Origin of the sequence: Actinoplanes utahensis (assembly GCF_016862455.1) — a bacterium.
GTDB lineage: Bacteria > Actinomycetota > Actinomycetes > Mycobacteriales > Micromonosporaceae > Actinoplanes > Actinoplanes utahensis.
The window spans coordinates 1-57,671 of record NZ_BOMZ01000114.1 but is presented as its reverse complement, the minus strand read 5'-3'; the positions used below and the strand labels follow the sequence as shown (position 1 = coordinate 57,671).

46 protein-coding genes and 3 pseudogenes (1 of these 49 running past the window's edge) are annotated in these 57,671 nt (G+C 67.8%); 27 read left to right on the top strand and 22 right to left on the bottom strand.

Translation table 11 applies throughout. The annotated features are described in order from the left end of the window. Positions 1–256, top strand: the final stretch of a protein-coding gene (locus Aut01nite_RS40715) for a hypothetical protein (RefSeq protein ID WP_043528799.1). Its footprint begins 764 nt before the window's first position; only the last 256 of its 1,020 coding nucleotides appear in the window; the start codon falls outside the window, past its left edge; its stop codon occupies positions 254–256. A 74-nt stretch (positions 257–330) separates the two neighbouring features. Here Aut01nite_RS40715 and Aut01nite_RS40710 read toward each other — a convergent pair whose 3' ends face one another. Beyond that, a complete protein-coding gene (locus Aut01nite_RS40710) occupies positions 331–1,290 on the bottom strand; it encodes a DUF1963 domain-containing protein (RefSeq protein WP_052164179.1) in 960 nt (319 codons plus the stop codon). Positions 1,291–1,666: 376 nt separating this feature from the next. Here Aut01nite_RS40710 and Aut01nite_RS40705 point away from each other — a divergent pair, with 376 nt between their 5' ends. The 3 genes from Aut01nite_RS40705 to Aut01nite_RS40695 are packed head-to-tail and all read left to right on the top strand — an operon-like array spanning position 1,667 to position 4,279. Then, positions 1,667–2,455, top strand: coding sequence for a CPBP family intramembrane glutamic endopeptidase (locus tag Aut01nite_RS40705; protein WP_052164184.1), 789 nt, complete (start codon positions 1,667–1,669; stop codon positions 2,453–2,455). A gap of 2 nt (positions 2,456–2,457) precedes the next feature. After that, complete coding sequence (locus tag Aut01nite_RS40700; protein ID WP_201775576.1) at positions 2,458–3,612, top strand: sensor histidine kinase; 1,155 nt, start codon at positions 2,458–2,460, stop codon at positions 3,610–3,612. Continuing rightward, positions 3,605–4,279, top strand: a complete 675-nt coding sequence (locus Aut01nite_RS40695) for a response regulator (RefSeq protein ID WP_043528795.1) — start codon at positions 3,605–3,607, stop codon at positions 4,277–4,279. Before Aut01nite_RS40700 ends, Aut01nite_RS40695 begins: the two co-directional genes overlap by 8 nt. A gap of 89 nt (positions 4,280–4,368) precedes the next feature. Here Aut01nite_RS40695 and Aut01nite_RS40690 read toward each other — a convergent pair whose 3' ends face one another. Next, positions 4,369–5,742 (bottom strand): aminotransferase-like domain-containing protein, encoded by a 1,374-nt coding sequence (locus Aut01nite_RS40690; RefSeq protein ID WP_052164178.1) that lies wholly within the window; start codon positions 5,740–5,742, stop codon positions 4,369–4,371. A 103-nt stretch (positions 5,743–5,845) separates the two neighbouring features. Between Aut01nite_RS40690 and Aut01nite_RS40685 the strand changes: the two genes are divergently transcribed. Next, positions 5,846–7,102: an MFS transporter gene (locus Aut01nite_RS40685; protein ID WP_052164177.1), complete on the top strand. Its 1,257-nt coding sequence runs from the start codon at positions 5,846–5,848 to the stop codon at positions 7,100–7,102. 4 nt (positions 7,103–7,106) lie between these two features. Continuing rightward, complete coding sequence (locus Aut01nite_RS40680; RefSeq protein WP_161790696.1) at positions 7,107–7,259, top strand: hypothetical protein; 153 nt, start codon at positions 7,107–7,109, stop codon at positions 7,257–7,259. A gap of 62 nt (positions 7,260–7,321) precedes the next feature. On the opposite strand, the gene Aut01nite_RS40675 is transcribed toward Aut01nite_RS40680, so the two are convergent. The 3 genes from Aut01nite_RS40675 to Aut01nite_RS40665 form a co-directional block, all read right to left on the bottom strand. Further along, positions 7,322–7,762 carry a carboxymuconolactone decarboxylase family protein gene (locus tag Aut01nite_RS40675; protein ID WP_043528793.1) on the bottom strand — a complete coding sequence of 147 codons (441 nt, stop codon included), beginning with the start codon at positions 7,760–7,762 and terminating at the stop codon, positions 7,322–7,324. Then, positions 7,759–8,223, bottom strand: coding sequence for a MerR family transcriptional regulator (locus Aut01nite_RS40670; protein ID WP_043528791.1), 465 nt, complete (start codon positions 8,221–8,223; stop codon positions 7,759–7,761). The genes Aut01nite_RS40675 and Aut01nite_RS40670 overlap by 4 nt, the downstream gene beginning before the upstream one ends. Before the next feature lie 69 nt (positions 8,224–8,292). Next, positions 8,293–9,192 (bottom strand): LysR family transcriptional regulator, encoded by a 900-nt coding sequence (locus Aut01nite_RS40665; RefSeq protein ID WP_043528789.1) that lies wholly within the window; start codon positions 9,190–9,192, stop codon positions 8,293–8,295. 117 nt (positions 9,193–9,309) lie between these two features. Between Aut01nite_RS40665 and Aut01nite_RS40660 the strand changes: the two genes are divergently transcribed. Further along, a complete protein-coding gene (locus Aut01nite_RS40660; RefSeq protein WP_043528787.1) occupies positions 9,310–10,191 on the top strand; it encodes an NAD-dependent epimerase/dehydratase family protein in 882 nt (293 codons plus the stop codon). Positions 10,192–10,714: 523 nt separating this feature from the next. After that, complete coding sequence (locus Aut01nite_RS40655; protein ID WP_052164176.1) at positions 10,715–11,083, top strand: transposase family protein; 369 nt, start codon at positions 10,715–10,717, stop codon at positions 11,081–11,083. Between the two features lie 20 nt (positions 11,084–11,103). Here Aut01nite_RS40655 and Aut01nite_RS40650 read toward each other — a convergent pair whose 3' ends face one another. The 3 genes from Aut01nite_RS40650 to Aut01nite_RS44560 all read right to left on the bottom strand — a co-directional run bounded on the left by Aut01nite_RS40650 (position 11,104) and on the right by Aut01nite_RS44560 (position 24,491). Next, positions 11,104–11,940, bottom strand: coding sequence for an IS5 family transposase (locus Aut01nite_RS40650; protein ID WP_043528786.1), 837 nt, complete (start codon positions 11,938–11,940; stop codon positions 11,104–11,106). 198 nt (positions 11,941–12,138) lie between these two features. Beyond that, positions 12,139–12,726, bottom strand: coding sequence for a hypothetical protein (locus Aut01nite_RS40645; RefSeq protein ID WP_152628918.1), 588 nt, complete (start codon positions 12,724–12,726; stop codon positions 12,139–12,141). 8 nt (positions 12,727–12,734) lie between these two features. Continuing rightward, positions 12,735–24,491 carry a LamG-like jellyroll fold domain-containing protein gene (locus Aut01nite_RS44560; RefSeq protein WP_152628917.1) on the bottom strand — a complete coding sequence of 3,919 codons (11,757 nt, stop codon included), beginning with the start codon at positions 24,489–24,491 and terminating at the stop codon, positions 12,735–12,737. Positions 24,492–24,676: 185 nt separating this feature from the next. Between Aut01nite_RS44560 and Aut01nite_RS40635 the strand changes: the two genes are divergently transcribed. Then, positions 24,677–25,177, top strand: a complete 501-nt coding sequence (locus Aut01nite_RS40635) for a hypothetical protein (protein ID WP_152628916.1) — start codon at positions 24,677–24,679, stop codon at positions 25,175–25,177. Between the two features lie 585 nt (positions 25,178–25,762). On the opposite strand, the gene Aut01nite_RS40630 is transcribed toward Aut01nite_RS40635, so the two are convergent. Beyond that, entirely contained in the window at positions 25,763–26,488 is a 726-nt protein-coding gene (locus tag Aut01nite_RS40630) for a DUF8175 domain-containg protein (protein ID WP_152628915.1), read from the bottom strand. 471 nt (positions 26,489–26,959) lie between these two features. Here Aut01nite_RS40630 and Aut01nite_RS40625 point away from each other — a divergent pair, with 471 nt between their 5' ends. Then, positions 26,960–27,958: an IS481 family transposase gene (locus tag Aut01nite_RS40625; RefSeq protein ID WP_043528782.1), complete on the top strand. Its 999-nt coding sequence runs from the start codon at positions 26,960–26,962 to the stop codon at positions 27,956–27,958. A gap of 685 nt (positions 27,959–28,643) precedes the next feature. On the opposite strand, the gene Aut01nite_RS40620 is transcribed toward Aut01nite_RS40625, so the two are convergent. Further along, the gene (locus Aut01nite_RS40620; protein ID WP_052164173.1) at positions 28,644–29,309 is read right to left on the bottom strand and encodes a hypothetical protein; all 666 of its coding nucleotides are present in this window, start codon (positions 29,307–29,309) and stop codon (positions 28,644–28,646) included. A 202-nt stretch (positions 29,310–29,511) separates the two neighbouring features. Between Aut01nite_RS40620 and Aut01nite_RS40615 the strand changes: the two genes are divergently transcribed. Together Aut01nite_RS40615 and Aut01nite_RS40610 are read left to right on the top strand one after the other, a co-directional pair. Further along, positions 29,512–30,927, top strand: coding sequence for a tyrosine-type recombinase/integrase (locus Aut01nite_RS40615; RefSeq protein ID WP_236642924.1), 1,416 nt, complete (start codon positions 29,512–29,514; stop codon positions 30,925–30,927). 807 nt (positions 30,928–31,734) lie between these two features. Next, positions 31,735–33,924, top strand: a complete 2,190-nt coding sequence (locus Aut01nite_RS40610) for a sensor histidine kinase (protein WP_161790695.1) — start codon at positions 31,735–31,737, stop codon at positions 33,922–33,924. Here the strand turns inward: Aut01nite_RS40610 and Aut01nite_RS40605 are convergent. Beyond that, positions 33,862–34,338 (bottom strand): hypothetical protein, encoded by a 477-nt coding sequence (locus tag Aut01nite_RS40605; protein ID WP_161790694.1) that lies wholly within the window; start codon positions 34,336–34,338, stop codon positions 33,862–33,864. The two genes, Aut01nite_RS40610 and Aut01nite_RS40605, sit on opposite strands and share 63 nt — an antisense overlap. 262 nt (positions 34,339–34,600) lie before the next feature. On the opposite strand from Aut01nite_RS40605, the gene Aut01nite_RS40600 reads away from it, so the two are divergent. Then, a complete protein-coding gene (locus Aut01nite_RS40600; protein ID WP_152628914.1) occupies positions 34,601–36,172 on the top strand; it encodes a sensor histidine kinase in 1,572 nt (523 codons plus the stop codon). 9 nt (positions 36,173–36,181) lie between these two features. Beyond that, a complete protein-coding gene (locus tag Aut01nite_RS40595) occupies positions 36,182–36,844 on the top strand; it encodes a response regulator transcription factor (RefSeq protein WP_043528777.1) in 663 nt (220 codons plus the stop codon). Positions 36,845–36,856: 12 nt separating this feature from the next. Here Aut01nite_RS40595 and Aut01nite_RS40590 read toward each other — a convergent pair whose 3' ends face one another. The 3 genes from Aut01nite_RS40590 to Aut01nite_RS40580 form a co-directional block, all read right to left on the bottom strand. Beyond that, the gene (locus tag Aut01nite_RS40590) at positions 36,857–37,459 is read right to left on the bottom strand and encodes a GOLPH3/VPS74 family protein (protein ID WP_083999525.1); all 603 of its coding nucleotides are present in this window, start codon (positions 37,457–37,459) and stop codon (positions 36,857–36,859) included. After that, the gene (locus Aut01nite_RS40585; protein WP_052164170.1) at positions 37,456–37,884 is read right to left on the bottom strand and encodes an RDD family protein; all 429 of its coding nucleotides are present in this window, start codon (positions 37,882–37,884) and stop codon (positions 37,456–37,458) included. The genes Aut01nite_RS40590 and Aut01nite_RS40585 overlap by 4 nt, the downstream gene beginning before the upstream one ends. 735 nt (positions 37,885–38,619) lie before the next feature. Continuing rightward, on the bottom strand, positions 38,620–39,576 hold the full coding sequence (locus tag Aut01nite_RS40580) for an NmrA/HSCARG family protein (RefSeq protein WP_043528773.1): 957 nt from the start codon (positions 39,574–39,576) through the stop codon (positions 38,620–38,622). An 89-nt stretch (positions 39,577–39,665) separates the two neighbouring features. On the opposite strand from Aut01nite_RS40580, the gene Aut01nite_RS40575 reads away from it, so the two are divergent. From Aut01nite_RS40575 to Aut01nite_RS40540, 8 genes are all read left to right on the top strand, one after another. Next, positions 39,666–40,166 carry a MarR family winged helix-turn-helix transcriptional regulator gene (locus Aut01nite_RS40575; protein WP_043528815.1) on the top strand — a complete coding sequence of 167 codons (501 nt, stop codon included), beginning with the start codon at positions 39,666–39,668 and terminating at the stop codon, positions 40,164–40,166. Positions 40,167–40,360: 194 nt separating this feature from the next. Further along, complete coding sequence (locus tag Aut01nite_RS44555; protein ID WP_307837562.1) at positions 40,361–40,516, top strand: transposase family protein; 156 nt, start codon at positions 40,361–40,363, stop codon at positions 40,514–40,516. Then, entirely contained in the window at positions 40,516–40,995 is a 480-nt protein-coding gene (locus Aut01nite_RS40565) for a hypothetical protein (RefSeq protein WP_052164168.1), read from the top strand. Before Aut01nite_RS44555 ends, Aut01nite_RS40565 begins: the two co-directional genes overlap by 1 nt. Before the next feature lie 1,630 nt (positions 40,996–42,625). Further along, positions 42,626–43,807 carry a sensor histidine kinase gene (locus Aut01nite_RS40560; RefSeq protein ID WP_043528771.1) on the top strand — a complete coding sequence of 394 codons (1,182 nt, stop codon included), beginning with the start codon at positions 42,626–42,628 and terminating at the stop codon, positions 43,805–43,807. Positions 43,808–43,903: 96 nt separating this feature from the next. Continuing rightward, positions 43,904–44,650, top strand: a complete 747-nt coding sequence (locus Aut01nite_RS40555) for a GIN domain-containing protein (RefSeq protein ID WP_161790692.1) — start codon at positions 43,904–43,906, stop codon at positions 44,648–44,650. Between the two features lie 12 nt (positions 44,651–44,662). Continuing rightward, on the top strand, positions 44,663–45,550 hold the full coding sequence (locus Aut01nite_RS40550; protein WP_043528769.1) for an ABC transporter ATP-binding protein: 888 nt from the start codon (positions 44,663–44,665) through the stop codon (positions 45,548–45,550). Beyond that, positions 45,550–47,145, top strand: coding sequence for an ABC transporter permease (locus tag Aut01nite_RS40545; RefSeq protein ID WP_043528812.1), 1,596 nt, complete (start codon positions 45,550–45,552; stop codon positions 47,143–47,145). The genes Aut01nite_RS40550 and Aut01nite_RS40545 overlap by 1 nt, the downstream gene beginning before the upstream one ends. A 42-nt stretch (positions 47,146–47,187) precedes the next feature. Beyond that, the gene (locus Aut01nite_RS40540) at positions 47,188–47,859 is read left to right on the top strand and encodes a response regulator (RefSeq protein ID WP_201775577.1); all 672 of its coding nucleotides are present in this window, start codon (positions 47,188–47,190) and stop codon (positions 47,857–47,859) included. Positions 47,860–48,062: 203 nt separating this feature from the next. Here the strand turns inward: Aut01nite_RS40540 and Aut01nite_RS40535 are convergent. Next, positions 48,063–48,203 (bottom strand): annotated as a pseudogene (locus tag Aut01nite_RS40535) (IS256 family transposase); the annotation flags it as partial. 191 nt (positions 48,204–48,394) lie between these two features. Beyond that, the gene (locus Aut01nite_RS44075) at positions 48,395–48,877 is read right to left on the bottom strand and encodes a hypothetical protein (RefSeq protein WP_236642923.1); all 483 of its coding nucleotides are present in this window, start codon (positions 48,875–48,877) and stop codon (positions 48,395–48,397) included. Between the two features lie 328 nt (positions 48,878–49,205). Here Aut01nite_RS44075 and Aut01nite_RS44070 point away from each other — a divergent pair. Then, a pseudogene (locus tag Aut01nite_RS44070) lies at positions 49,206–49,337 on the top strand (site-specific integrase); the annotation flags it as partial. A gap of 30 nt (positions 49,338–49,367) precedes the next feature. After that, positions 49,368–49,610 carry a hypothetical protein gene (locus tag Aut01nite_RS44065; protein ID WP_236642922.1) on the top strand — a complete coding sequence of 81 codons (243 nt, stop codon included), beginning with the start codon at positions 49,368–49,370 and terminating at the stop codon, positions 49,608–49,610. A gap of 238 nt (positions 49,611–49,848) precedes the next feature. On the opposite strand, the gene Aut01nite_RS40525 is transcribed toward Aut01nite_RS44065, so the two are convergent. The 5 genes from Aut01nite_RS40525 to Aut01nite_RS40505 all read right to left on the bottom strand — a co-directional run bounded on the left by Aut01nite_RS40525 (position 49,849) and on the right by Aut01nite_RS40505 (position 54,223). Next, positions 49,849–50,304: a hypothetical protein gene (locus Aut01nite_RS40525; protein ID WP_152628911.1), complete on the bottom strand. Its 456-nt coding sequence runs from the start codon at positions 50,302–50,304 to the stop codon at positions 49,849–49,851. Positions 50,305–50,481: 177 nt separating this feature from the next. After that, on the bottom strand, positions 50,482–51,303 hold the full coding sequence (locus tag Aut01nite_RS40520; RefSeq protein WP_152628910.1) for a type II toxin-antitoxin system PemK/MazF family toxin: 822 nt from the start codon (positions 51,301–51,303) through the stop codon (positions 50,482–50,484). A gap of 492 nt (positions 51,304–51,795) precedes the next feature. After that, positions 51,796–52,986, bottom strand: coding sequence for a hypothetical protein (locus Aut01nite_RS40515; protein WP_043528764.1), 1,191 nt, complete (start codon positions 52,984–52,986; stop codon positions 51,796–51,798). Next, positions 52,973–53,506 carry a SigE family RNA polymerase sigma factor gene (locus tag Aut01nite_RS40510; protein ID WP_043528762.1) on the bottom strand — a complete coding sequence of 178 codons (534 nt, stop codon included), beginning with the start codon at positions 53,504–53,506 and terminating at the stop codon, positions 52,973–52,975. Before Aut01nite_RS40510 ends, Aut01nite_RS40515 begins: the two co-directional genes overlap by 14 nt. Positions 53,507–53,740: 234 nt before the next feature. Continuing rightward, positions 53,741–54,223 (bottom strand): ester cyclase, encoded by a 483-nt coding sequence (locus Aut01nite_RS40505; RefSeq protein ID WP_043528761.1) that lies wholly within the window; start codon positions 54,221–54,223, stop codon positions 53,741–53,743. A 433-nt stretch (positions 54,224–54,656) separates the two neighbouring features. On the opposite strand from Aut01nite_RS40505, the gene Aut01nite_RS40500 reads away from it, so the two are divergent. Both Aut01nite_RS40500 and Aut01nite_RS44675 read left to right on the top strand, forming a co-directional pair. Next, on the top strand, positions 54,657–55,034 hold the full coding sequence (locus tag Aut01nite_RS40500) for a hypothetical protein (RefSeq protein ID WP_043528759.1): 378 nt from the start codon (positions 54,657–54,659) through the stop codon (positions 55,032–55,034). Between the two features lie 118 nt (positions 55,035–55,152). Next, a pseudogene (locus Aut01nite_RS44675) lies at positions 55,153–55,475 on the top strand (LuxR C-terminal-related transcriptional regulator); the annotation flags it as partial. On the opposite strand, the gene Aut01nite_RS40490 reads toward Aut01nite_RS44675, so the two are convergent. Continuing rightward, positions 55,468–56,055: a TetR/AcrR family transcriptional regulator gene (locus Aut01nite_RS40490; RefSeq protein ID WP_043528757.1), complete on the bottom strand. Its 588-nt coding sequence runs from the start codon at positions 56,053–56,055 to the stop codon at positions 55,468–55,470. The pseudogene Aut01nite_RS44675 and the gene Aut01nite_RS40490 sit on opposite strands and share 8 nt — an antisense overlap. A gap of 80 nt (positions 56,056–56,135) precedes the next feature. Between Aut01nite_RS40490 and Aut01nite_RS40485 the strand changes: the two genes are divergently transcribed. Further along, a complete protein-coding gene (locus Aut01nite_RS40485; protein ID WP_043528755.1) occupies positions 56,136–57,272 on the top strand; it encodes an FAD-dependent oxidoreductase in 1,137 nt (378 codons plus the stop codon). Positions 57,273–57,671: the final 399 nt, after the last annotated feature.

Here is a 57,671-nt window from a genome sequence, read left to right as displayed (position 1 = left end):
GGGCGGAGCGCAGCGGCTGGTCGCCCTTCCCCGTCTCGGCGTGGTTCTGGGCGGCAGCCGGCACCTGAGCGAGATCACGATGGCCCGCATCGATAGGGACACGGTCGCACCGGAGCCGCCCCCGACCGGCCTGACCGGCGGCGACCTGTGGCACTCCGCGGACGAGGAGTTGCTGGCGGTGCCGAGCCGGTACAACCACTTCCTGCCCCCGGCCCCGGAGCAGGTGGAGATCTTCCGGACCGCCGCACTGTTCTGAGCGGCTGGCGCCGGCCAACAACGGGATGTAACCCCGGCTTCCTGCCCGCCGGACCGGTAGCCGAGGTCGCCGGTCTATTCGAGGAACGCGGTGAATGACACGGCCTGGTCGAATCGGCGGGCGGCCAGATCCTCGACGCGAATCAGGAATCTGCCCCGGTAGACGTCGTCACCGGGATCGAACTGGACGAGCGGCAACCAGTCATGCCACACCCGGTGTAGTTCCTCCTCCAGCAGATAGTCCCTCTGCTCGGGCGTGATGACGAGATCACCGGCCTGCTCGCGTGCCTCGAGGTTCTCCTCCGCCATGATCAGGTCGGGAGTGGTGTAGAGGTGCTCGGTGTACATCTCGCCGATGCCCTTGGTGTAGCCGCCGAACTGGAATGCGGCGTAGGTACCGTCCGGCCAGAGGCGGCGTACCAGGGCGGACAGCTCCCCGCGATGCGGCAGGTCACGCACCAACTGCTTCTGGAAGTCGGACAGATCTTCTTCCTTCTCCAGCCAGCTGGGCAGGTGCGCATGGACGACGGCGAACAGGTCGTGCTCAGGGGCGATGAACTCACGCGTCGCGTCGAACATCGGTTCCGTGTGGTCCGGCTCGGCCGCCACCACGGTATCGATGCCGGCCGGCACGTGGACGATCTGTGCGTGTCCTTGCTCCTCCACACGGTCGTACGTGCCGTAGGCGTCCTCGTGGTGCAGGAAGACGAGCAGCGACCCGTCAGGCGGCAGCGCGAGACCGTCGACCTCCGGAAGAGCCGCGCAGTCGAAGGCGGCAACGAACGGCAATGGCCCGCCGGGGCCGGCCGGCCACTCCATGTCCACCGGCAGCGACGGCAGGCCACCGGCGCGGCCGACCAAAACGTCAGCGGTGTGCCCGGCCGGCAGGCCGTGCGGATGCCCGACGAGGGTGCCGTCGCTGAGGCGCTGGTTCGTCCAGATCGAGAACCGGACGAGCCTGGCGAATCTTTCGATCTCGTCCTCGGGGATGCCCCGTCCGATCGCCGCGCGGCGCAGTTGTCCATATTGGTTCATGGCCGGATACGGTGCCAGATCGTCGTACGTGCAATGCCGCGGGTTGGTAGGCCCGGCGCTTCGGGACCGGTCGAGGATGCTGCTGGAGCAGGCCGATCGCGTCGGCCTGATCAGCGGGTGGGCCGTCGGGTTCATCTGATTCCTCCAGGCCATCCCCCAAGCGAGCTACCCCCAGGTGTCCACTGCGAGGTGACTACCCCACCCAGTCGGGTCCGTAGCGTCGTGACCAGGTCGCAGCACCTGTGATGCGAACCGCCGTCGATGGGGAGAAACCATGTTCAGCAGTCGAGCCCGCGCTCCCGAAGCGGATCCGTCCGCCAAGCCCAGGCCACTGCGGGTCCGCTTCCCCGTCCTGTTCCTCACCTTCGCGGTGGTGATGGTTCTGGTGGGCCGAGCCTCCAGTGCAGCCGCCGGTCACCCCGTTTCGGGGCTGCTCGTCGGTGTGGCCGGCGCCGTCGCGGCGCTCGGCCTGTACGCCTTCCTCGTTCGGTGGCTGGAACGCCGCCCGGCCACCGAGGTCGCGACGGCGGGGGCGGCACGCCGGCTCGGGCAGGGAATCCTGGTCGGGGTGGGCATCTTCGCCCTGGCCATCGCGATCATCACCTTGTTCGGCGGCTACCGCCTGACGGGTTGGGGTTCGGTGGGCGGGGCGCTGAGCACGCTCGGTGTGATGTCGGGCGTGGCGGTCGTCGAAGAACTGCTGTTCCGGGGCGTGGTGTTCCGCCTCGCGGAGGAAGTCACCGGCACCTGGGGTGCGCTGGTCGTGTCGGGGCTGCTCTTCGGCGGGCTGCACCTGCTGAATCCGGATGCCACGCTTTGGGGTGCGCTGGCCATCGCCGTCGAGGCGGGCGGGATGCTGGCCGCCGCCTACGCCGCGACCCGTTCGCTGTGGCTGCCGATCGGTCTGCACCTGGGCTGGAACCTGGCTGAGGGCGGGATCTTCGGAGCCACCGTCTCCGGGGCCGAGCACGGCGGCGGCAGCGTCCTCCTCGGCACCTTCGACGGCCCGGCCCTCCTCACCGGCGGCGACTTCGGACCGGAGGCGAGCCTGCCGGCGATCCTCGTCTGCCTCACGCTGACCGCCCTGCTCATCCGCTCGGCCCTCCGGTCAGGGGGCGTCCGCCCGCGTCGCCGTACCGCCCGGATCGCGTCCACTACCCTCTGAGCGTGATCGCCACCCGCCTGCGCGCCTGGTCTCGGACCCCTGTGGTCCGTGACCTCGCGCTAGCGGTCCTGCTCGTGGTGCTCTCCGCCGCTCCGGGGACCTCCGGCGTCTGGGTCGCGCTGGGGGAACTCCCGCTGCGCCCGCTCGACGCACTGGGGGTCGTCCTCGTGCTCGCGCAGAGCCTGCCGCTCGTGCTGCGCCGGTCACGACCTGCGATCTGCCTCGCGGTCGTGGGGCTCGCCTTCGCGGTCCACCAAGCCCTCGGTTACTCGCCCGCCGCCGCCGGTCTGGGCCTCTACGTCGCCCTGGGCAGCGCCGGATCCCACCTCGCACAGCGCCGGCGCATGACCGCCGCCACCGCCGTCGCCGGCTACGCCGTCCTCGCGGTGGTGCTGCACGCGGCCGGCTCGCCCGCGAGCATCGTGGAGCTTCTTACGTTTCTGCCCGTGCTGGCCGCGTTCTGGATGGCCGGGGCTTGGGTGCGGGCGCGCCGGAACATGCTCGCGGCACTGCGATCGGCCGAGGCCGTCGCGGCCGTCGCCGAGGAACGGGCCAGGATCGCCCGCGAGTTGCACGACGTCGTGACCCACCACGTCACAGCCATGGTGGTGCAGGCGGAAGCCATGCAGTACCTCGTCGAACGGGAACCGGAGAAGGTCGTCATCGGCCTGGGTGTCCTCGGGGAGACGGGGCGGTCAGCGATGACCGACCTGCGCGACCTGCTGGGAGCCCTGCACGGTGCCGGAGAATCCGGCCGCGACCCGGCGGTGGGCAGCGTCGCGGACCTCGTCGACCGGGGCCGTACGGCAGGACTCGCCATCGAGCTGCACGAGTCGGGCCCGGCGGGAACCGGTCCGGCAGGTGTGGAGCTCGCGGTCTACCGGGTGGTGCAGGAATCGCTGACCAATGCCGTCAAGCACGCCCCCGGCGCAGGTACCGTCGTCCACGTGAACCGGGGACCCGAAGAGATCACTGTCGCGGTGACGACGACCGCGGCCGGCAGGCCCCGGCGAGGATGGACGCGGTCAGGGCGCGGTCTGGCCGGATTGAAGGAACGGGTGGGGTTCGTCGGTGGCCGCCTCGTCGCGGGTCCCGAACCCGACGGGGGTTTCGCGGTGCGGGCCTGGGTCCCGGTGGGCGGGGACCGCCGTGGGTGATGCGCTGCGCGTGCTGGTCTGCGACGACCAGCAACTCGTACGGGCGGGTTTCGTCACGATCCTGGACGCCCAGCCGGGCCTGGAAGTCATCGGCGAGGCCGGCGACGGGCGGACCGCGGTGGAGCTGGCGCTGGAGCTGCGACCGGACGTCGTCGTGATGGACATCCGGATGCCCGTACTGGACGGGATCGAGGCGACCCGGCTCCTCGCCGGACCCGATGTCGTGGACCCGTTGACGGTGCTGGTGGTGACGACGTTCGACCTCGACCAGCACGTCTACGACGCGTTGCGCGCCGGCGCCGCGGGTTTCCTGCTGAAGGACGCCCGCCCAGCGGAGCTCGTCGCGGCGGTGCACACCGTCGCAGCGGGGGAATCTCTGCTGGCACCCGCCGTGACCCGCCGCCTCGTAGGACGGTTCGCCGAACGCATCCGCGACGTCTCTCCTCGCGGCGCGGCTGCGCGGGAACTTGCCATGCTGACCCCGCGGGAACTGGAAGTCCTCCGGCTGATCGCCGTCGGGTCGTCGAACGCGGAGATCGCCGACGAACTCGTCATCAGCCACGAGACGGTCAAGACCTATGTGTCCAGGATCCTCACAAAGCTCGCGTTGCGTGACCGTGTCCAGGCCGTCGTCTTCGCCTACCGCACGGGCCTGGTCACTCCCTGACCCGAGGCACCCGTAGTTGAAGTGAATATCTCTTGGGCCGAGAAGCGTCCCGGGAACCTTCATTGCTCCGCCGACTCTCTCCGGCCTGGCTACTGACCCATGGCTTGCATGAGCACGCCGACCGCCCGGGTCAGATCTTCGGAGGTTCCGGTGAAGGGGATGCGCAGGTAGCGGGTGAGCGTGCGGTCAGCGGAGAACGCCGGTCCCGCAGACAAGTTCAACCCCAGGTCGGCGGTACGGGCGGCGAGCGCTGTCGCGTCGGCGTCGTGCAGTCGCAGCCACAGGCAGAGACCGCCCGGTGGGACGGTGAAACTCCAGTCGGCGGCGCCGTCGAGGAGGGTGGCGAGGTGGTCGCGCTGGGCCCGGAGCCGGTCACGGCGGTCGTGGAGCATCTCATGGGGGTCGCTGAGCAGCTCGCAGGCGATGAGTTGTTCCAGCGGCGGCGGGGACAACCGTGCCTGCAGCGGGTTGAGCTGGAGTTCACGGACGCGTGACGCGTCGGCGCGAAGCCAGCCGACGCGTAGCCCGCCCCACACGAGTTTGCTGGTGGAGCCGATGGTGACGACTCCGGGGCCAGCCAGGTGTGTGATCGGCGCGGTGGGGACGCGTAGGTCCAGGTCGCGCAGGGTCTCGTCGACGATGACCGTCATGTCGTGGCGGCCGGCCAGGCCGGCGACCGTGGTGCGTAGTTCGGGCGGCATGAGAGCGCCGGTCGGGTTGTGGAAGTCGGGTACCAAATAGGCCAGTTTCGGCCGTGCTGCCTGCACCGTGTGGGACAGGTGGGCGGCGTCCCAGCCGTCGGTGGTGACGGGTACCGCGGCGAGCCGGGCGCGGTGTCGCTGCAGGATGCCGAGCGCGCCGTGGTAGGTGGGACTCTCCACCAGGATCGGTCGGGTGCGGTCGGCCAGGTGGTCGACCAGCAGGGTGAGGGCGGCCCGGGCGCCGGAGGTGACCAGGATCTGCTCGGGGCGGGTGGGCAGCCCTTCGCGGGTGTACCGGTCGGCCAGCAGCTCACGCAGTCGCGGCAGGCCGGCGTCCGGTTCGGCGGCGTCCATCAGCAGGGTCGCCGAGCGCTGTACTGCCCGCCGGCTGGCCTCCAGGTAGGCGGTGTGCGGAGCGGCGGGCACCGCGCGAGTGAGATCGAGGACCGCACCGTGGCTCGTCGACCACGGCGCGGTGCGGCGGGTGACGTCCGGCGGAAGCTGGATGGCGCTGCCACTGCCGTGCCGCGTGTGTAACCACCCGGAGTCGCGCAGCGTGGCCAGCGCGGTCACGACGGTGCCGCGACTCACCCGCAGGGTCACGGCCAAGGAGCGCTCCGAGGGCAGCCGGGTGCCGACCGTGATCCGGCCGTCGAGGACGGCGGTACGGATGGCGGCGGCGAGCGCATCGGTGAGCGGGCCCGGGAACTGTCGCCACGCGCCTAGGCCGGAGGCGAACCCCGCACCGGAGGCTTCATGCATTGGTCCAGTTTGCCAGAAGTGGATCAAGACTGAGGGTGCCGCGCCACGTAGCGTCGCCGTCGCCAACGAGCCGAGACCCAAGAAAGTCGAGCGTGTCCTTCTCATGAGCAAGTGGTGGCGTCAGACCGTGGGCGGGTTGCCGGTCACGTTCTGGTACCTGTGGACGGCTTCGCTGATCAACCGGACCGGGGCGGTGGGGCAGCTCTACCTCGGCGTCTACCTGTTGTCCGTACGGCATTTCGACGCCGCGTACGCCGGGTTGGTCATCGGTCTGGGCGGAGCCGGCACCGCACTGGGCGCGCTACCAGGCGGCATCCTCGCCGACCGGTGGGGACGGCGCCCGACGATGCTCGCCGCGGGCCTACCCGCCGCGATCACGATGCTGGGCCTCGGGCACGCCACCGGCCGGGCGTCGATCCTGATGCTGTCCACGTTGCTCGGTGTGTTCCTCGGAGCTGTCCGGCCGGCGTTCACCGCATCGATCATCGATGTCGTCGCCGTCGCGGATCGGGGCCGGGCCCTGAACCTGAACTACTGGGCTTTCAACCTCGGATCCGGTGCGGCGGCGCTGCTCGCGGGCCTTCTCGTCCGGGTGGAACCGGCGCTGCTGTTCGCCCTGAACGCCGGTGTGCTGCTGTTCTCGACCCTGCTGCTGGCATGGAAGGTGCCCGAGACCCGGCCCGCCGCGGCCACGACGACGACCACGCCGGCCGGCCTCGGCACCGTCGCCCGGGACCGGGTCTTCCTGACCTTCGTCGGGCTCGCCATGCTCGGGTGGACCATGATCGAGACCAACAAGATCCTGCCGGTCGCGCTCACCGCCGACGGCCTGGACGTGACGTCCTACGGGCAGGTCATCGTGGTCAACATGGCATTGATCGTGATAGGTCAGCTCTTCCTGCTCCGGCTGACCGAGCACCGCCGTCGCGAGCATGTGCTGGCCGTTTCCGCCATGACTGCCGGACTGGGATTCGGGCTGGTCCCGCTCGCCGACACCCTGTGGGCGTACGCGTTGACCGTCGCCGTCTGGACCATCGGCGAGATGCTGATGACGGTGGCGAACTCCGCCCTGACCGTGGATCTCGCCCCGCCCGAGGCCCGCGGCCGGTACCAGGGCGTCTTCAGCTTCGGCCTGACCGCCGCGATGTTCGTCGGCCCTTCCCTCGGCGGCCTCCTCGCCGACCGGTTCGGACCGGACACCCTGTGGGTCGCGGTGCTCGGCCTCGGTCTGCTCCTGACGGCAGCGCACCTGGCGGCCGGACCACCACAGAACCGCCGCCTGGCACGGCTGCGGCTCGCATCCGAACACGCGGCACCGCATCGCTCATCCTGCCGGGACGAGCCCGGCACCGCCGCCTGAGGCTGTGGCGGCAACCGAGACCGTGACGTCGTTCATCCACATCACCAACGCCGTCCGCGAGGTGTTCCATGCGCTGACCTGGGCGGCCGGCACGGGGAACATCGTCGACGACGAACTGGGCCACTCCAGCCGGCGCAGGGGCTTCGCGACGTCATGACGGCTTCACCGAGAAAGGCCATCCCCCTGCACGTCAACAAGGTTGATCACCACATCCGTACATCAACGACTCGATGCAGCCGCCGAGGAAGGCCGTACGCCGCGGCTTTCGAAGATCTCTTTCGCCGCGAAGGTGGCGTTCAGGGCGCGCGGGAAACCGGCGTAGACGGCCGCGTGCAGCATCGCTTCGACAATCTCGTCGGGGGTGAGGCCGACATTGAGTGCGGCGCCGACGTGGACCTTGAGCTGCGGTTCGCATCCGCCGAGGGCGGTCAGGACGCCGATGGTGACCAGTTGACGGGAGCGGGCATCAAGTCCGGGCCGGTCGTAGATGTCGCCGAACGCGAACGCCGCGACGTGGTGGCCCAGGGCGGGTGATACGTCGGTGAGCGAGTCGATCACCGACGTTCCGGCGTGGCCGTCGATCTTGGCCAGGACGTCCAGGCCATGGTCGCGCCGGTTGAGGTTGGCGGTGCTGGTGACGTCGTGCTGTGCGGTGCTCATGGCTGGGTCGATCCTCCGTACGTCGCGATCTTGTATTCGGTGGCGGCCAGTGCCAGTTGGATCTGGGCGAGCTGGGCACGCAGCGTGTCCCGGTGTTCCACGAGCAGGTCGAGACGGTCGGGAATGGTGGCGTCACCGCGGTCGACGAGGTCGATGTACTGGCGCAGGTCGCTGATCGGCATCCCGGACGTACGCATCCTGGTCAGAAACACCAGACGCCGGATCGCCGGAGCGTCGTAGACGCGGTGCCCGGCCGGATTGCGGGACACGGTGACCAGGCCGGCCCGCTCGTAGTACCGCAGCGTGTGCGGGCTCACCCCGACATGCTGGGCTGCCGTCGCGATGTCCCACTGCCGGGACCGGTCGTCGAGGACCAGGTCCTGCAGAGCCTCGACCGAGACCCCGCCCGGCGGGTCGACGGCGAGCCGCAGCGCCTCCGCCAACTGCTCGTTCACGTTCATGGCGCCGACGGTAGAGCTTTGAGCGCGCTCCAACACAAGCGAAAGCGGGACGCAGGTACCGGCGGGGTTCTAGTAGCGGTCCCGGCGCACGATGTGCGCGTCGACCAGGTCGAGGAACGCTCGCACGGCCGGGCTCGGCGCGGGGCCTCCGAGGCTGGCCGTGGCCAGGGTCCACGATGCGGCGGGTGGGTCGAGGCCGACGGGTACGACCTGGTGGCCGTCCTCGGCGGCCAGTGGCGGTACCAGGGCCAGGCCGATGCCGGACGCGACGTATCCGGGGATGGTGGTGATGTCGCTGACCTCGACGGCGATGGTGCGGGTGATGCCCGCCTTGCGGAAGTCGTGGTCGGTGCGGATGCGGTTGCAGAAGCCGGGTGGAAGGTCGATGAACGGCTCGTCGGCCAGCGCCGCCGGATTCACCGCGCTCCGCGCGGCCAGCGGATGGCCGACCGGGACGAGCAGGCGCGGCTGGAATTCGGCGATCGGATTCAGGTGCAAGTCGGGCACGCCGGCGGCCTGGACGGCGACGAACGCGACGTCGAGGTCGCGGGCACGCAGGGCAGCCAGCAGCCCGTCGGTGCCCGCGGTGGCCATGCTCAAACTCAGCCGTACGCCGGGGTGACGGGCACGGAAATCGTTGACCAACCCCGGCAGGTCGATGACGGTAAGACTCGAAAGCGTGCCGACGCGCAGGCTGCCGGTCAGCCCTTTGCGGAGACCGTCGACCGCAGCACGGGCCTGGTCGAGGGCGTCGAGTGCCCGGCGCGCCTCGGGCAGCAGCGCCTTGCCGGCAGCGGTGAGCGTGACCCTGCTGGTACTCCGCTCGAACAGGGGTGTGCCGAGGTTCCGTTCGAGGGCCCGGATGCTCGCCGAGACCGTCGACTGCACGGCATGGGTGCGCTGGGCAGCACGAGTGAAGTTGAGTTCCTCGGCCACCGCCACGAAGTACTGCAGTTGACGCTGCTCCACAGGCTGATCTTAATCGCCGAGGGCGATAAGCCATATCGAGATTGTTCGTTGGACTCGATCGCTCGGGCGCGGCAGTCTGAATCCAGATATTCGATCTTGAGCGAGGAGCCCACAACGATGAACGTCTTCTTGACTGGCGCCACCGGCCACATCGGCTCGGCGGTCCTGCCCGCCCTGATCGCCGCGCGCCATTCCGTCACGGCACTGGTGCGTTCGGAGAAGATGGCTGCTGCCGTACGCGCCGCCGGCGCCGAGGTTGTCGTCGGCGACATTCGCGACCTCGACCTCGTACGCCGCCTGGCCGCCGGCTCCGAGGCCGTGATCGCCACCGCCTCACCAGGTGACGCGTCCAGCAACGTGGTCGAGACCGCGTTCGCCGAGGCCGTCCTCGACAGCGTGCGGACGAACGCCACCTTTCTGCGCACCAGCGGCGTCTGGGTACACGGCTCCGCCTCTGACATCACCGAACAGACACCACACAACGCGCCGCCGCTGGTCGCCTGGTACGACAACCTCGACTCGCTGGTCCTGGCCGCACCCGGCATCCGCTCGATCGTCATCGAGCCGGGCACCGTCTACGGCAACGGCCGCGGCATCCCCATCCAGGTGTTCGCGGGCGATCGGGTCGGCGAGCCGGCCGCGCTGCGACTGGTCGGCCCCGGCACCCAGCACTGGACCACCGTGCACGTCGACGACCTGGCGGAGTTGTACGTGGCGGCACTCGAACAGGCGGACAGCGGCTCGGTATACCTCGGCGTGAGCGGCGACAACCCGACGGTGCGCGAGCTGGGCGAGGCGGCGTCGCGCCGGCTGGGCCTCGAAGGCCGCGTGGTGGCCGAGGACCCTGCCGCGCTGGTCGCGCGGCTCGGCGGGTTCGGGGAGGCTTTGCTGCTCGACCAGCAGGCCAGCGGGGAGAAAGCACGCCGTGAGCTGGGCTGGAAACCGTCCCGCCGGTCGCTGCTCGAAGAGTTCGCCACCGGCGCCTACGACCCGTCCTGAACGCCCGGAGTCTGGCCGAGTTCTCACACTCGCTCAACGTCGGGCGGGGCGCGCCGATTGCGGCGGTGAAGACGGGCACCCATTCCAGGCCCGCCACCGGTTCGTCGGTCCACGATGGAAAGGCCACCCCGGTATTTCCCGAGATGTCCTGTGACCTGCGGGGCGCCCGAAGGGACTCGAACCCCTAACCTTCTGATCCGTAGTCAGATGCCTAGTAGTTGCCAGTACACTCCGTGACCGCTGCCTCGCAAGACCGCATCGAAGGCGTTGTGCCAGGTCAGAGTGGGTACGGGTTTTCGCAGGCACCGGCCGAGTGCACGATTTCCAGGCCCATCGAGCCGGCGTCGCTCAATCAATCGTGCTGATTTAGTCGCCCCCGTGCTGAAACGGTCGCCGACATCCGATCACCACCGGATCACCACGCGATCAAATCACTCTGCGTCGACGTCGGCCGCTACCCCGCTGCTCCAGCCTGAACTGGACCCGGGCAACCAGGCGTTTAACGTTCTTTCCGGCGGCGCCGGTGAACGCGGTCATCCGGCCGACCGCGTCGTACTCGTACGTCTTGTCCGCGGTCGCGACCTGTGCGCCGCTACCGGAGCTCTTGCGCAGCCGGGCCTTGGCCGACTCCGGCTACGAAAGCACTGGTCAGGGTATCAAGACACCGGTCAAGCAACCGACCGACGGTAAGCCCCTCGCCATCGACAACCGTGCCTACAACCGGCTCCTGCGCGGTCTGCGCTGGCAGGGCGAACGCGGCTTCGCGATCCTCGTCGGACGCTGGAGAGTCTTGCGCCGCACCACGATCAGCCCACGCCGGATCGGCGACGTCGTCGCCGCAGCGCTGCACCTGACCCATTTCGAATACAAATACCTAGCCGGATCTTGCTGAGTGAGTGTTTGAGAGGGTTGTTAGCCGGGCGTGGTGAACACCCGGCGGGCTTGGCGGGTGGCGGGTCTGCCACGGTCGATGCGGCGGATCATGGTGTTGATCGCGGCCCAGCGGATCAGCGCCTCGGAGACTGCCGGGTCGCGTTCGTAGTCGCGGGCCAGCCGGCGGTGCGCCGTTAGCCAAGCCAGGCTACGTTCGACCACCCACCGCTTCGGATGCACGACGAAGCCCCGCTGGTCGGCGGGCTTGCGGACGATCTCGACGGTGGTGGCCAGTGTTGCGGCGGCCCAGTCCACCAGCCGGCCGGCGAAGCCCTGATCGGCGAACACGTGCCGGATCGGCGAGAACAGATAGGTGCTGAGCAGGGTCGTCTTGGCGCCGTCGCGGTCCTGGCAGGCCGCCGACATCACGCAGACCACGACCAGCAGGCCGAGGGTGTCGGTGACGATGAACCGCTTCCGGCCGTTGATCTTCTTACCGGCGTCGTAGCCGCGGCTGTCGCTGCCGACGGTGTCCGCGGCCTTGACCGACTGCGAGTCCAGGACACCCGCTGACGGCTCAGCGTCGCGGCCCTCGGCCAGGCGGACCTGTTCGCGTAGTTCTTCCAGGATGCGTTCGGTGACCTGGCGTTTCTCCCACTGCTGGAACTGCCAGTACACGGTCGGCCAGGGCGGGAAGTCGACCGGTAGCTGCCGCCACGAGCAGCCACTGCGGACCACGTACAAGATCGCATCCACGATCGCCCGGCGCGGATGCTTCGGGATCCGCCCGGGCGGCTTGACCAGCGGGAGCATCGGCTCCACGATCTCCCACTGCTCATCGGTCAGATCAGACGGATACCGACGTTCACGCTCCACCAGACCAGCTTCGAACCAGGCAGCCCGCGTCCAGGGACACGCCGTGCGACAGCACTCTCAAACACTACTGAGATCAGTTCATTGATGTCCTACCGAGTCGGCTCGCGAACGGTAATCATGCTCGCCCCATCCGATGTGGCGAGGAACACGCCGCTATCATGCCGGTTGATGAGTCAAGCTGACAAGCCACCTGGCGAATCACTTACCGCGAACATCTCCGCTGTCAACGCCGCCGAGCGTCTCACCGCCCTTAAGTAACTCATTAAGAAGAGCTGTACTCAACTTTTCTCCACGCTCGAGGTCGCGACAGATAAGAATGAGGTATCTGTAGGCTTTCTGGAATCGGCCATCGGAAATGACATCATCCATCCCGTCATCGTCCGGGAAAACGACGTCCTCAAAAAGATCCAGCGACACCTTCTCGACAATTGGAAATAAGGCATGCTCAATCCAAGCACCTACCTGCTTTTCCGGTTCGATTGCGACAGCAAGAGGGCCACTCAAGCATATGACGAAAGAATTCAGCAGCTGAGATGCTTCGGGCTCTGTCGATGCAGAAGCCTGTTCCCAGACAGCGTGAACCTCAGCGCCTACCTCACCGTTCACCATAAACGCTATCGCGAGATCGCTCGCCTTCCTGGACCAGTCGGCCCATCCGGCATACTCGGCAGCGCTTAGTCCCGCCCTGAGACCTGCTCCAGCTAGCCAGAACACTGCCGCTCTCCGCTGGGGCGGGAGGCGATCCACGCGCTCCGTTACCGCAGAGATGAGATCGTCATAGCTCATGTCGTTCCTTAAGGAGCCGTTGCCCACGGGATACCAAACTTAGTCAACATGGGTGCACAGCGCCCAGCACACGGGACGAGAGCCGACGTTCCGATACCTGTGGGATCGGGCATCACGGCAAGCAAGTTCTCTTCCGCATGAAGCTGATCGCGCTTCACTGTTCCATCGCGCTTCACTGTCTTGGATGGCGCTCGTTGTAGACCAAGTTTTCCAATGATCTCCCGTTGCTTACGCGTGAAAGAGGAACTCGAGTTGCTGGCCACAACCAGTGTACCGTCAGCGTCCGTACCGACAGCGATAACCTGCTGTCGTAGCTGCGCTGGGTGCACATCAGGCGCATTTTTGACCTGACTGGCGAGCGATGCCAGTTCAGCCGGCGTTTTGGTGCCCCCTGCAGCTTGCGGCAAGGAGGCGACTGCACCGACTCCGCCGCCATCGATGGGACAGGACGCACCGGTAACTCCGAGGCTAATAAGCCCGGGATCATTATTGTGAACAAGAACTGGTGCATTGCCTGCAACTACGAAGTAGGTGTGGATGTCGTCGACGGTGAGGTCACGCATCACCTTGGCGCCGGTGAAGTTCCGGACGGCGGTGACGTATTGGATCTGTCCGTCGGGGCCTACGAGCGTGGATTCGCCGGCGACCAGGTCGGCCGCGTCGGTCCATGTGCCGGTGGTGGCGTCCCAGAACGGGTGGTGTGCCGTGGTTTCCAGCGTCGAGGTGGTGGGGCCGCGGGTACTGCGGTCGCCCTTGCCCTCGTTCACCGTCTTGTTCGCCGCCGCTGAGGCGGGCTGGTCGGAGACGGTGACGTCGGTCAGTTCCAGGTCGCGGTTGGCGTGCAGCAGGCTGACCTGCCGTGCGCCTTCCTCACCGGTGACCGGGTCCTTGGCCTGGACCTCGTCGCCGATGTTGACCGCGGAGATCGGTCGGGTGGTGCCGTCGGCCATCAGGACCAGAGTGCTCGGGTCGAAGCTGTGCGTCTTGCAGCCCTGGACTGCTGGCGCATCGGCCTGTTCGGCGACCTCGGCGTCGTTGGCCTGGTCGTTCTTCTGCTCGGACGCTTCCTTCTTCGACTTCGCCGGCTGATCGTTGGTCGCGGAAGCCTTCTGGGGCTTGGCGTCCTTGGTCGGCCGCTTCTCCTTCTCCTTTTCCTTCTTCGGCTCGGTCTTCGGCTTTTCCGGCTTGGTCTGCTTGGACGGCTTCGGCTTGGGTTCCGGCTTCGGCTTGGGCTTGGGCTTCTTCTTGGCCGCGGGCTTCTTTTTCTTCTTCGGCGGCTTCGGCTTCTTCGGGACCTTCTTCATGACGTCGCTGAGCAGCTTGCGGCCAGCGTTGATCGCGTCCGACGCGCGGCGCATCGCGGTTTGAGCGCCGTCGACGATACGTTTCCACATGCGGTAGCCGTCGAAGGCCCTGTCGACGGCCTTGAGAATGGAGCGGCCCATTTTGATCATCTTCCATGGGCCGGCCACGTTGGAGGCCAGATCGGCGCAGTCCCAGAGGCTGCCGCCGAGGCAACCTTCCAGGGCGGTCCAGCCGAGCATCTCAAGGAGCATGCCGACGCCGACCTCCCACAGGATGTCCTTGAGCGAGGTTTGGGACTCCCGCTCGGCCCGCTGGAACTCGGCTTCGTCCGAGGCGATTTGGCTGCTGGCGGCCTGCATGTCGCGGTCGCGCTGTTCCATCGCTTCGGTGAACAGGTCCATCGCTGCCTGGTACTTCTTGACCTCGCAGGCGTAGTCGTACTCGCCGCATTTGCCGTCGACGGCGTTGCCGGTGGTGTCGGTGTTCGACATCGGGTCGCCTTCGGCATACGCGAACCGGTTGGCCGAGCCCGAGGTCGGGGTGGGGCTGTTGTCAGCGGTGTCGCGGGTGTCGAAGGTACCGGTGTTCGGGTCGTACCAGCGTGACCACATGTTGACCTTGCCGGTCGTCTGGTCGGTCCATTCCTGCTGGTAGCCGAGCTTGCCGACCATGCCGCCGGCCGCCAGGACCTTGCCCCACGGGTCGTAGGACACCGATCCGGTCAGCGTGGTGCCGTTGTCGGTGAACTCGGCGACCACGTCGGTGTGGGTGTCGGTCCAGGCGTAGCGCTTGGTGGTGCCGGAGGCGACGGCGACCAGGCTGTCGGCAACGTCGCGGACGTAGGTGGTGCTGCCGTCGGCGGCCACGTCGTTGCCGAGACCGGTGTAGGTGATCCCGGTCTGGATCATCCGGCCGAGACCGTCGTAGCTGTAGGTGCTGGTACCGCCGGTCTTGCTGCCCTGGGTGATGACCTGGTTGAACGCGTCGGTGACGGTGTTGACCGTCTGCCCGTTCGTGGTGGTCGAGAGCAGGGTGCCGCGTGGTGTGTACCGGTACGTCGTGCCGGAGGAGGTCTCCTCGGTTAGTTGATTGCGCTCGTCGTACTTGAACGTCTGCGTGCCCGCTTGGACCCGGTTACCGGACAGGTCGTAGGCGTACACCATCGGGGTGGTGCCGTTGTTCCACAAGGTCAGCCGGTCGGCCAGGTCGTACTCGTAGGTGTTGGTCGACGCGCCCTTGAAGCCGGTGGTCGTCTTCTTGGTCAGGCTGTCGTTGTCGTTCCACTCGTAGGCGATCTTGGCGATCGTGGCACCGGTGGAGTTCTGCAGTTCGTCGGAGGCGAGTTGCTGCCGGTTGTTGTAGCCGAGCTTGCGGACAGTGCCTGGGTAGTCGATCTGCTTGACCCGCGACATGGTGTCGTAGGTGTAAGTCATGTTGACGCCAGCGGCCGCGTTTTCCACCTTCTTCGGGCGGCCGGCCTCGTCGTAGAGGTATGACGTCGTCCCCGCGCCGTCGGTTCGGGTTTTCAGCGCGCCGTCGGCGTTGTAGGTGTATTCGGAGTTTCCGGAGACGCCGTTGATCGAGCGGAGCAGGCCGCGGTCGTCGTACCCGATGGTGTTCCTACCGGCGGCGCCGGTGAATGAGATCATCCGGCCGACCGCGTCGTACTCGTACGTCTTGTCCACCGTCGCGACCTGCGCGCCGCTGCCGGAACTCTTAAGCAGCCGGCCCATCGCGTCGTATTGGGAGTCGACCGTCACTCCACCCGGTGACGTGATCCGGGTCAAACGGCCGCCCTTGTCGTACGACATGGTGAACTTGCGGTCGTCCACTCCTGGTGTCGCCGTGGTGGCGGGCTCGATCTGCGTTTCGGGCAGACCCCACGAGTTGTAGGTGGTGATGAACTTGTTCTTGCGGCCGTCGGTGAACCGGGTCTGGCGGCCGGCCAGGTCATAGCCGAAATTCGTCGTGATCGCGGCCGACGCGCTGATCGGTTCCTTCTGTTCGATCAGCTGGCCGATGGCGTCGTAGGTGAACTCCTTCACCGTCCCCCGGGCGTCGGTGATCTGCACCGGGTTGCCGGAGGAGTCGAACTTCTGCGACTGAGAGCGCAGCGCCGAGGTGCCGCCCGGCGCGTACTGCGCCGATGCGGTCTGCCGGCCACCGAAGTCGTAGGTGACCGTGGAGTAGGAGGTGTCGGGCGCGATGGTCTTGATCGGCCGGCCGAGGCCGTCGTAGACGGTCTTGGTGATGTTGCCTACGGCGTCGGTGACCTGGGTGGGCTCGCCGACGCTGTTGTACATGGCCTTGGTGGAGATCTGGCCCGGCGAGACGATGGTCGTGGGCCACGGGCTGTTGTCGTACTGGTACTCGGTGGTGTAACTGGTGCTGTCCTGACGCACCGCCGACGTGCTCTTCTCCGTTCGGCCGAGGTAGTCGAATGTCGACGTGCTCGTCGCGCCCGTCGGGTCGGTGTGTGACAGCAGGTTGCCCAGCAGGTCGTAGGTGTACTTGGTGACGCCCTTGTCCGGGGTGGTGATCTGGGTGGTGCGGCCGAGCTGGTCGTACTTGTACTCGGTTGTTCCTTCAAGGGCGTCGGTGGTGGAGATGACCTGGCCGACGTTGTCGTACGTGACGGTCTTCTTGGCCCGGATCGCGTCGGCGGCGCTGGTCCCGGGTGCGGTGTAGGCCGGCGATTCCTGCTCGGTCATCCGGCCGAGGGCGTCATAGCGGCTGATGGTGACGTTGCCGTACGGGTCCCGCTGTGCGGTGGCCTCACCGAAGGTGTTGAACCCGATCCGGCTGACCGCGACCGTCGTGACCGGCTCATCCTCACCCACCACCTCGCTGATCTGCGGGGTCGTGGTGATGACGGCGCGGCCGACCTCGTCGTTCTCGATGTAGCTGGTCTGCGCGTTCGGTCCGGTCACCGAGGTCACCGAGCCACTCTGGTCAAGGCCATAGGTGGTCCGGCTGACCTGGGCGTCGGCGGCCGGAACGGCGCCGCCGGCCAAGTCGGCGACGGAGGAGGCGCTGAGCGCGTTGCCGTAGGTGCGGACGTCGTCGATCGATCCGGCGAACATGCCGGTCGTCGCGGTCTGCGCGCCGATGCGCAGGTCGGTGGCCAGGTTGTTGAACTGCTCCGTGGTCGAGATCGACGCCTTCACGACACCATCGACGTACAGCTGTGCGGTGCTGGCGCCACCCGGGCCGGAGGCGGGGGTGACCACGACCGCCAGGTGCTGCCAGGCCAGGGTCGCCGACCCCGTGGTCGGGGTGCCGACCAGCGAGCTGACGGTGCCGTCGCCCTTGCGGATGCCCACGCCCAGCTGCCAGGCGTTGGCGGCCTTGTCGTAGTAGACCTTCAAGGCCGAGTTGTCCAGGTCGCCGCCGATCGTGGCGACGTACCGGTCGGCGTCCTTGTTGGCGAGCTTGGCCCAGGCCGACAGGGTGTAGGGGCGGGTGGTGTCGACGGGCGGCTGGCCAAGGATCGAGCCGGCGGTGTTGCCGGTGAAGGAGGCGGCTCCGTCCAAGCGGCCCGCGTCCCAGCCGACCGCGCCGGTGATGGTGCCGGTGTTGTTGCCTGCCGAGTCGGCGGTGGTGGTGCCGCCGGTCTGGTTCAGCTTCCAGCGCATGGCGAGCGTGGAGGCGCTGTTGAGGTAGGTGGTCTGCTGGCGGATGCGGCCGAGCCGGTCGTAGGCGGTGTCGGTCTGCCCCAACGCGGTGCTGCCGTCGGTCGTCTTGGTGCTGACGACATCGTCTTCGACCGAGTACTCGACGGTGTTGATGCGTTTGGTCGTCGTCGTGGTGATCTTGCCGGCGGCGTCTGTGTAGGGGGAGGTCACGTCGGTGGTCGAGGACCGCACCCGGCCAGCGGCGTCGAAGTCGCGGGTCGTCTTGGTCAGGCCGTTGTTGGTGATCTGCTCGACCTGCTGGCCGGCGGCGTTGTACGCGTTCTGTTCCATCACGTACTTCTTGCCGGTCGTCGGATTCTCCCGGGTGACCGTGCGCAGCAGGTTGTTGTCGGTGTAGGTGTAGGAGGTGACCCATCCCATGGCGTCGGTCTCGGCCTGGAGCCGGCCGGCCGGGTCGTAGCTCAGACCCCGCAGCGGCAGGTCCCGCGGTTCGGCGCCCTCGGACTCCTTCCAGTTCTTCACCACGGTCTCGATCTCGTTGCCGACCGCGTCGAAGACGGTCTGCACCTCGCTCTTGTCGGCGTTGATCTGGGAAGTGATCCGGCCGTACGCGTCGTAGCGGAACGCGGTGACGTTGTCGAGCGCGTCGGTCTGCGTGATCCGCCGGCCGAAGCCGTCGTAGCCGTAGGAAACCTTCCGCGCCGCGTCGCCGCCGGTGGCGTCGGATACCTCCTCGGACAGCATCAAGCCGTCGTCGTTGTACTCCAGCGTGGTGACCGGGGTGTGCGGCGGGCCGCTGACCGCGTTGCCCACAGCGGGGTCGATGACCTTCACGACCCGGTCGAGACGGTCGTGGATGTAAGTCGTGGTCGCGCCAGCGACCCCGTTGACGACCTCGATCTCCTTGGTCTTGCGGCCGAGGCCGTCGTACTCGTAGCGGGTCACCAGACCGGCCGGGTCGGTCTGCTCGGCGATGTCACCGTTGGCGTAGTACAGGATCGTCTGCACACCGCCGCCGGGCTTCACCACCTTCCACGGCAGGTCCTTCGGCGCCGCATAATCCGGGCTATAGGCGCCTGCGGCCCGGCCCTTGGTGACCCCGTCGGTGTAGAACGTCGACGTCTTGCGGCCCAGCGCATCGGTCTCGCGGGTCCGGTTGCCGTTCGCGTCGTACTCGTACTTGGTCAGGTAGGTGTTGTCGGTGACCGACGTCGACCCCTGCCCACGAACCTCCATCAACCGGTCGTTGCGGGGATCGGCCTGCGGGAGCTGCGTGGTCGCATCCGGATAGAAGCTGGAGTACGCCGTCGAGCACTTGTTCTCCGAGCGGTCCTGACATGTCGTGACCGCCACGACGTTGCCACGGACGTCGTGCTCGTTGATGGTCATGTTGCCGTTGGGGTCGGTGACCGTGCGCAGCTGGCCCTTGCCGCTGTACCCGTAGCGGGTGATCTTGCCCAGCGCGTCGGTGTCGGCGACCTTGCGCCCGTACAGCAGGTCGTTGCTCGTCTTGGTGATCGCCCCGGCCGGCCCGTCGACGGTGTAGTCGACCTGACCCGACGGCGCCGCCTTGACCTTGTCGCGCGCCTTGAACTGGTACGACGCCTGCTGCTCATCCAGCATCGAGTCGTAGGTGGCGAACTCGGCGATGGTGCCCTTGAAGTAGTTGCTGTAGGAGGGGACGCCCCAGAAGTTCCCGTTCGCGTGGTCGACGAAGCCGAAACCGGCGGCGTAGTAGGGGGAGGCCGGAACCAGCTTCTTCGTCCCGTTCGACTGCTGCACCTTGACGCCGTCGACGTACAGGGTCTGGTTGGTGCCGTTGGTGGTCAGCACGGCGTGGTGCCACTTGTTGTCGTTGACCGCCTTGTCGCTGGTCAGCGACAGCCGCCAGTTCTGCGCGCCGGAGGAGTTGCAGGTGCGGACCTGCAGGTCGGCGCCTTCGGTCGTAGAGCCGCCCGGGATCTCCAGGCAGAGGCCGGAGTTCATGTTGACCAGCGCGCCGCCGTCAGCACGCCATTGCTGCGCGGTGTTGTTGGCGCAGTCCCACAGCACGACCGGGCTGCCGCTGACGGTGCCGTCGGCGTAGGTGGTGAGGCACTTGCCGTACGCCTGCATCATGAAGGCGCTGTTGTCGGTGTTCGACGGCACCAGCGACCAGTTCTGGGCGATCCCGCCGTAGCAGGTCAGTGACTGGATGGCGGTGCCGTTGGCGGTGTTGCCGGAGGTGACGTCGGCGCACTTGTCGGCGACGCCGACGGAGTTCAGTGGGCCGGTCGGCGTGGCCGACGGTGACAGGGCGCGCAGCTTGCCGTCCGCGGTGATCCACATGGTGGGTGTGTCGTACTGCTGGGGGTTGTTCGCGTTGTACCGGGTGCCCATCAGCACGGTCGAGGCGGTGGTGGTGTTGAACCACAGCGACACCGAGCTGGGGCCCTCCTTCATCACCCCGGTCGGCAGGGACAGGTAGGAGCGGGTGCCGTCGAAGTACGCCGCCTTGCCGTATGGCCACCCGAACGGGCTGTCCGCGGTGCTGAGGCTGACCTCGTTGTAGGCGGCGTTGCCGCCGTTGACCTGGTTGGTCGCGAAGGTGGGGCTGCCGCTGTCGGCCAGGCGCCAGTAGTTGGTCGGGGCGCCACCGAGAACGGCGCTCTCGTACACCTTGGTGGTGCCGGCGACCTCGGGGGCGCGCGGCTTCCAGACACCGCCGTTGCCGTCGGTCACCTGGGCGACCTTGCCGGTGACCTCGTTGTAGACGACGGCCGCGGTGACGCCGTCATCGGGATCCGGGGTGGTGCTGCCGGACGGGCGGACGACCTTCGTGATCGGCTTGATCGCGGTGTTGGCCGCCAGCAGCGCATCGACCACCGGCTTGTCGACCGAGGAGTCGAAGTAGGCGACCTCGGCGATCGAGCCCTTGAACCGGTTGTGCCAACCCTCGTTGCTGACCGAGTTGACGACCGGCTGGTTGGGCCAGCCTCCCCCGAGGAAACCGCGGCCGATGTAGGAGATGTACGGGCTCATGTCCTGCACGGTCACGCCCGACTCCGAGGCGACCTGATAGCCGTCGACGTAGATCAGCTGCTTGTTGCCGGAGGCGGACAGCACCACGTGGTGCCACTTGCCGTCCGCAACCGTGACAGTGGACGCCATCGGCGTGTGGCTTCGGAACGGGAACAGCTGGTTGGTGAACCGCTTGGCGTTGCAGGTCCAGATGTGCGTCCCGCTGCCCTTGGTGTTCGCCTGCAGGGTCAGGCAGGCGCTCGAGGCGAGGTTGACGAGCTGGCCGTCGACCTGGACGTCCCACTCCTGGGAACCGTCGGTGGTCTTGCAGTCGTCGAGGACGACGTCGGTGCCGTTGGTGAAGTTGTTGTCCTGGGTGTCCAGGCACTTGGCGGCACCGCCGGTGGTGACCATCAGCTGCCGGTCGGAGGTCCAGGCGAATGCCTGGTTGCTGTAGCCGGTGCAGTCGGCCAGCACGATCACGGTGCCGTTGGCGGTGTTGGGTGTGCCGTCGGCCTTCATCGGAACCGTCAGACACTGGCCGTGCGTGGCGGACTGGAGCGGGCCGAGCGTGGTGGCGACTCGCGGCGCCTTCGGGAAACCACCCATCAGCCTGCCGTCGGAGCCGACGTACAACGTCGGGTTGTACGGCTGAACCGTCTTGGTGGCGGCCTGGTCGGCCTCCAGCGCATGGCTGTAGAGGACGCCTCCCGGCGTGGACGTCTTGAACCACATGCTGATCGACTGGTTCGTGGCGTCGCTGGAAAGGCGTGCCGGCACCTGCAGATGCGACGTCGAGCCGTCGAACACCGCCGCGGTCGCGGGCGATCCGGCGAGCGGGCCGGGCTGGCCCAGGGTCACACCGGTGCTGCTGTAGGTACCGACGTCAGTGCCGGCGTTCTCGATCACCGAACTGTTCGCCTTGGCGCCGCCGGTCTCGGTCAACCGCCAGTACGACGTGGGGCGCACGTTGGCGACCGCGGTCTGGTAGGCGGAGGTGGACTGCCCGTACTCATACTGGTGGCACTTGCTGTCGTCGGTCGGCGGGCACACCTTCGTCAGATGGCCGCCGTTGTACTGGTACTTCCACGTGTTCGCGGTGGCCGGGTCGCCCAGGACCGCCGGGTCCGTGACGACCTGCTCGACACGCTTCGGCGTGGTGCTGGACCAGCGGAAGGCGAGGACCCGGCCGGACGCCGACGTGACCGTCGTCGCCACCCCGCCGGTGTAGGTGAAGGTCTGCGCCCGGCCGGCAACGTCCTTGATCACGGAGATCGCGTACCTGCCGTCGGCGACCTTCTGCGCGAACTCGTAGGTGGTGCCACCCTTCTCGGCCAGCGTGTACCCGCCGGTCGGAATGGGGCGCAGGGTGGCGTTGCGGCCCGCGGGCGAGTAGTACGTGCCGTTCGCGTTACGGCCGAACGCGACGTCACGGCCGTTCGGATAGGTCACGACGACGGTGTTGACCACAGTGGTGCCGCCGACGGTCGCGGTCTTGTCCACGACCTTGGTGTCCAGCACACTCGACCAGCCGACACCGAACGCCTGATCGGTACGGGGATCGATGCTGTTGTAGGAGCGGGTGATCTCCAGCGGCGGCCCGACCGTGGGCACCATCGCGTCCCGGGCCGAGGCCGTGTAGTTGCCGATCACCGGGTCGAAGCCCTGGCCGTCGTTCTGTGACAGGCCGGAGGTGATCGGCGGCTGCGGCACCGGTGTGGTGAGCAGGTTCTTGATCGCGTACTTGACGTTGTTGGTCAGGCCGTCGGAAACCAGCGTGGTCCAGTAGTAGTTCTCGCCCCAGACCAGCTTGCCCGGCGGCACCGTCCACGACTTCTTAGTGGTCCAGGCAGAGCCCGCGATCTCGGTCTTGGCGTCCTTGGCGTAGACCACGAACCGGTACAGCATGGACTTCGGCCAGTCGTCCGGGTCGGTCGCGTCGGCTACCAACTCCGGCGTCAGCGTCGTCGACGCTGCGCCGTAGACCGGGTACTGCTCGTTGACCTGCGGATCGACGTTGTAGTCGTAGGTCAACGACAGGTACGGCGCGTAGCTGCCGTCGCCGTAGGCGCGGGAGGTGAACCGCTTCCAGCCGGCCGAGTTGGTCTCCGCGGCCGTCAGCGCCAGACCGTAGTTCGGCATGGTGCCGTTGGCCCAGCCGTTGAACGTGCGGACCGGCAGCGACACCGATCGCCACGCGCCCTTGGCCCGGTCGTTGCCGGTGTTCGTACACGCCGGATTGTTGTCCGCGATGGTCCACGTGGCGATCGGCGTCGTGTAGGCGGGGCCGGCCGCCAGGCCACCGCCCGCCGACTGGATGGCAGGACCGTTCCAGCTTTGAGTGATCCGGTGCACATAGACCGGCAGGCGGTTGGTGCAGTCGAACGACCAGGTGTGGTAGGCGTTCAGCTGCGCCGCCCGGATCTGCACACCCAACAGGTCACCGGTGTTGAAGTTGTCGAACTTGATGAACGACCGCGCCTTGGTGGTGCCGCCGTTGAAGGTGCCCACCGGCAGGTTGTCGCTGCCGGCGTGCGTGGTCGTCGACGAGTCGTTGTCGACGAACGCATCGCTGGTGGCGCCGTTCTCCTTGTCCAGCCAGTCGATCGTCGGGTCGATGCGGACCGGGTACTGACGCGCCGGATCGTTGAGCCAGGCAGCGTCCGCGGTGACCTTCAGCGCCGGGCCGCCGTCGGCGGTGACCAGTTCGTAGTTCACCGCCGAGGACTCGGCCGGCACCCCCGACTTCGGGTCGACCTTCGAGTCCTGCATCCATCCGGCCGGCACCCGCAGCGCCACCGCACCGTTCGCGCCGACCAGCTCCAACGAGCCGTCCGCCGCCTTGCGCGCGGTCAGTCCTTCCATCTTCAGCGGGAACAACCACTCGTTGCCGGCCGCCGGCGAGTGCAAGACGATCGTCTCCTTCAGGCCACGCTTGGTGGCCTGAAGCTCCAGGTCCGTGCCCGGCAGGATGTTCGCGTAGGTCGCCTTCGAGTCCTCGACGACCGCGGGCACATCCGCAGCGCCAGCCAGGTCGTAGGCGAATGTCTGACCCGACGGAGTCTTCACCGTCGCCAGCGCGTCGTCCGCGGACTCGACCTTGAGCCCGGCCCCTGCCGTCGCCGCCGCGGACGCGGAAACCTCAGGAGACGGGGAACCCGGAACCGACGGGGCCGCGGCAGCGGAGGGGGAGGTGGAGGCCGCCGGGGACGCCGGAGCGGATGGGGAACCGGCGCTCGGGGCCGGCGACGTCGTCTCGTCGGCGGCGGTCGCGGCGAACGTCACGTCGACGGAGTTGGCGCCCGCCTCGATCCGGTCACCGCGCTGGGTGAGCGTGGTGTCGATCGGCTGGTACGTACCGTCAGCCGCCCGGTAGTTGACCCGCTCCTCGTGCAGATGCCGGGTGATCGAGCCGTCCTCGTTCTGGAACTCGTCGGACTTCTCGGTCGACCGCGCCGGCAGACGCTTGCTGGTCTCCTCGCTGAAGCTGCTCTCGTCACCGGGCTTCTTCGGCGTCGTGGCAGCCCTCGCCTCCGGCTGCGTCGGCAACGCCGGATCGACGATGCCCTTGCCCCTGCCCGGCGCCTTGCCCGCACCACCGTTGGCGGTCGTCTCGCCACTGGACACGTAGTGGTCCACGTCGTCCGCGCCACCGGCCCATTCCTGCACCGGAAGCCCGCCGACGGCGGCCAAAGCCGCGACCTGACGCAACGGCGCAAGCAGCCCCGACAACGGCCAACCGCCGTTCGCCGGGACAACATCCGGTGGTACGCCCAGCGACAGCCCCACGACCAGCGCGGTGACGACAGCGATACGCCGCCTCATGAGTAAGCCCCATCCACAGGTTCTTCCAAGGTGCCGCGGCAGCATGCAGCAAGGTCATCACTCTGTGCAAGATGTTGAAATGATGGCCAGGCATTGCGTAGCCTCCCCCGGTGCCGAAAAAGACGAGGTCAAAGCGGTTGAGGTGGAATAGGTCACAGCGCTCCGCTATTCCACAGTGGCTCTACGTGAAGGCGACGAAATTGGGCAAGTCGCGATTAATCGCTTTCGGCGCCTTACTCAGCGTCATCGTGGGGCTCATCGCCTGGGCTCTCTGGCCGGAACCGCCGCGCCAGCGTGAGTACCTCGACGCCACCGCCTGCCTACTCACCGACGAGACCGGCGTCACGGCTGAGCCGGCCAAGACCGTGTGGCACACCATGCAAGAGGCATCGGCGGCCAGCCTGGTACGGGTTCAGTACCTTCCCGTCCGTGGCCCGCAGACCACCGACAACGCCGCCGCGTACCTCGCCTCGCTGACCAGCAGCCGCTGCGGCGCCGTCATCGTCGCCGGCAAAGCGCAGATCGACGCGGCCGCAGCCAACGCCGACAAGCACCCCGAAGTCAGTTTCATAGCCGTCGGCGCCGCTACGAACACCCCAGGAATGCGGGCCATCGATCCCAGTTCGGTCGACGACCTCCGGGAAAGCTTGGATAAGCAGCTCGCAAAACTCGCTGAACAGGCGTGACCTAAGCAGTCGGCAGCCGGACACAGCACCGCCGGCCTCGCCGGCGGCTTGGAGCCGTCGGCATATCTGCGCACACGAACGCCAGAGCGTCCGCCGTGACAACCCGGCCCGGTGCTGTGCCGACCATGGTGAAACACCTTCAGGTCACAGGCGACGCGACCGCAGTGTTCAGCCTCGCCGGCACCGCCCGGAGCTTCGGATACGCATTCGCCAGAACCCGTTGACCTGCACGTACACCGGGTCGGCAACCACCGACATCCGGGCCGGTGGCGGCGGGAACGGGCGGCGTCGGTCAGCAGCGGCGTGGCCGCGTTCGGCGAGCAGTTCCTCGACGTCACGGTAGGAGAGTCCGTAACGCGGGTAACAGCGCTACGGTGCGGCGATCGGCTCGCCCGGAATTCGGAAGCCTGCGAATGTCGAAGGGGAGGCAGGCGACGCGTTGATCGGATCGACGACTTCATCGACCACGTTCGCCTCGCTCATCTCAACGCTCAACGCAACGGAGCCAGGCGATGCGCTGGCCGCAGCGGGGACAGAGCGGCTGTACAACTCCAGGGCACACTCGGCGTTCTCGGCCGCGTGCGCTCACCTGGAGGACAACGACCGCGACGAAGCCTCGTTCTCGACGTCCTGAGGGGCATTCGAGTATTCCTGCCACCCTGGGCCGGCGGCGCGCAGCGCCTCACGGCGCTGGTCGGCCGGCAACGGTGCATCGCCGGGCACGGCATCCAGCGTGTCTCCCGGTACGTGATCTTCAGGGAGGGTCTCGTAGCGGCGCAGCTTCCAGTCGTCGGCGGCCCAGGTCACGACCGTGGCGGCCGTGGTGCAGGTGCGCTGCGGATCATCGCCGGAGCGGACTACCATGCATTCCCAAAGATTGATGGTGGCGCTGTGCGGGTCACATGCAAGTACCTGAAAGCCGCCCCACTCCGGATGCGGTTCCAGCGCGATTCCGCTGTTGACGGCGGTGCGCATACCCTCGCGGTGGCTTTCCATGCTCTCGGCGCCGGCGTCGGTGATCTGGCCGATCAGCTTGTCACCGTACGGCCGCACCCACTCCATCCGGGTCGCTGAGGAGACGTAGTTGGTGGCCGCGGCGATCGCGCCCTCGCAGTCGTGCTGGTAACGAATCGGCGTCTTGCCGTCAACGGCTCGCTCCGACCCGCCCTGGCCCGCGACGACGACATACCGCGGGCTCTCTTCCGGCAGGGTCGTGGGCGCTGACGGAGGCGGAGTGCTGCCGGACGAGGTGATCACAGTGCCGATTCCGACCCCGAGCACCGGGATGATCGCCAGCGCAGCCGCGATCATCCACCCCCACCTCGGGCCGCGCGTTGCGCCCTGCTTACTCATCGATGGACCTGCTCCGAACTCGTTTTGAGGAAGGCCAAGACTGCCAGACTGTAATTCTTCGAGGTAGATGCAGAGTGCGTGAGTGAAACCACTTTTAAAGTCTGCGCAAAGGCCTAAGTAGGCCCTCTCACAAGCAGCCGCGCGGTGCCCGGATAGAAAGAGCGCATTCCTTATCGACTGGGAGCTACTGCATGCCATTCATCGCTTCTCTGCGGGAATGGGTGTGTAATGCGGCGCCGTCACGTTTAGGCGCCGGAGTGTAAAGGCCGACCGTTTTCCGAGTCCTGCCTAGCTGTGATGTCCAGGGACGTTGGTCGAGGAAATGCGACCACTCGATCTGACGATCATGGCCTGATTCTGTGAACGATGAAGGCCTCCAGCGATGCAGTGGAGTTGTCGAGAAACCACTGACCAGCACCGGAGGCCTTCATGTCCCACGCTAACGCCGCGCTGACCCCGCGGGCGCGATTGCGGCTGGCGCGTCTGATCGTGGATCACGGCTGGTCACCCGCACGAGCAGCCGAACGCTACGACGTGTCCTGGCGCACCGCCGCGAAATGGGCCGCCCGCTACCGCACCGAAGGCGAAGCCGGCATGACCGACCGCTCGTCACGCCCTCGCCGGCAACCGAACCTGACCCCGGCACCAACCATCCGCAAGATCGAGCACCTGCGCAGAAAACGACGCCTCGGCCCCGTGCCCATCGCCGACCAGCTCGGCCTGGCCGCCTCCACCGTCCACGCCGTCCTGCGCCGTAAAGGGCTCAACCGGCTCACCCACCTCGACCGCGGCACCGGCGAACCGATCCGCCGCTACGAACACGCCGCACCCGGCGACCTGCTGCACGTCGACGTCAAGAAACTCGGCAACGTCCCCGACGGCGGCGGCTGGCGTTACCTCGGACGCCAAGCCGGGGACCGCAACCGCCAAACCACCGCCCGCCGCACCGGCCAACGCGCCCACGACTACGAACCACGCATCGGCACCGCCTACGTCCACACCGTCATCGACGACCACTCCCGCGTCGCCTACGCCGAAATCCACGACGACGAAACCGCCCTCACCGCCACCGGCGTCCTGCACCGCGCCGTCGCCTGGTTCGCCGAACGCGGCGTCACCATCCACCGGGTGCTGTCCGACAACGGCTCCGCCTACAAATCGAGGCTCTGGCACGCCACCTGCAACGACCTCGGCATCACCGTGAAGAAGACCCGCCCCTACCGGCCACAGACCAACGGCAAGATCGAACGCTTCCACCGCACCCTCGCCGACGGCTGGGCCTTCACCAAGTTCTACAACTCGGAGAAAGCCCGCCGCAAAGCCCTACCGGCCTTCCTGCACGACTACAACCACCACCGACCCCACACCGCCATCGGCAAACTCCCACCCATCACCCGGTTGAACAACCTGGCTGGACATCACACCTAGCGCTCCCGTAGGGCGGTTCCGGCTCACCGGGCCGTTCCACTGCCATGACCGGTCGATCTGGGCTTCCCGTCGCCGACCGGGCATGACCAGCGGAGTTATTGGCTCTGCGGGATGAACTGCCATCCGGCGCCGCTGCGGTTGAGGATTACGTAGACCGGCTCCGTTGCGTTGAGCGTTGAGATGAGCGAGGCGAACTGGGGCGGCGAAGTCGTCGATCCGCTCTGTCACCAGTTACCACGACCCCACCGTGGAACAACGACAACAACTGACCGGATCGTGTGCGATGACGGAAACAGCGATGACCTTCAAACGACGCGGATGCCGCAACCAACGGGGGCGAACGCCTGGAAAAGAACTGCCCGCCACTGCCCGAGCGCGGCCACGGCTCCTGATACTTCCAATGCTCCACGCCGAACCTTCGGCGAAACGGCCCACAGCCAAGAAGCGGAGCCGCAGGTCACGCAGCCGCCGCGACCCGTACCGCCACGGAAAGTGCCGACCCCGAGACGCCACCCGCCCTCCACAAAGGCCTGACAACGAGAAAGGCCCGAACCGCGTTCCCGTGGCTCAGGCCTCAAACGATCAAGTGCGCCGCTCACCCGCCGCCGTCTACCAGGAATCCAGTGCTCGGCCATGACTTCCCCGGCCGACCCCGGGGCCCACCCACGCCGGTACGCCCGACCGTCTACCGCAGAACCTGTTCCAGACTGAGACGCAGGTTCTTCGCCCCCAGCTCCGAAACACCCGCATGACCGAGGACGTACCCCACAGCGGTGTCGAGGTCGATCAGCCCGCTGCGCATCACATCGTGCAGCGCACGGCGAGCGTGATCACGCTCGTGACTCCCGGTCCAGTTGTTGTGTCCGCCGGAGAACAAGGCCCTGTCGAGGGCCTTGCGTGCCTCCGCAGCAAGCGGCGGCGGCTCCGGGAACACCCCCGACAGATCCACCGCACCCGTCGCCGCAGCCCACCCGGCCAACGGAGTCATGGCGCTCTCCAAGACCACCAGCGCCGTTCCCCGGGCGAGATCAGCAGCCTGGCGTAGCGACCGGGCATCCGGATGAAACGCCAGCACCGCACCGTGCAACTGACGACGGTCGAGCGGATAGGTGAATCGGTATCGCCCGGCCAGCCGGGAAACCGGCCCTGGCCCGCCGTGCGACTTCGCGGCGTTGTAGAACACGACAGGTGTTGTCCCGTCAGCGGCGGCCTGCTTCTCGATCCACCGCACCGCGGTCTGCTCGAGTTCGTCCCACCGCGGCAGGTTCTCATCGGCATCAGGAATCCATGCAGCCGCCCGCAACAGGCTCGGATGCTGCCGCCACAACTCGTCATCCTGCTCACCAGCCACCGAATACCTCTTCCCTCAGGTCCTGCCGGAAAGTCAAGCAGCAGGGTCTGACAAGAATTCGGTACCGCGTCGCGCCGCCACTCGTCACATCCCTTTCCGCATCGCCGCGCCGGATCGGTCTGGGTGTCCCTCCGCCGGGGGAACCCCACGCCCTACCGCCACCATCACGCTCAATACATCGACTCACCGGCGGAGGACGACGATGACCAGCACCGGAAAGACCTTCAAACGATGCGGATGCCGCACCTGCCAGGGCAAACGGCTGGAACAGAACTGCCCCCGCCTGGCCGAACGCGGGCACGGCACCTGGTACTTCCACTGCTCCGCCCCGAACCTGCTCGGCCGCTCCGACCGCATCAGGCGCGGCGGCTTCCCGTCCCAGGCCGCCGCCCGCCAAGCCCGCGACGATGCTCTGGCCGACAGCGCCGCCCGCCGCACCGGTGACGGCTGGACCCTCGAACGATGGCTACGACACTGGCTCGACACCCGAACCCGGATCCGACCGACTACCCGGCTGCACTACACCCGCGCCGTCGAACTCGTCCTCATTCCTCGCCTCGGCCATTACCGGCTCTCCCACCTCGACGGGCCGCTCCTGCGCGCGGTGTTCGCCGAGATCGCGCAAACCACCAACGCCAAAGGCCTACCCCAGTCCGCATCCGCACTCAATCACCTGCGCACTACCCTGCGCGCCGCACTCAACCTCGCCGTCCGCGAGGAACTGATCGACAGCAACCCGGCCCGGCACATCGAGATCCACGGTTATCGGCGTCCACACGCCCAAGTCTGGACCGACGGCCGCGTCGAAGAATGGCAACGCACCGGCGAGCACCCGTCCGTCGCCGTCTGGACGGCCAAACAGCTCTCCACCTTCCTGGAAGCCAACGTCGAGGACTCCCTGTTCGCGTTCTGGTGGCTCGCCGCCCTGCGCGGGCTACGCCGGGGCGAACTCTGCGGACTCCGGTGGGCTGCGGTCGACCTCGACCGAGGGCTGCTGTTCGTCGAGCGCCAGCGCACCACCGCCGGCTACACCGTCGTCGAAGGCGAACGGAAGACCGCCGCCGGCCGCCGCGCCGTCGCCCTCGACCAACACACCGTCGGCATCCTGCGCGCCCACCGCAGCCGCCAACTTAACCACCGCGACCGCCGCCACGCCGCCGGGAAGATCTGGGTCGACTCCGGGTACGTGTTCACCCGCAAGGACGGCCACCCGATCAACCCGAACTACGCTACGACCCGATTCCGGAAACTCGCCGAGCGCGCCGGGCTGCCGCCGGTCCAGCTCCACGACCTGCGGCACGGCGCCGCTTCGCTCGCCCACGAAGCCGGCGCTGACCTGAAGACCCTGCAAGACCTGCTCGGGCACTCCAGCATCGTGGTCACCGCCGACACCTACACCAGCGTCCTGCCCGACTCCCAGCGCCGGTGTGCTGACGCCACCGCCGCCTTGGTGCTGGCAGCGGCCCGGCACACCCGCAAACGCATCAAGGAAAAGGCGGCGAAAAACCGGCCCCCCGAGCGCGACGAAAAAGAAACACCTCCGGCGAAACGGCCCCCAGCCAAGAAGCGCAACCGCAGGTCACACAGCCGTCGCCACGCGGGCCGTCACGGAAAGTGATGACACCCATGTGGCACCCACATGACACCCATCGTCCACACAGGCCGAACAGCAAGAAGGGCCTGACCCGCGTTTCCGCAGTTCAGACCCGACTAAATTTGGTGCGCCCGAAGGGACTCGAACCCCTAACCTTCTGATCCGTAGTTATTTGCTCGACGGAAAAGGTGATTCGAACCCAGAGGGCACTGGCCATGTTGGCATATATCAAGTTCGTGTTAGCGCGCACCGCTAGGTATCAGCTGTTCCACGCGCTCCGCCAAGTCAAGCATGGCCGCGATCGCGGGCCTAACACGACGGTCGTGTTGTTTAGGGTTATGTGGCGCTGGAACGGTTGCCGACGTTCGATCACCACGCGATCGAGGGCCACACACCACGCTGGAGCGTCGTGTTCTACGTCATACCTTATAGGTGCCGCCCACGCTCAACCATTCTTCATTATACGTCCCAATCCTCCCTTCCACCTGCCCGAAGCCATCGACGGCAAGGCCTCGGGAACCGTCGTATCGGCACGCTGTGAGTAACGCCTGCAGCGGCTCTGCCCAGACGCGCGTGCTGGCCGTACCGTTCACGAAGGCGACTTGCTATTTCGGCCTCTGCGGACTGCAATGTCACGTGACCGACTGCCCCGCGATGGGCTCCTCCTGCATGGCGTAGCACGTTTTATTCAGCTAACGCGGCCAAGCCGGTACCACCGCTTTGAACCTCACACCACCGCCCGCTTCCGGTGGTCTTGGGTGTAGGCCATTGCCGTGCCTCAAGGCCGCAGCCGGCATGCCAGCTGTCGTCAATGTCGGTATGATACCTTTCATGGCTTTTGCGGATACCCACCGGGATGAGCCGGGCCGACGTCGTACCGGTGGCAACATCGACCCGGAGCCGGTCCGGATGGATCCGCGGTCCGAGGGCTTGCCGCAGGCTGCAGCCGATCATCTGGTGGCGCTGGTGGCGCGGGCCGCGCAGGCGCCCGCCGCAATGGTTCTCCTGCTGGCCGGTGAACAGCTACGGCTGGTCGGAGCGTATGGCCTGCCATCGCACTGGCCGAGTTCTCCTTCGGTAGCCGTGTCGTCGGCGCTGGGCGGGCTGGTGATCTCGCGGGGAGCTCCCGTGGTCATCAGCGACGTCCTCGCTGATGACCGAGTGCCGACGGCTAGGCCAGAGCGTGCGGAGGGTGAACGCGCTTTCCTGGGCTATCCGATCCGCGACGGCGACGGTGCAGTGGCGGGAGTGTGCGCGGTGCTGGACTACCAGCCGCGGCAATGGCAGCCGGAGCACCTCACCGCAGTGGACCAAGGGGCGCGGGCGTGCACGGCGTTCGTGGGTGAACAACGCTCCGCCGCGCGGGCCGATGACGTGCAGAGGCTTCTGGCAGCACTGCTCGACAGCTTGCAGACCGGTGTAGCCGCATGCGACGCCGCCGGGTGGCTGATCTTCTCGAACAAGGCGAATCAGGACCTCAACGGCGAGTTGCCCGACGACATCGACCTGAGGACATGGGCCCGGCAGCAGACGGCCTTGACTCCTGCCGCGACGCTGCCTCCCGCCGTGGGCCCCCTGCTGCAGGCTCTCGCCGGCGAAAGCCTGCACGAGTCCGAGATCATGGTCGAACGGCGGCAGCAGCGACCTTCGATGCTGCTTGCCGACGCACAGCCCATCATCAACGTGGGTGGCGAGTCGCTGGGCGCCGTGGTCACGTTGCAGGACGTAACCCAACGGCACACTGCGGCCGTGTCGAAGGACTGCGAGCTGACGATCCGGCGCCTGCTGTCCGGCTCCGACACTCGCCCGGCCGATGAGCTCCTGCGCGAGGTCCTCACGACCATCGGGCGGATGCTCGACTGGGCGGCCACGGAGTTCTGGGCCATCGACGAGGTCGGTAACGTCCTGCAGCGGCATCTTCGGTGGACCGACGAGCGGAACCTGTTGCCGCCCGGTCTGCCGGACCGGCTGGGCCATGGTCAGGGCATGCCCGGGCGAGCTTGGCAGACCTCTGAGCCGGTATGGGCCACAGATCTGCACACCGACGCCGACGCTCGCGCACAGACTCTCGACTGGGGTCTGCTGCGCTCGGCGGTGACCGTGCCGGTGCCCATCGGATCAACCACCCGAGGCGTTCTTTCCTGTTACAGCACCTACACGGAAAGTCCCGATGATGTTCGCACCGCCGTCATGACCGGCGTCGCCGCTCATATCGGGCAGTTCCTCGAACGTCGACGCGGATGGGACTTGACCATCGAGCTCGGGCACAGCCGCGACGAATACATCGCCCTGGTCGGACACGAGATTCGCACGCCGCTGACCAGCATCCTGTCGTACACGGCACTGATGATCGACGACCCCGACCTGCCGACCGCCGATCGGGTCGAAATGCTCCAGGTGATGCAGCGCAACACCGGCCGCCTGCAGATCATCGTCGACAAGCTCCTCGACATCGCCGGCCTGCAGTCCGGCCACGTGACCGTGGATTTCCGGCGCATGGACCTGAGCGCTGTTCTGCTCGCCGCCGCCGCCACCGTCCGCGACCGGTTCGCCGACAGGGACGTCACCGTCGACGTCGACTCACCTGACGAAGCGATCCTGTGGGGCGACCCGCGCCGGCTCGCTCAGGTCGTCGACGAGCTACTGGCTAATGCCCTCGAGTGGGCCGACGAGGGCAGCCACATCACGGCGACCGTCACCGCTGACGGGCCCGCCACCCTGCTCACCGTGTCCAACACGGGGCAGGTCATTCCCGCGGCCGAACGCGAACGGCTCTTTCAACGCTTCTTCCGCACCCAGGGCGCCCTCACGAACGCTGTCCCCGGTACCGGGCTGGGACTGTCACTGGCCCGTACCATCATCGAACAACATGGGGGGACGATCACCGCCACCACCGACGACGACCCACCCGGCACCACGATCACCGTCCGGCTACCCACTGACCGGCCCACAGCAACATCACCGGAGCACTTGCGGGCGACAACAACCGACGCCGCACCCGGCGCAGCCCGGTATCGATGACGCCCCAGTAGTCGATGATAGGCCGCCGCCAACCGTGTTCCTGCGCAACTGCCTGCGCGGCAGGTCCTCCGTCCCACCGGCCACCAGTCGCCGGAGCAGGGCGGCTTCCATGGCCGCCACGGTGACCCCCTGGCCGTACATGGGATTGAAGCTCGGTCGCGCGTCCTTCTCCCCATGGGTGCGCACCGCCTCGGGGTAGCGCATCTTGACCGCGGGGCCGAGCGGTCGGGCGGTTCGGATGATCTCGGCCGGCTCCGGGCCGGGCAGCGACTGCGCGTAGGCCGGCATCCCGGCGTCGTCGGTGGGCGGGTCCTCGCCGAGCATCCCGGCCAGCAGCACCGCGAAGTCGCCGTCCTCCTGCCGTGCGGCGACCGCGGCACGGGGCAGGAACGACGGCCGTGTCCTTGATGTCACCGATGACCGGGCCGTTCTCGTCCTCGCCGAGGAGATCGAGGAGAGCGTCGGCCCGATCGACGTACTGATCGCCAACGCCGGGTACGGGCTGCCGTACTAAAGCGCATCTTCAAGTCGGGCAGAGGGGCTGCCCGACGCAGTCGGCAGCCATCACCACCGCGGTAACGTCGGCTTCCTCGCATCCGGATCCACGGCTCGCCCGCCGTCACCGCCGGGCATGTCCCTCGGATCGAGGCGTCGCGGCACTGATCCATAGTGGGGCGTGACAATTCGAGCCACGCTTGATCGTTGGTGGGCCGCGGCCCGTGGCGCAGGGCGGGCCCGGCTCACGTACGAGATCGGCCTCGCGCTGTTGATCTGTGTGATCTCCGTCGTGCCGGCCCTGGCCTTCAATATGGCGCCCGCCGCGCTCGCCCTGGTGGCCGTCAGCGCGCTGGTCCTGGTTCCGTTGCGGTTGGTGCATCCGGCGGGCGCGTTCGCTGCCGCTGCGGTCGTCGGCGCGATGACCGGTGGGCAGAACCCCCTCGTCATGGCGGTGATGGCCATCGCCGCCGGGTATCGGATGACCCATCGCGGACGTACCGTGGCAGCCTTCGTCGTCGGAATGCTGTGCCTCGGCCCCACCCTGCTGTACACGGACGCGATCGACCTCGGGTCACTGGTGATTCTGGTCGCCGACTACCTGATGTTCGGGGTGCTGCCGGCCATGGTGGCCTGGGTCGTCGGCCGGCGCCGGCGGTTGGTGACCGCGATGCACACCCGTAACGTGCAGCTCTTCGACGAGCAGGCCGCAGTGGCCCGGCAGGCTCGTGAGCGGGAACGCACCCGGATCGCCCGCGACCTGCACGACTCGCTGGGACACCAGCTGACCCTCATCTCGCTCTACACGGGCACTCTCGCCACCGCCGACGAGGCGCAACGAGAGAAGACCATCGGACTTCTGCGTACGACGTCTGCCGCCGCCATGGGCGAGCTACGGCAGATCCTCGGCATCCTGCATGAGGAGAACGGCGAGGAGCAGGGCGTCGCGAGGCCGTTGAGCAGCCTGGACGACCTGATCGTCAGGACCCGCTCGGCGGGCACCGAGATCGCTCTGCACCGCGACGGCGAGGCCCGGCCACTGGCGCCGATGGTCGAGCACGCCGCCTACCGAGTGATCAAGGAGGGCGTCACCAACGCCCTCCGCCACGCCCGGGGTGGGGCGGTCAGGGTGGCCCTGCGTTACGAACCGGACGCGGTGATCGCCGAAGTCGTCAACGACCCCGGGCCGCCGCACGACGGGCCCACCTCCGGCCAAGGGCTGATCGGGCTCGGGGAACGAATCCGCCTGGCCGGCGGCGCGCTTTATCACGGCCGTACCCCGGACGGCCGGTTCCGGATCGCTGCGATGCTCCCCTATGACGGGCAGGTGTCCGACGCCGCGCTGCCTGCGCCCCAACCGGCCGGGGACTTCACCCAGCAGATGTACCGGTCCGCGCAACGATCCCGGATCGGGCTCATCGCCCTGGGTGTCGGTGTCGCTGGTGTTGTCGGACTGTGCGCGGGCTCGCTGATCCTCGGTGAAACGATGATCACCGTCGACCGGAAGACCTACGACGCGGCCACGGTCGGCCAGAGCGAGATGGACGTACGCGACAGCTTGCCGGACCCGGAGGCGGCGACTGTGGGCACCACCGGCGGTGGTGCGGCCCCGCAGGGGACCACCTGTATCGACTACCAGGCGTCGTTGATCGCACAGCTGAGTGACGAGCACCCCGGCGATCTGCACTACCGGTTCTGCTTCGCCGACGGGGTACTGGCGGCCAAACAGGCTTTCTACGAGCCCGACGCCTAGGGTGGTCCGGTGACCGAACCGATCCGGGTACTCATCGCCGACGACGACGGACTCGTACGCGCCGGGATAGGCCTCATCCTCACACCGCTGCCTGATGTGGAGGTCGTCGCCGAGGCGACGAACGGCCGTGAAGCTGTCGATCTGACTGTCCGGCACCGGCCGACCGTGGTGTTGCTCGACATCCGGATGCCGGTGATGGAGGGGCTCGCCGCGCTACGGGAGATCCGCCGGACAGTCCCGGCCTCAGCGGTGATCATCCTGACGACCTTCGGCGAGGCCGGTTACGTGTCGGAGGCCCTCGCCGCGGGGGCAGCCGGTTTCCTGCTCAAGGATTCGGCGGTCGACGACCTCGCCCGGGCGATCCGGGCGGCCGCCGCGGGCGAGGCGTTCCTGACACCGTCCATCACTCGGCAGGTCCTCGACCGGCTGCCCCCCGCGACGACACCGGGAGAGCTCGCTGCCGCTGCACGGCTCGCCGCCCTCAGCGATCGGGAACGCGAGGTGCTTCTGCTGATCGCACAAGGCCTCTCGAACGCCGCTATCAGCGAGCAGTTGTGGATCACCGAGGCAACCGTGAAGACCTACATCAGTCGGCTCTTCGCCAAGTTGGAGTGCGACAACCGCGTGCAGGCCGCGCGGCTGGTGCACCAGTCCGGTCTGCTCCACCACTGATGTGCGGGCTCATCAGTTCGCACCGGGGCTGCCGTTGATCCGGAAAGCGCCGGCGGGCAGCGGGAAGGCCTGACGCACGGCCAGCGCGAGCGGGTCCGCCGCGGACTGCCTGCCGAGTCGCAGCCGCGTGATGAGTGCGGCTGGGCCCAGCACGTACCCGCCCAATTCCGTCGCCCACAGCAGTGTGCCGAGGTCGGAGGCGACGCCGCCGTGCACGCTGTCCCTGATCGCGCGGCGGGCGTCGTCGCGGTGACCGGCGAGGTCCACCGCGACCACGTGCCCGGCGGGATCGAGCCGACAGTGACCGTGTGCGGCGAGCCCGGCCATGACCGATTGTTTGACGTCTTCGCCGCAGGCAGGCAGAAGCTCGTGTGGTCGGCGCGACGGCCCGGTGGTCAACTGGTGGAGAAGACGGTCCAGCAGTGGATCGCCGCTGGGGGCCGTACGGCGGGCTGCCACGTGTCCGTCACCGGTCACCTCGAGGATGCCGAGGTGGCGAAGCTCCATCAGAGCGGCGGCACCCAACCCGGCCTCCAGGACGAAGTTCGGGATGCGGGGCCGGCCGGACGGGTGATGCGCGAGCAGGAAGAGTGTCTCCCTCAGTGTCATGGTCATGCCCGGTTTTTCGCCAGTTCCGGCGCGGGCACGTCCCCGACCACGACGGTCCGGCAGACCATGTCGGCGATCGTCTGGCGCTTGGCGACGACCAGCGGCAGCAGGTAGCCGAGGTAACAGACGGCTACGTCGAGGGCGTGAGCCACGTCGCGGAGAGCAGCCCGGCCCACCCCGACGGGCCGGCCGGTGCCGTCACCCACCAACCGGACACCGAGCGCCTTGCGTCCCCAGCTCTGACCTGTCCGGCCGGCCAGGTACCAGCGGTTGTAACCGAACAGCACCATCGAGACCACTCCCACGACCACCGCGATCAGGCGTGGGACGCCCGGTTCGTCGATGAATTCGGCGGCAACCACCAAGGGAACGACAGCGAGCCCGTCCACGGTGTTGGCGCCGACCCGAATGATCCAGGGCGTGTAGTTCATCGATGTCTCCCCGCGGTCGCTGACGGCACTCCACCCCGGAATGCCTGATCGGCTCTGGCCGACTGCGTCAAGATTCGCAGTGCCGGCCGGGGCCGCGCGTCGGCAGGAAGTGATGTTCTCGCGGGCGCCGTGTCATCCCATCGGACGACAGTGGTGAGACGTCCTCGTTCCCGGCGCTCACGACGACCCTCGCAAAGCGGCGTTGAGCGGTAGGGCGGTCCGAGGTGACGCACGGTGAAAAGCCTCGTCAGCCCTATGGTCGGGCTGCTGCGGAAACATCAGCCTTCAGCCTCTGCGGCGGACGAAGGCGGGCTGTCGCGCTACGGCTCAACGCTGCGTCCGATTCGCCGGTTCACCGGATTTGCAGCGCATGACACTACGTGCCTACCGGCAGGGTCGCTGAAGTTGCGCTTGTGGTTCGGGCATCGAGGCGCCCGGACCACGAAACGGGGGACCTCGACTGCCTCGCATCCGAGTCCGCCGCCCGCCCACCGGCGCCGCCGGGCAAGTCTCACCAGCCGATGCTGACCGAAGGTTTCCAGCAGGCCGAGGCGATCGACCTGCTCCAGCAAACATCCTGGACCGGTCCCGAAGCGCCGGAGTGCGCGGTTCCCGCCGTCCCGGCCCTGACGTCGCCGGGCGCCGACAGGCCGATGCGACGATCGACGGGCCGCAGTCGGAAGGCGGCCCGAGACGGCCCATAGACACACCGGCCCCGCAAGGTGCTCCTCGGCCTCAGAGGTCGAGAGCCCGGAAGCGGTGGCGGTTGGCGGACGCCCAAGTGGTGAACGGCTGAAGGCCCGGGTTGAGGTCACGCAGCCAGTTGAAGTCGATCTGGGTGAGGTCTTTTTCGGCGTTGACGAAGTACTGGAACATGTTGGCCAGCTCGCCGGCGTCGGGCATGCCCGAGTGGGCCAGCGCGGCCGGATCGACCGGGACGTAGTGCACGGGTTCGCCGAGCGCGTCGGCAACTCCGGCGGCGAAATCCTCTCCGGAGCACAGGTCGCTCGCGATCGGCACGGTGCGGCCGACGAGGGCGTCACCCCTGTTGAAGATGGCGTACGCGATACGGCCGACATCGTCGACGGTGCCACTGACCACTCGGGCGGAACCGATCGGCATCGCCAGCACGAGGGTGCCGTCCTGCGTGCGTCGCGGGGCATTGAAGGTGAACAGCGACTCGTAGTACATCGGCGCGGTCACGAATGTGGTGGGGACCTCCGCGTCGAGGAAGAACGCGTTCGCTTCGGCTTTGCCGTCGGCGTGCGGCACGGTGTACCCGGCTTCCTGGCGCGGGGCGTCCGGCAGGTAGGACCTGGTGTCGGCCAGTGTGGACCAGATGACGTGTCGCAGGCCGGTCGCGGCGGCCGCCCGGGCTGCGTTTGCGGCCTGGCCCTGTTCGCGTTCGGTCCGGGATGTCCAGGCCGAGCCCGCGGCCGGCGGCTCCCACCAGTTCGTCACCACGAATGCTCCGTGGGCGCCGTCGAGAGCACGGCGCAGGCTCGCCTCGTCGTCCAGATCGGCTTCGACCACCTCGATACCGGCGGCCAGGAGGTCTTCGGCCTTCGCCCTGTCCCGGGTCACCGCGCGAACGGTGAACCCGCTGGTGGGATCGGCCGCGATGGCGCGGACGACGCTGCCTCCCTGAGCCCCGGTGGCGCCCAGCACGGTGATGATGCGTTTCGCGCTCATTCTCAGCCCGATTCATTAGGTTGACGTGTCAAGCTAGACCTTAGGGAGCCTCAGCTTGATGTGTCAAGCTGGCTTGTAGGATGCTGACCATGGCGGCTGAGACCTGGCTCGACGACATCCAGCAGGAGACGTGGCGGAGCTACCTGACGATGGTCAGGGAACTCGAGCGCCACCTGCGACAGCACCTACAGCACGAGTGCGGCATGTCGGTACCCGAGTACGAGCTCCTCGCGCGCCTCTCCGAAGCCCCCGGGCAACGCTTGCCGGTGGCCACCCTCGTCGAGAGCACCGGCTGGGAACCGAGCCGCCTGTCCCACCAGCTGACTCGGACCGGTAAACGCGGTCTGATCAGCCGGGTGCCCTCGCCGCACACCCGGTACCCCGACGTCGTCCTGACCGAAGAAGGATTCACCCTCATCGCCAGGGCTGCTCCCCGACACGTCGAAGCTGTCCAGTCACTCTTCCTCGAGCCCCTGGGCCAGGAGGGACGGTCGGCCCTCGACGCCATCACCCGGAAGATCCTCAGCGGCCTCGACGCCCACCAGGCCGACAACTGCTCCTTGAGGACGGACGCACCTCAGGAAGAGTGAACAGCTCCCCACCGAGCCCAAGGGTAGGGACTGCAAGAGAAAAACGGTTCTAGCGCAGAAACGGTGGTGCGCGGTCCGATGTGGTCGGTTGTTATGCGGCAGGCTGACGGCGGTGTGATCCTGGTTCGATCCGGACCCTGCTTCCGGAGCTGTCTTCGCTGGTCATCGACGAAGTCGTCGACCCGGACACGGTCGTGAGGGTGACGGCGCGGACGCAGGGGTTGCCGGTGGCCTGCCCTTTATGTGATCAGCTCACAGGGCGGGTGCATGCCTATCACCGGCGGCGGATCGCTGCCCCGCCGGTGGCAGGTCGTGGTGTCGTAGTCGAGGTGCGGGTCCGGCGCCTGTGATGTGTGACCGCTCCGGCGGGTCGTGGAGCACCACCCACGGCACCTGGGGCTACCAACTCGAACTACCGGTCGCACCCCGGCAGAACCGGCGGGTGCTGCGCCGCAACGGGTTCGACGACCGCGACACCACCCGCGCCGAACTCGACCACGCCCGCTCGCTACTCGCCCTCGCCGGGGACGACACCGGCCTCGCCGTCCAGATCGGCGACATGCTGCAGGCTTGCAAGAACGGCATCCCGCTACCCAGCCTCGACACCGTCGCCGCCCGCGTCCGCGCCGGTGTCCCCGCCAACATGCCGACCACCACCGGCGCCTACCTCACCGAATGGCTCGCCGGACGCCGCGGCCTGTCCCCCAACACCGTGGGTCCCCATCTCGAGGTCGCCGCACAGCGGCTTCCGGTCGTCCTGGCGTCCCGTACCGGCGCCGGCTGGGTGGCGATGCGAACCTATGGCTTCCCAGGGTCCGAAACGGGGTAGGAGCGTTCATGTTCATTGAGCAGCGAACTCGGCCGGATACTGATCCGACGCCAGCAATCACGCCGTCGGCGATGTACTGCTGGACCTTTCCAGGTGGATCCGGCCCATACTCTCGACCTCGTTGATGTCAGAGGTCGCACCGGCCTTTGCCAGCTTCCATGGGCGTTGCCACACGTCGCAGCGGTCCGAGGCCTCAGCGGCTCCGCGCCAGTGGAAGACGAGCGGCGCGCCCGCTGAGGACACGCCGCCGACATCTATGTCACCCCACCTCCTTCGGAAGGTTGTCGCGCGGCTTCGACCGTGATCGTCGGCGCCTGCTTGACTTCTCCGCTGGAGGTGGCTCAATCGCCACCGCGTCGGGCGCGGTTTCGACTGAGTCCTGGTTTGTGGCGCTTCGGTCGCCGAGGGAGGGATTGATCTCCGTCCCAAACCTGAAGTGGACGATGCCTGCGGCATGCAACTCGATCCATGTCTTGCCACCTCGACGTCTGGCAACGCTCACCGAGTACCAAGCCAGAAGAAGAACCGACAGCACGGCCGAGAGGGAGATGACCGCGACGATTGCCACGGAAATCCCCACGCTAGGTCGTCCTAACCCGCGGTGCTGGGCGTCAACGCTTGAGCCCACCTTCCTGATCGCAGCCCATGGTTCGGTGCAGGCTCAGTGACCCGCGTCCCGCTTCGTGATGCCGGCGAATGGGCACCACGGTGTTCGGCGCGAGCGCAGTCGAGCGCCCGCAGAGGAGCCTGCTGCACTGAGCCAGCGTCGTCGGGGCCCCATGCCCGATGAGAAACCTGGAGCACTCGGATCGGCCGCTCTATGGCTCATGCCGCAGTACGTGGCTACTCAGGAGCAGCCGCGCATCTTCTCTACGTTCATTGTCGGCCACGCCGAGGCATGATCGCCATCACGGCAGGGCGGTCGGCAAGCCTGGCGGGCTGACGGAACCGCAGCAGGCGCTGTCACCCAGCACGACCCGATCCGCGAGCGATGGCACGCTCCGGAATAGCTCTAAACCAGGCGAATCGCCCGCACCAAGCCTAAGGGTAAAGATCAAAGGAATCCTGCACATCGCCTTCCTTCCGTCGCTCTTACGCAGACCGCGCCTAACAGCTATTCACAGGTCGGCATAGCGGGCTCCGGCGTCGTCCGGCGAAGCTGCGGAGAGCTTCCGGGCTTGCGACACAACGTGGTGATGCTGGTTGCGTTAGTTGCGACGTGGCGAGTGCCCGGCGATCCGTAGTCGGATCACCTGAGCGGGCACCAACTCTGTGAAAGAGAGCGACCTTGACCACGACAGATAAGACGAGTCCTGGGCGCCCTGGCCAAATCCTGGCCGAGCCCCCTGGGATGGGGAGTTTCGCAGTTCAGAACAGGTGCTCTCGTAGAGCATCCAGATCTACGAGGGTACGAACCAGGTGCAGCGGATCGTGATGCGCGGCAGCTGCTGAAGGGCTGAGAAAGCGGGTTCTCGCGGGGCGGGGTCGGCTCTTCGGAGCCGGCCCCGTTTCGCTGCCTCCGGGGTTGCCGGCCGCCTGGCGTTCAAATATCGGCGGAACGGCAGATTTGTGCGGCGAGTTGAAATGCTAGCGACGGCCGCCTATGAATCCTCCGCCTACCCTGGCCGCCATGGGAAATAAAACGCTCGCGGTGTGGCGTGACCGGAATGCGTGGGGTGTGGTGCTGGCGCTTCTGGTACTGAGTCCGGTGGTGCTCGCTCCGCCGGTGGGATGGGTGGTCGCTGTTCCGGCGGCGGTGGCGACGGCGGTGGCGTTCTTCCGGTGGCCGGTGCGTGGCGTCTCGTTGAGTACGGCGGTCGCGGCGACGGCGGGGATGTCGCTGACCATCGACGTGATCTATCCGGGACCACACGGTCTGGCGCTGTTCTGGCTGCCGTTCGAGATGCTGGCGCTGGTGGTGTCGACCGGTCTGGTGATCCGTCTGGCGCCCCACCGCCGGGTGTTCTGGGTCGGCGGTCTGGTCGTCGTGGCGGCGCTGCTGTTGCCGCTGCGGTTCACGGCGCGGATGGACCGGTCCGTACTGAACGGCTCGATCCTGATGGTGATGCTGGCGCTGTTCCCGGTGGCGCTCGCCGTGGGGGTCGGACTGTATCTGCGGGGACAGGACCGCCGGCGCCGGCTCGCCGTGCGCGAGGCGCAGCGTACGCAACGTCTGCGCCTCGCCGGTGACCTGCACGACTTCGTCGCCCACGAGGTCACCGGCATCGTGCTCGAGGCGCAGGCGGGCCAGCTCGGCCCGGCCGACGCGGACCGGGTGAGGGACATGTTCGCGCAGATCGAGGCGGCGGGCCTACGGGCCCTGGAGACGATGGATCAGACCGTGCGCACGCTGCGCGGGCCGGGCGGTGACGGGGACGAGATCGCCGCCCCGGCCCGGGTGCACCGGCTGGCCGACCTGGGCTCGCTGACTGAACGGTTCTCCTCGGGCGTGGCGATGACCGCCGTTCTGGACCTGCCCGCCGAGCTGACCGGGGTGCTGGATCCGGAACGGGAGGCCACCTCGTACGCCGTGGTGCTGGAAGCGCTGACGAACGTGCGCCGGCATGCGCCGCGGGCCACCGAGGTGCAGGTCCGGGTGCGTTCGCTGCCGGGGCCGGAGATCGAGGTCAGTGTGGCCGACAACGGCCGTTCCGGTGGTGGCCTGTTGCGCCGGCGGACCGGCGGCGGCACCGGTCTGGCCGGCCTGGCGGAGCGGGTGCGCGCGCTCGGCGGCCGGCTGGACACCGGGCGTACCGAGCAGGGGTGGCAGGTCCGTTGTGTCTTCCCAATGGGTCCGCCCGGCCGGTCCTGAAAAGTGCCCGCATCTCTCCCGTTCGGCAGATGTCCGGCCCGGCGCCCGTCGACAGACTGAATTCATCAACGAGGCAACTGGTCGGAGGTTTTCAGAATGAATGCGGATGGAAAGCGTGTTGTCGCCGCCGTTCTCGCGGTGGCCGCCTGTTCGGGAATCGCGGCATGCGGCGCCGGCGCGGACGTACCGGCCAAAACCGAATCACAAAGTTTCCCGTTTGCCGGCGATACGGTCCGGATCGAGGTCGCCGAGGCCGCCGTCCGGGTGGAGGAGGGGCCGGGCGACGCGGTGGAGGTGCGGCGCGAGCTGTTCGGCAAGGCGGCGGGTGAGGGCAACGCCTCCTGGTCGATGGCCGGTGACACCTTGAAACTCCGGTCGCACTGCTCGGGGCTTACGCTCGAGTGCGACGCCAAGTACACCGTGGCCGTGCCGAAGGGCGCCGGGATCCGCATGGTGGCCTCAGGCAGCCGGATCACTCTCGCCGCGGTGGCCGGCGACGTGGACGCCTCTCTCTCCGACGACGGATCGTTGCAGGCCACCGGCCCGGCCGGGCGGCTGAACCTGGTGAGCGCCGGCGGCGCCATCACGGTCGCCGACGCCAGGTCGGCCGATGTCACGGCGAAGACGACCGGCGACGGCAGCATCAGGCTGGCCTTCGCCGCGGCGCCCCGCAGTGTCAAGGCGAGCGCGAGTGGATCGGTCGAGGTGACGCTTCCGAACGACGCGAGCACGTACCGGGTGAAAGGTGCCGACTCCGGCAGCCTCGCCTCGGACAGCCGCAGCAGCCGGTCCGTCAACGTCGCCGCCGCGGATGGCACCGCCCGCGTCCGCCGCGCCGGCTAGAGGCCCGTCACCATGCTGGAACTGATCGGCATCACCAAGGTCTATCCCGGGAACAAGCGCGCCGTCGACGGTGTGACGCTGCGGATGGAACCCGGCTTGCTGGGACTTCTCGGCCCGAACGGCGCCGGCAAGTCGTCGCTCATGCGGATCGCGTCCACCGTCACCAAGCCCACCTCCGGGCAGGTGCTGTTCCACGGCGCCGACGTGGTGGCCAAGCCGGACGTGCTGCGCCGCACCCTCGGTTACCTGCCGCAGGATTTCGGGGTTTACCCCAACCTCACGTCGCGGGAGTTCCTGGGCTATCTGGCGGCGGCGAAGGGCCTGTCGGCGCGGTCCGCGAAGACACGCATCGACGAGCTTCTGCAGCTGGTGAACCTGACCGAGGCGGTGAAGCGGCCGCTGGGCAAGTACTCCGGCGGCATGCTGCGCCGGGTCGGGATCGCTCAGGCGCTGCTCGCCGACCCGCAAGTGATCATCGTGGACGAACCGACGGCCGGTCTCGACCCGGAGGAGCGGGTCCGGTTCCGTAATCTGCTCAGCGACCTGGCCGCCGACCGGGTGGTGATGCTATCCACCCACATCGTGTCCGATGTGGAGTCGGTGGCGTCCGACATCGCCGTTGTCGACCAGGGGCGGCTGCTGTGCCGGGACACGCCCGAGGCGTTGCTCCGCCGGGTGGACGGGCAGGTCTGGGAGCTCGTGGTCGCCGCTGACCGGGTCGCCGGCCTGCAGCACCGGTTCCTCATCAGCCGGTTGGCGCGTACCGCCGCGGGTGTCCGGGTCCGGCTTCTCTCGCCGGCGCCGCCGGGGCCGGACTGGGTGCGGGTCGCGCCCGATCTGGAGGACGCCTACCTCGCGGTGATCAATTTCGGCGCCGGGCAGACGGCGGCGGTGCGGTGATGGCGGTACGGGATGTGATCGCCCTGACGACGGCCGACTTCCGGGACCGGGTGCGGCGCCCGGCGTACGCGGTGATCCTGCTGGCCGCTGTCGCGCTGGGATATCTCGCCGCGCCGGAGGGCGACGCCCGCTGGGTGGTCATGTACATCGGCGAGTACCGGGGTGTCTACAACTCCGCCTACACCGGCACCCTGATCGCTCTGACCAGCGCGCTGTGGCTGACTCTGGGCGGCTTCTACGTGGTGCGCAACGGGGTGAGCCGGGATCGGAGCACCGGTGTCGGGCAGTTGATCGCCGCGACGCCGATGCCCACGGTCCGGTACCTGGCCGGCAAGTTCCTCAGCAGTTGCCTGGTGCTGTCCTCGATGGTCGGCGTGCTGGCGGTGACCGCTCTGATCCTGCAGCTGGCCCGCGGCGAGGAGACCGCTGTCGAGCCGGTGGCCCTGCTGACACCGTTCGTGGTGATGGCGTTGCCGTTGGTGGCTTTCACCGCCGGTATGGCCCTGCTGTTCGAGACAGTGCCGTTGCTGCGGGCCGGGCTCGGCAACATCGTGTGGTTCGTGGTCTGGATGGTGGTGGCGATCGGCGGGCAGTCGCCGGATGCGCTATTCGGTGGGATCGGGGTGCACGAGGTCGCCGCGTCGATGGCGCACAGCATGACCGCGCAAGGCATCGACATGACCGGGGGCGGGTTCAGTCTCGGCCTGGTCTACCTGGACGAGCCGTTGAAGGTATTCGTCTGGGACGGCTTGGACATCTCCGCCGGTTATCTCGCCGGCCGGCTCGCCATGGTGCTGCTCGCGCTGCTGGTGGCACTGGCGCCGGCCCTGTGGTTCACGCGCTTCGACCCGGCCCGCCGTCATGGCCCGGCTCCGGAGCCGTTCATGCCGATGGCCTCCGGTGGTGGGCATCACGGGATCGCGGCGCCGGTCCGGCCCGAGGTGGCCGCCCCGGCGATCCGGTCGCTGCCGGCGCCGGAGCGGGGCGGTGCGTACGGCAGGCTGGTGGCCGGGGAACTCCGGATCCTGGTCCAGGGCGTCTCGCGCTGGTGGTGGCTGGGTGTGCTGGCCATCATGGTCGCCGGTCTCGCCCTACCGCTCGGAGCGGTCACGCAGTTCGTCCTGCCAGTCGGCTGGATCTGGCCGGTGCTGGTCTGGTCCCGGCTGGGCACACAGCGGGTCGAGTACGGTGTGGACGGCATTCTGGGCGCCTACCCGTGGAGCCGCCGCCGGTTGGTGGCCGAATGGGGCGCCGGTGTCGTGCTGACTCTCCTCACCGGTCTGGCACCGCTGATCCGGATGCTGGCCGGTGGTGACACCGCCGGGGCATCGACCTGCGTGGCGGGTGCGCTGTTCATCCCGTCGCTGGCTCTGGCGATGGGTGTGCTGAGCCGTACCCACCGACTCTTCCAGGCGTTCTACCTGCTCTGGTGGTACGCGACCATCAACGGCATCGCCGCGGTTGACGTGATGGGCGCCGTCCGCGAGAACGGTGCGCCGGCCGGCCCCGGCCCGCTCCTGGTCACCGCCGGCGCTGTGGTCCTGGTGGCCGTGACGCTGCTGACCGGGGCGGCACGCCGCAACGTGCGAACGTGACGACCGGATCGGGGCCGTCCTCTGTGTACGCGGCGTGCCATGATGCTTCGGGTGGGGATTCGAGTGCTGATCGCCGACGATCAAGCGATGGTCCGGCAGGGCCTCCGGCGCATCCTGGAGAGCCAGCCGGACATCACGGTGATCGGCGAGGCGGCCGACGGGGTGGAGGCGCTGGCGGCGGCAGCCACCACGCTCCCGGACGTGTTGCTGGTGGACGTGCGAATGCCCCGGATGGACGGCATCGAGGTGACGCGCCGGATGGCCGCCTCGCCGGTGACCCGGGCGGTGAAGGTGGTCGTGGTGACCACCTTCGACCTAGACGAGTACGTGTATCCCGCGCTGCGGTACGGCGCCTCGGGTTTCCTGCTCAAGCGTTCCGGCCCGACCTTGATCATCGAGGCGGTCCGGGCCGCGATGGCCGGTGACAGCCTGATCAGCCCGTCGATCACGGTCCGGCTGCTCAAGCACGTCACCCAGCCGTCGCCGGCCCTGCCCGTCCCGGTCGAGGCGCTGACACCACGGGAGGTGGAGATCGCCGGCCGGGTCGCGGAGGGCAGGACGAACGCGGACATCGCCGCGGAGCTGTTCATCTCGCCCGGGACGGTGAAGACCCACGTCGCGAACATCCAGCGCAAACTGAACGTACGTAACCGGGTCGGTGTCGCCGTGTACGCCTGGGAGGCGGGCTACGCCGCCCAGATCCCGGTGGAGTGATCAGGCGGCGAGGTTGAAGGCGATGCCGGCGGGTTTCGCCTCGGTCAGCAGGCCCAGGGCAGAGAGAAGGAAATCGGGCAAGAACTTCAGTCCTCGTCGTCGCCTTGAACTCGCCCGCCCAGCGATGTGGCGAGCTCGTTGGCGATTCGTTCAGCACGATCGGAGTAGTAACCCTCGATCACCACTTCGCCTTGGCCGTACTAGGCGCCGCAGACCGCGTCGACCTCGGCCGACATCAACACGTCGGCGAACGTTTTCACCATCGCCCGCAGTAGATCAGGGCTCGCCGATTCAAGATGCTCGCGCAGCAGGCTGGCAACGTTCAGACTCGGTTCTGCGGCCATCGCAGGTCTCTCCTTCTGATCTAGACAATCCGAAGGATCTGCGATGGCCGCCTTCGCGTACCGGGAAAGACCAGGTCATACACCACTTCGGTGGACGTGACCCAATTGAGTGAGGCGTCTTCCGGGCTCGGCTGGCTGTCGGAACCCGTCAGGTCCCTCCTCCGGGGGAATCCTCTTGGGAGCCGCAGGTATCACGCTCGATACAACGAGCGCGACGGCGGAGGACAGTCATGGCCAGCAACAACAAGACCTTCAAACGATGCGGATGCGGCAACCAGCAGGGCAAACGACTGGAGCAGAACTGCCCCCGATTGCCCGAGCGCGGCCACGGTTCCTGGTACTTCCAGTGCTCGGCACCGAACCTGTTCGGCCGCTCCGAGCGGATCCGCCGCGGTGGGTTCGTCTCCCAGGTCGCGGCCCGGGCGGCGCGAGAGGACTATCTGGCCGACAGCGCCGCCCAGCGTTGCGGTGATGGCTGGACCGTCGAACGGTGGCTGCGGCACTGGTTCGACACCCGCACCCGGATCCGGCCGACGACCCGGTTGCACTACACCCGCGACGTCGAGCTCGTCCTCATCCCCCGGCTCGGCCACTACCGGCTTTCCGATCTCGACGGGCCGTTGCTGCGTGCCGTGTTCGCCGAGATCGCCCAGACCACCAACGCCAAAGGTCAACCGCAGTCGCCATCGGCACTCAACCATCTGCGGACCACCCTGCGCGCGGCGCTGAACCTGGCCGTGCGAGGAGCTGATCGCGTCGAACCCGGCCCGGCACGTCGAGATCGCCGGGTACCGGCGCCCGCATGCCCAGGTCTGGACCGAAGGCCGTGTCGAACAGTGGGAGCTCACCGGGGAACACCCGGCGGTCGCCCTGGACAAACACACCGTCGCGATCCTGCGCGCCCACCGCAGCCGCCAGGCCGCCCACCGCGACAAGCGGCACGGCAACAACCAGGTCTGAGTCGACTCCGGCTACGTCTTCACCCGCAAGGACGGCGAACCGATCAACCCGAGCTACGCCACCACCCGATTCCGGAAAGTCACCGAACGCGCCGGCCTACCCCCGGTCCGGCTGCACGACCTGCGGCACGGCGCCGCCTCCCTCGCGCACGAGGCCGGCGCGGACCTCAAGACGCTCCAAGATCTGCTCGGGCACTCCAGCATCGTGGTCACCGCCGACACCTACACCAGCGTCCTACCCGACAGCCAGCGCCGCTGCGCAGACGCCACCGCCGCGTTGGTCCTGGCCGCATCGCGGCACACCCGCAAACGCATCAAGGAGAAGGCAGCGAAGAACCGGCCCGAAGGCTGCGCCGAAAAAGAAACACCTTCCGGAAAACGACCCATCAGCAAGAAGCGAAGCCGCAGGTCACGCAGCCGCTGCAACCCGTTCCGTCGCGGAAAGTGACGACACCCATGTGCCACCCACACGTCACCCAGCCTCTACAAAGGCCGGACAACGAGAAAGGCCCGAACCGCGTTTCCGCAGCTCAGGCCTCAAACGAAGATGTGCGCCCGAAGGGACTCGAACCCCTAACCTTCTGATCGGCCAGCGGTCCATCATCACGAGTCGCTGCCGAAGTCCGTTGCTGACAGCCACCGCCGAGGGAGGCTTCTGATCCATGGAATCGGCTGAAACGTCTGATTCACAGAGTGCCGCCGAGACCGGAACCGATCACCAGAAAGGTGTTGTCCGGCCAAGCCGCGCGGTCCTCGGCCGTCTTCGGCGGCCGGATGAAGACGATTTTCACCTGGCGTGGCCACCAGCGGGCCGGTTCGGTCCAGGCGCACCGGACTTGTTGCTGATTCGAGCCGGGACAGTCGCCGGCCTGCTCCCAGCCGTCGAGTTGCCCTGCCACCGTCGACCGGACCTGATCCCATGACGTGTCGAGTGGCATCGTGTAGGTGCTCACGCTCGCAGCGCCGCGATCGGTGCGCAGATCGTGGTGGACCTCGGAGAAGCGCAGATCCACGACCACCTCGTAGCCGCCTTCGGGCAACTTCTCCGTGGCACCAGCCGGCGCGGTGATGGCGAGATGTTCTCCAGCTGTGAACCAACGGACGCCGCCGAGGGCCGCCAGAGCCAGGATGACGGTCGCCACCGTGCCGGTCCCAGCCACACGTACCCGTCGATCGATCCGCACTGCCGCAGTCTACGAGCACCGCACGGGGGTAGCCGGCTACAGCCATGATCCCGGGCCGGCCCCTGTCGCGCGTCCTCGGCTGCGTCGCGCCCGGCCTCTTGCCTAGGACCTGTGCCGGCCGGGGGAACGGCAGGCTCAGGAGGCGGCGCGCGGCTTCACCCGTTCCCGGACCGTGCGCACGGTGCCGTAGCGGGCCAGCCCGCGAAGGTTGTGGAAGCGGTGATAGTCCAGGGTGACCGGGCGCAACTCTAGCCAGCTGTTCTTGTCCAGTACCTGCCGCCACTTCGGGAACGGCAGGAACAGGTAGTGCTCCGGATACCGTGACTTGTCCTGGCTCGTGATCTTCAGGACCTCGGCCTGACGCCGGCCGGTACGCACCACGAGTACAGGCCGGTCCTTCGACTCGCCGTCACTCTCCTGGAACGGCACATCGGCATACCAGACCTGACCGGCCTTCGGTGGCCACTGGCCCTGACTACGATCACCGGCGTGCGCGAGCGTTCCCGTTCGCCACTGATCGAACAACCGCCACCCGGCTATGGCGAGCAGCGCCACCGCCGCGATCTGCACCATCGTCAGCACCATTCCCCACCGCAACCCCGACTCCGGCCCGGTTCCCTCGCCGGTCAGCACCGCCACGGCACCACGCGCGTCCACGGCGAAGGCTAGACCTGCGCCGGCAGCCAGCGTCAGCGCACCGAGCAGAGCGAGCCAGGCCGGCGGCAGCCGATCCAGCGCCGCCCACACCGCCACACACCCGAGCACAGCGAACAGCGCGTTCCCCCCTGCCGGTCCCGCAAGTCCCCAGGAAGGCATCCCCGCGGCATGCCACGCCAGCACCGTGCCCGAGGCCGCCGCCAGCACCGCGACAGCCCTGCCCAGCAACGGAACAAGCCGCAGACCCGGCCACACCGGCCGGTACCACCACGCCACCGCCACCGCGAGCGCCACCGACACCGACTGCCACAGAACAGCCGGACCCGGCCGTTCACCGGCGGAATCCGCGCCACCGGGACTCACCAGCACCACCGCCGGCCAGGCGAGCAACGCCGCCACAAACCAGAGAGCGAAGATCTTCACCGACAGAGAGAGCAGCCCACCCCGGGCATATCCATCACCACGCACCGGCCGAGCCTATGTCCACACCAGACTGAGATCATTACCGATACTGCGAACACACCACTAGCACGATGCCGAGCAAGGCCCCGAATGTCATGCGGGCGTGGCCGCCGTGGCGATCCAGCCAGCGGCCGCCCGTGGGCTCGCCACAAGCGCCGCCACCAAGTCCGTCGCGGTTGGTCACCGCTCGGCGCGGGACACTAAGCACGTAGCAAAGGCTCTGTACGTAACGCACTCGGTTAGCGGGACGACCGACACAAAGACCCCGTCGTTGGTTCCGCAACGGCGGCGTCGCAAGGTGCGGCGCCGCCGTGGGGGCGGGATGCGGGGTTACGGGCGTAGGGCGTCTACGGCCGGGGTCCAGGTGGACTCCTTGGCCACGTCGGCGACCTTGATCGACGCGGCGACCTTCTGCAGCTCCGACATCGGTAGCTTGTTGCCGGTGGTCTGGGCGCTGACCTGCACCTGGACCTTGCCGTCGACGCTCCAGACGTTGCAGAAGCCGCCGTCGTAGCACTTCGACTTGCCGGCCTGGGCCGACTGGTTGGAGTTGCGGCTCGGCGTGACGTAGATGTGGAAGCCGTCGGTGATGGCGTCCTCGCCGGAGTCGAACGGCGCGGTCAGGCCGGATGCGGGCAGCGTCGGGCGGGTGTAGGTGGCGCCGCCGTAGTTGCCGTCGCGGGCCGACGAGATGCCGTCCAGGCCGGGCATGGCGTGCGAGCCGACCTGCAGCGGCTCGTAGCCCGCCGGCACGTAGCCGACCTCGAACGGCACCGTGGCCGGCGCCGGCTTGCTCGGCTTGAGGCCGGTGACGAGCACGGCGAAGTCGGCGAACGACGGGGCGTCGTCGTCGTTGGAGATCGACGTGACGGCGGCCCAGGCGCCTGCGGTGTACTCCCACGCGAACAGCTTGTTACCCGGCTCGAGCGGGTTCTTCGGGTCGAGCCCGGACGGCAGGTTGGCCTGCACAGCGCGGTGCCCGGCCACGGTTACCTGCTTGCCCGCGCGGATACCGGCCGGGTCGAAGGCGCCGGGGCGGTAGACGGTCAGGTAGGCGTACAGGGTGGGCTTGGTCTTGCCCTTTCTCTTATCCGCCATCGCGCGGGCCGCCTCGTCGCCCGACACCGACTTGTCGTTGGAGATGCGGCCGTCCTGGTAGACCGAGGCGATCTGGTAGGCCGTGGAGGCCACGATCGGGTCCTGCACGTGGAACGGGCCGGCTTCGAAGCCCTGGAAGGTCCACGTGAACGGGGCCGCCTCGGCCCACTTGGCGGCGGTCGGCGCCGCCGTGGCGCCCGCCGCGACGGTGGTGCCCGGCGCGGCGTCGCCGGACGAGCCGAACGTGGGCAGCGCGAATGCGCCGGCCACCGCGACCGCGACCAGGCCGGCCGCCCCGGCCGACGTGAACCCGGCCCGGCGGCGCCGCTCGGCCCGCCGGCCGGCCGCGATGATGTCGTCGGCGGTGCGGGATAGCGGCGGCTCGTCGGCCGTCACGGCGTCCACGAATTCACGCAACTGCATTGGTCCATTCCTCCATCGGCTCCCCGGTGAGATTGATGCATTCGGCGGCGAGCAGCTCGCGCAGTTTGGCCAGCCCTCGGGAGGCCTGGCTCTTCGCCGTGCCGATCGTGCACTCGAGGACGCTGGCCGTGTCCTCCAGGCTGAGGCCCAGGTAGTAGCGCAGGACGACGGCGGTCCGCTGGCGGGCGGGCACCGCCTCCAGCGCCGCCCGCAGGCGCAGGCGCTCGTCGGTCATGCCCGCCGGGTCGCGCAGTACCACCTCCGGTATGCCGTCGCCGGTCGTCCGTTCGCGCCGCCACGGCCGGCGGGTCTCGTCGATCGCGGCGCGGTAGACCATGGTTTTGACGTACAGGTCGGGCCGTTCCAGCTTGCGCCAGCGCGGGTAGAGCTTGACCAGCGCGTTGGCCACGGCGTCCTCGGCCGTGTGCCAGTCGCCACAGGTCATGTAGGCCAGCTTGCGCAGCGACGCCATCTGCGAGGTCACGAACTCGCGGAACGCTTGTTCGTCGTGGGGTCTCAAATCAGCTGCCTCCTTGTCCGGGGGTAGAACGGCCCGACCGACCTCCAGGGTTGCACCGGCCATCGAAGTAGTCGCCTCGTAACCCTGCGCCAGCAGGCGAGCGCAGGTGGTGCGGGGCACAGCGCGGGCGTACCGTCCAGTTAGCCCGCCGGAATGGATGGACAACAGGGCGATCAGGCGTTGCGCGTCGGTCGGGTGATCGGTCTGGAATCCGTGCACGGCAACGGTGCGGGGTCAGGTGAGGCTGCTCAGGCCTGTGGTGGCTGTCTTGGCGGCCTCGATTGCCGACGTGAAGTCAGGGTTGGCCCCGATTTGAGCGAGCAGCACGTTCGCCGCGTTGTAGCAGTTGAACGTCTCGATCTTTCCGTCACGGAGATACCAGAGATCCGCTGTCGGCACGTCGATACGGTTACCGGTCGGCGGGATTTCGCCGTTCGGTGTCGGGAACGCGCCGAGATGTGTTCCCTGGATTCGCAGTTCGACGGCGATGACATCGCCGAGCGCGTGCACTTCGAGCAGCTCACGATGCACGTCGGGAAAGACGCTGGCGAGGCCGGCCAGTGCCTGAGGTATCTGGTCCCCGCGGAAGGTCTGCGCGTTCGGCACGTCGTTGAACGTTCCGTTCTCGGTGAACAAGGCACGAAAGCCATGGCCGTCGAGGACGTTGCCTTCCGACAGCCGGTATGCCTCGCGAACAACCTCTTCGTCACTTCTCATGTCTGCTCTCCTCGATTGAGGTGCCCACAGGAATAGGGAGCCGTCGGCCGACAGCATCCGGACGACGCCTGCGCCGTGGTCTCCCTGGGCGACGGGACGGCGACTCCGTTGAAGGTCGCGACCATCGCCGTCTACGACAAAGGCCTCTACGACACCACCAGGTTCGGCGGCGCCGGCGACTCGATCCCCATCATCGGCGACCGGTACCCGGTGACCGTGGACGGCCAGGCTGGGCCGGGACTGGACCTACATCTCCCCCGTCGACCCGGCGCAGAAGCAGGTCATGACCGCCCTCGCCGGGCAGTACGCCGACGACGCCTAGGCCACCCTGCTACCCAACTACGGCGGCCCCGACCTCCCGCAGGAGCAGACGGCGCAGATCACCGCCGGGCTCACCACATCGGCGAAGCGCGACCTGAAGGTCCCGTACCGGTTGACGTTCCTGCCGGACGGCCGGCAGGCCGTCGCTGTACGGCAGGCCCTGCCCAGCACCACCGATTCAGTCTCCGAGGTGTTCCTGCACGAGAGCCCGGTCGCCGATCCGGCCACCCGCATAGACGAGGTCCTACCCGGCCATCTGAAGATCACGGTGACGAAGGGCCTTGAACCCGGAAAAGCCGACTCCACCACGAGCGAGGGCGTGCACTGCACCACCGGCCGGGAAAGCTGCATCGTCATCAAGAGCGAATACCGGATCGACGTGGAAGGCTACGGCGGCGGCCTGTTGAGCGACGCCATCAAGCGAATCGCCGAGGGCGTGCAGCTGAGCGACCCGGCCGACCAGAACACCTGGATGAAGGTCGATTTCTGATCATCGGCGATCGACCTCCCTGCCGGAGTAGCAGAATCTAGCAACGCCGACAGCGGGCCCACTGAACCAATCGGGCCGCCGTCCGAGAACCCAGAAACCCATGCCGTGACGTTGGTGAGCTCCACCCCAAGTTCACGGCATTCACACCGTGACGGCCGATGCCACGCTGCACGCCCTCGAGACCACCCCTCAGCTCGCCGACCGGTACGCGCCCGGACCCGGCCGACTGTGGACGCCCCCGGCGACGTGCGGCTGAACGCACGTGAGCTGGAAGCGCTGTGCCTGATCCCGAACGAGCTGCCCAATAGCGAGATCACGGCCATCCTGGTGATCAGTCAAGAGACGGTCAAGACGTACGTCTCGCAGATCCTCACCGAGCTGGGCCTGCGCGACCGGGTCCAGGCCGTGGTCGACGCCTGCCGCCGCGGTCTGGTCACCTGACCGGGTCCGGTCGCACCCAACCCCGTGCCAGGATGTCGAAGATCGCCTCGATGGCGGCGCGTGGGTCCGGCCGGCCGCGGACGAGGGCGGGAATCTCCAGGACGAATCGGGCAAGCGCCCCGCAGCCGAGGTCGTCGTGGTCCGCACCGCACTCCTCAGCTATGGCGGCGCTGAGGCTGTCGGTGTGCCGTGTCCACATGCGTTCGGCGTACGAGCGCAGCGCCGGCGTGGTGTCGACCAGCGCGACGAACTCGGCCGCCTGGGGATGCCGCGCGACGGGCAGGTAGGCGTCGAGGAAGTGTTCGCGGAGTGCGCCGACGATGTCCTGGCCGTCGGCTCGCCCGCGCACCGCGGCGATCAGCTGAGCCTCGTTGTCCCGCTCCTGGTCGAAGACCAGCGCCTCCTTGCCGGGGAAATGTTTGAACAGCGTCGTGGTCGACACGTCGGCCGCGTCGGCGATCTCGCGCAGGCTCACCCGGTCGTAACCGTGCTCGAGGAACAGGCGAAGGGCCGCGTCGGCGATCGCCTGCCGGGTGGCCGCCTTCTTGCGTTCTCGGCGGCCGACAGGTGTCTGGGTCATGCGCCGAGTATAGGGGTGAGTTGCATCGAGCAAAAGATTGACTCGTTGCACTTTTTAACTCGTTCTGCTTTTCTTGAGACATGACCTCACCCAGAGAAGCGCGGATCGACATCATCGGCGCCGGGCCCGCCGGGCTCACCTGCGCCCGCATCCTGCAACGGCACGGCATCACGGTCACCGTCCACGACCGTGACCCCGGCCCCGACACCCGCGACCAGGGTGGCAGCCTCGATCTGCATGCCGACAGCGGCCAGCTCGCCCTGCGCGAGGCCGGTCTCCTCGACGAATTCCTCCGGCTGTCCCGCCCGGAGGGCCAGGAGATGCGCATCCTGGGCACCGACGGCGAGCCGCGGGCACGCATTGTCCCGGAGGAGGGTGAACTGCTCAAACCCGAGATCGACCGCGGCCGGCTGCGTGACCTTCTACTCGATTCGCTGTCGCCCGGCACCGTTCGGTGGGGCCAGGCGCTCACCCACGTCAGCGGGCCCGCCGGCGGCCCCCGCACACTGCATTTCGCCGACCGCACCATCGTCGAGACGGACCTGGTCATCGGCGCCGATGGGGCGTTCTCCCGCGTTCGCCCCGCGGTCTCCCCGGCCGTCCCGCAGTACACCGGCGTGAGCTTCACCGAAGCCTGGTTCCACGCCGTTGACGATCGGCACACCGAGCTGTCCGCGCTGGTCGGCCCGGGCAGTGCCACCGGTGCCGACGGCCGGCGCGCGCTGTGGGGCCAGCGCAACAGCGGTGACCACATCCGCGTCTACATCATTCGCAAGGTCCCGGCCGACTGGATCACCGCCACCGGCTTACGGCCCGACGACACCGCCGGTATCCGTGCCCACCTGCTCGGCGAGTTCGTCGACTGGTCGCCCCGCATGCGGCGGATGATCAGCGACAACGACGGTCGGTACGTCGACCGGCCGATCTTCGCGCTCCCCGTCCCGCACGTCTGGAACCACGATCCCACCGTCACCCTGCTCGGTGACGCAGCCCACCTCATGCCCCCACTCGGCATCGGTGTCAACCTCGCCATGCTCGACGCCGCCGACCTGGCGCTAGCACTCGCCGGCTCCGCGAACATCGGCAAGGCTGTTCGCGCCTACGAGGACACCATGCTGCCGCGCTCCACCGAGACCGCCAAGCTGCTCGAAGGCCGCGTCGAGGATCTGCTCAGCGATGACCTGCCGCCCGAGTTCAGCGACGATCACGGCGCCTGAGGGCACAGCGGCGCCGGGCTTCACCCGTAGCTGTCGCGGTGAAGTTGACCTTCAAAGCGACCAGGTAATAGGTCCAAGCCGCCGAGCACATGATCACCGACGAATAGCGGGGAGCGGTTCTCAGCTCGCGCTGAGCACCGCAGGAGACGTCTTCCCCGCCGACCGCGAGTACTCCCGCCAGCGCCAGCGCGTCATTACGGCACATCCTGGACTGCTGGAGCGGGAATTGATCAAGCTCGCGACCCTCTCCGAGGCGCTGGCCGACGCCCTGCAGCGGCGCGGAGTCCCGGCCCGCACGGCGCACCTGACCGCCGACACGGCGATCGCGGTCTTCAAGACCGCGATCGCTGCTGGCTGGAGACACCAGAGCAGCCGGACGGTTGGCCACGGCGTCCTCCG

Coding starts and splice junctions, on each gene's coding strand:
- Aut01nite_RS40710 (WP_052164179.1), bottom strand. CDS start 1,290: ATGAACCAATATGGACAACTGCGCCGCGCGGCGATCGGACGGGGCATC.
- Aut01nite_RS40705 (WP_052164184.1), top strand. CDS start 1,667: ATGGTTCTGGTGGGCCGAGCCTCCAGTGCAGCCGCCGGTCACCCCGTT.
- Aut01nite_RS40690 (WP_052164178.1), bottom strand. CDS start 5,742: ATGCATGAAGCCTCCGGTGCGGGGTTCGCCTCCGGCCTAGGCGCGTGG.
- Aut01nite_RS40685 (WP_052164177.1), top strand. CDS start 5,846: ATGAGCAAGTGGTGGCGTCAGACCGTGGGCGGGTTGCCGGTCACGTTC.
- Aut01nite_RS40675 (WP_043528793.1), bottom strand. CDS start 7,762: ATGAGCACCGCACAGCACGACGTCACCAGCACCGCCAACCTCAACCGG.
- Aut01nite_RS40670 (WP_043528791.1), bottom strand. CDS start 8,223: ATGAACGTGAACGAGCAGTTGGCGGAGGCGCTGCGGCTCGCCGTCGAC.
- Aut01nite_RS40660 (WP_043528787.1), top strand. CDS start 9,310: ATGAACGTCTTCTTGACTGGCGCCACCGGCCACATCGGCTCGGCGGTC.
- Aut01nite_RS40645 (WP_152628918.1), bottom strand. CDS start 12,726: ATGAGCTATGACGATCTCATCTCTGCGGTAACGGAGCGCGTGGATCGC.
- Aut01nite_RS44560 (WP_152628917.1), bottom strand. CDS start 24,491: ATGAGGCGGCGTATCGCTGTCGTCACCGCGCTGGTCGTGGGGCTGTCG.
- Aut01nite_RS40630 (WP_152628915.1), bottom strand. CDS start 26,488: ATGATCGCGGCTGCGCTGGCGATCATCCCGGTGCTCGGGGTCGGAATC.
- Aut01nite_RS40625 (WP_043528782.1), top strand. CDS start 26,960: ATGTCCCACGCTAACGCCGCGCTGACCCCGCGGGCGCGATTGCGGCTG.
- Aut01nite_RS40615 (WP_236642924.1), top strand. CDS start 29,512: ATGACCAGCACCGGAAAGACCTTCAAACGATGCGGATGCCGCACCTGC.
- Aut01nite_RS40610 (WP_161790695.1), top strand. CDS start 31,735: ATGGCTTTTGCGGATACCCACCGGGATGAGCCGGGCCGACGTCGTACC.
- Aut01nite_RS40590 (WP_083999525.1), bottom strand. CDS start 37,459: ATGACCATGACACTGAGGGAGACACTCTTCCTGCTCGCGCATCACCCG.
- Aut01nite_RS40585 (WP_052164170.1), bottom strand. CDS start 37,884: ATGAACTACACGCCCTGGATCATTCGGGTCGGCGCCAACACCGTGGAC.
- Aut01nite_RS40580 (WP_043528773.1), bottom strand. CDS start 39,576: ATGAGCGCGAAACGCATCATCACCGTGCTGGGCGCCACCGGGGCTCAG.
- Aut01nite_RS40575 (WP_043528815.1), top strand. CDS start 39,666: ATGGCGGCTGAGACCTGGCTCGACGACATCCAGCAGGAGACGTGGCGG.
- Aut01nite_RS40565 (WP_052164168.1), top strand. CDS start 40,516: ATGTGTGACCGCTCCGGCGGGTCGTGGAGCACCACCCACGGCACCTGG.
- Aut01nite_RS40560 (WP_043528771.1), top strand. CDS start 42,626: ATGGGAAATAAAACGCTCGCGGTGTGGCGTGACCGGAATGCGTGGGGT.
- Aut01nite_RS40555 (WP_161790692.1), top strand. CDS start 43,904: ATGAATGCGGATGGAAAGCGTGTTGTCGCCGCCGTTCTCGCGGTGGCC.
- Aut01nite_RS40550 (WP_043528769.1), top strand. CDS start 44,663: ATGCTGGAACTGATCGGCATCACCAAGGTCTATCCCGGGAACAAGCGC.
- Aut01nite_RS40545 (WP_043528812.1), top strand. CDS start 45,550: ATGGCGGTACGGGATGTGATCGCCCTGACGACGGCCGACTTCCGGGAC.
- Aut01nite_RS40540 (WP_201775577.1), top strand. CDS start 47,188: ATGCTTCGGGTGGGGATTCGAGTGCTGATCGCCGACGATCAAGCGATG.
- Aut01nite_RS40515 (WP_043528764.1), bottom strand. CDS start 52,986: ATGCAGTTGCGTGAATTCGTGGACGCCGTGACGGCCGACGAGCCGCCG.
- Aut01nite_RS40505 (WP_043528761.1), bottom strand. CDS start 54,223: ATGAGAAGTGACGAAGAGGTTGTTCGCGAGGCATACCGGCTGTCGGAA.
- Aut01nite_RS40490 (WP_043528757.1), bottom strand. CDS start 56,055: ATGACCCAGACACCTGTCGGCCGCCGAGAACGCAAGAAGGCGGCCACC.
- Aut01nite_RS40485 (WP_043528755.1), top strand. CDS start 56,136: ATGACCTCACCCAGAGAAGCGCGGATCGACATCATCGGCGCCGGGCCC.